General features: G+C 44.5%; 44 protein-coding genes (1 of these 44 only partly in view). 23 read left to right on the top strand and 21 right to left on the bottom strand.

The window, feature by feature from the left end:
- Positions 1-62 precede the first annotated feature (62 nt).
- On the top strand, positions 63-797 hold the full coding sequence (locus CYQ88_RS06260; RefSeq protein ID WP_101840498.1) for a putative metalloprotease CJM1_0395 family protein: 735 nt from the start codon (positions 63-65) through the stop codon (positions 795-797).
- A gap of 11 nt (positions 798-808) precedes the next feature.
- Here CYQ88_RS06260 and CYQ88_RS06255 read toward each other — a convergent pair whose 3' ends face one another.
- The gene (locus CYQ88_RS06255) at positions 809-1,117 is read right to left on the bottom strand and encodes a helix-turn-helix transcriptional regulator (RefSeq protein ID WP_101840497.1); all 309 of its coding nucleotides are present in this window, start codon (positions 1,115-1,117) and stop codon (positions 809-811) included.
- A gap of 180 nt (positions 1,118-1,297) precedes the next feature.
- Between CYQ88_RS06255 and CYQ88_RS06250 the strand changes: the two genes are divergently transcribed.
- Positions 1,298-2,611, top strand: a complete 1,314-nt coding sequence (locus tag CYQ88_RS06250) for a S41 family peptidase (protein WP_101840506.1) — start codon at positions 1,298-1,300, stop codon at positions 2,609-2,611.
- Positions 2,608-3,168: a DJ-1 family glyoxalase III gene (locus CYQ88_RS06245; RefSeq protein WP_101840496.1), complete on the top strand. Its 561-nt coding sequence runs from the start codon at positions 2,608-2,610 to the stop codon at positions 3,166-3,168. Before CYQ88_RS06250 ends, CYQ88_RS06245 begins: the two co-directional genes overlap by 4 nt.
- Here CYQ88_RS06245 and CYQ88_RS11500 read toward each other — a convergent pair.
- Positions 3,165-3,338, bottom strand: coding sequence for a hypothetical protein (locus CYQ88_RS11500; RefSeq protein ID WP_158236021.1), 174 nt, complete (start codon positions 3,336-3,338; stop codon positions 3,165-3,167). The two genes, CYQ88_RS06245 and CYQ88_RS11500, sit on opposite strands and share 4 nt — an antisense overlap.
- Before the next feature lie 90 nt (positions 3,339-3,428).
- On the opposite strand from CYQ88_RS11500, the gene CYQ88_RS06240 reads away from it, so the two are divergent.
- The 6 genes from CYQ88_RS06240 (at position 3,429) to CYQ88_RS06215 (ending at position 11,449) form a co-directional block, all read left to right on the top strand.
- Positions 3,429-3,812 (top strand): hypothetical protein, encoded by a 384-nt coding sequence (locus CYQ88_RS06240; RefSeq protein WP_101840495.1) that lies wholly within the window; start codon positions 3,429-3,431, stop codon positions 3,810-3,812.
- Between the two features lie 67 nt (positions 3,813-3,879).
- Complete coding sequence (locus tag CYQ88_RS06235) at positions 3,880-5,208, top strand: efflux RND transporter periplasmic adaptor subunit (RefSeq protein ID WP_233188827.1); 1,329 nt, start codon at positions 3,880-3,882, stop codon at positions 5,206-5,208.
- Positions 5,209-5,220: 12 nt separating this feature from the next.
- Positions 5,221-8,388: an efflux RND transporter permease subunit gene (locus tag CYQ88_RS06230; RefSeq protein ID WP_101840494.1), complete on the top strand. Its 3,168-nt coding sequence runs from the start codon at positions 5,221-5,223 to the stop codon at positions 8,386-8,388.
- Positions 8,385-9,722 carry a TolC family protein gene (locus CYQ88_RS06225; RefSeq protein ID WP_101840493.1) on the top strand — a complete coding sequence of 446 codons (1,338 nt, stop codon included), beginning with the start codon at positions 8,385-8,387 and terminating at the stop codon, positions 9,720-9,722. The genes CYQ88_RS06230 and CYQ88_RS06225 overlap by 4 nt, the downstream gene beginning before the upstream one ends.
- A 64-nt stretch (positions 9,723-9,786) precedes the next feature.
- Positions 9,787-10,647, top strand: coding sequence for a DUF692 domain-containing protein (locus tag CYQ88_RS06220; protein ID WP_101840492.1), 861 nt, complete (start codon positions 9,787-9,789; stop codon positions 10,645-10,647).
- Positions 10,640-11,449, top strand: coding sequence for a DUF2063 domain-containing protein (locus CYQ88_RS06215; RefSeq protein WP_101840491.1), 810 nt, complete (start codon positions 10,640-10,642; stop codon positions 11,447-11,449). The genes CYQ88_RS06220 and CYQ88_RS06215 overlap by 8 nt, the downstream gene beginning before the upstream one ends.
- A gap of 28 nt (positions 11,450-11,477) precedes the next feature.
- Here the strand turns inward: CYQ88_RS06215 and CYQ88_RS06210 are convergent, their stop codons facing one another.
- Positions 11,478-13,835, bottom strand: a complete 2,358-nt coding sequence (locus CYQ88_RS06210; RefSeq protein WP_101840490.1) for a bifunctional diguanylate cyclase/phosphodiesterase — start codon at positions 13,833-13,835, stop codon at positions 11,478-11,480.
- Between the two features lie 133 nt (positions 13,836-13,968).
- On the opposite strand from CYQ88_RS06210, the gene CYQ88_RS06205 reads away from it, so the two are divergent.
- Complete coding sequence (locus CYQ88_RS06205) at positions 13,969-14,808, top strand: YihY family inner membrane protein (protein WP_101840489.1); 840 nt, start codon at positions 13,969-13,971, stop codon at positions 14,806-14,808.
- Here the strand turns inward: CYQ88_RS06205 and CYQ88_RS06200 are convergent.
- The 6 genes from CYQ88_RS06200 to CYQ88_RS06175 are packed head-to-tail and all read right to left on the bottom strand — an operon-like array spanning position 14,796 to position 20,720.
- Entirely contained in the window at positions 14,796-15,947 is a 1,152-nt protein-coding gene (locus tag CYQ88_RS06200; RefSeq protein WP_101840488.1) for an HprK-related kinase B, read from the bottom strand. The genes CYQ88_RS06205 and CYQ88_RS06200 overlap by 13 nt on opposite strands.
- Positions 15,944-16,864, bottom strand: coding sequence for a GAK system ATP-grasp enzyme (locus tag CYQ88_RS06195; RefSeq protein WP_101840487.1), 921 nt, complete (start codon positions 16,862-16,864; stop codon positions 15,944-15,946). The genes CYQ88_RS06200 and CYQ88_RS06195 overlap by 4 nt, the downstream gene beginning before the upstream one ends.
- Positions 16,857-18,491, bottom strand: coding sequence for a phosphotransferase (locus CYQ88_RS06190; protein WP_101840486.1), 1,635 nt, complete (start codon positions 18,489-18,491; stop codon positions 16,857-16,859). The genes CYQ88_RS06195 and CYQ88_RS06190 overlap by 8 nt, the downstream gene beginning before the upstream one ends.
- Positions 18,492-18,509: 18 nt before the next feature.
- Positions 18,510-18,821 carry an amphi-Trp domain-containing protein gene (locus tag CYQ88_RS06185; RefSeq protein ID WP_101840485.1) on the bottom strand — a complete coding sequence of 104 codons (312 nt, stop codon included), beginning with the start codon at positions 18,819-18,821 and terminating at the stop codon, positions 18,510-18,512.
- A 4-nt stretch (positions 18,822-18,825) separates the two neighbouring features.
- Entirely contained in the window at positions 18,826-20,037 is a 1,212-nt protein-coding gene (locus CYQ88_RS06180) for a metallophosphoesterase (protein WP_233188826.1), read from the bottom strand.
- Complete coding sequence (locus CYQ88_RS06175) at positions 20,034-20,720, bottom strand: histidine phosphatase family protein (protein ID WP_101840484.1); 687 nt, start codon at positions 20,718-20,720, stop codon at positions 20,034-20,036. The genes CYQ88_RS06180 and CYQ88_RS06175 overlap by 4 nt, the downstream gene beginning before the upstream one ends.
- An 847-nt stretch (positions 20,721-21,567) precedes the next feature.
- On the opposite strand from CYQ88_RS06175, the gene CYQ88_RS11575 reads away from it, so the two are divergent.
- From CYQ88_RS11575 to CYQ88_RS06140, 7 genes are all read left to right on the top strand, one after another.
- Positions 21,568-21,969 (top strand): hypothetical protein, encoded by a 402-nt coding sequence (locus tag CYQ88_RS11575; protein WP_199170171.1) that lies wholly within the window; start codon positions 21,568-21,570, stop codon positions 21,967-21,969.
- The gene (locus tag CYQ88_RS11570) at positions 21,959-22,243 is read left to right on the top strand and encodes a hypothetical protein (protein WP_199170170.1); all 285 of its coding nucleotides are present in this window, start codon (positions 21,959-21,961) and stop codon (positions 22,241-22,243) included. The genes CYQ88_RS11575 and CYQ88_RS11570 overlap by 11 nt, the downstream gene beginning before the upstream one ends.
- Before the next feature lie 80 nt (positions 22,244-22,323).
- Positions 22,324-23,004: a hypothetical protein gene (locus CYQ88_RS06160; protein WP_101840482.1), complete on the top strand. Its 681-nt coding sequence runs from the start codon at positions 22,324-22,326 to the stop codon at positions 23,002-23,004.
- A gap of 262 nt (positions 23,005-23,266) precedes the next feature.
- Positions 23,267-23,746: a cupin domain-containing protein gene (locus CYQ88_RS06155; RefSeq protein WP_101840481.1), complete on the top strand. Its 480-nt coding sequence runs from the start codon at positions 23,267-23,269 to the stop codon at positions 23,744-23,746.
- Between the two features lie 12 nt (positions 23,747-23,758).
- Positions 23,759-24,268 (top strand): hypothetical protein, encoded by a 510-nt coding sequence (locus tag CYQ88_RS06150; protein ID WP_101840480.1) that lies wholly within the window; start codon positions 23,759-23,761, stop codon positions 24,266-24,268.
- 130 nt (positions 24,269-24,398) lie between these two features.
- Entirely contained in the window at positions 24,399-25,583 is a 1,185-nt protein-coding gene (locus tag CYQ88_RS06145) for a multidrug effflux MFS transporter (protein WP_101840479.1), read from the top strand.
- A gap of 71 nt (positions 25,584-25,654) precedes the next feature.
- On the top strand, positions 25,655-26,221 hold the full coding sequence (locus CYQ88_RS06140; RefSeq protein ID WP_158236020.1) for a DUF3365 domain-containing protein: 567 nt from the start codon (positions 25,655-25,657) through the stop codon (positions 26,219-26,221).
- 65 nt (positions 26,222-26,286) lie between these two features.
- Here CYQ88_RS06140 and CYQ88_RS06135 read toward each other — a convergent pair whose 3' ends face one another.
- The gene (locus CYQ88_RS06135) at positions 26,287-27,900 is read right to left on the bottom strand and encodes an ABC-F family ATP-binding cassette domain-containing protein (RefSeq protein ID WP_101840503.1); all 1,614 of its coding nucleotides are present in this window, start codon (positions 27,898-27,900) and stop codon (positions 26,287-26,289) included.
- Between the two features lie 279 nt (positions 27,901-28,179).
- Here CYQ88_RS06135 and CYQ88_RS06130 point away from each other — a divergent pair, with 279 nt between their 5' ends.
- Positions 28,180-31,245 (top strand): HD domain-containing phosphohydrolase, encoded by a 3,066-nt coding sequence (locus tag CYQ88_RS06130; protein ID WP_101840477.1) that lies wholly within the window; start codon positions 28,180-28,182, stop codon positions 31,243-31,245.
- 42 nt (positions 31,246-31,287) lie between these two features.
- Here CYQ88_RS06130 and CYQ88_RS06125 read toward each other — a convergent pair whose 3' ends face one another.
- The 6 genes from CYQ88_RS06125 to CYQ88_RS06100 all read right to left on the bottom strand — a co-directional run bounded on the left by CYQ88_RS06125 (position 31,288) and on the right by CYQ88_RS06100 (position 36,983).
- Positions 31,288-31,803: an N-acetyltransferase gene (locus CYQ88_RS06125; protein WP_101840476.1), complete on the bottom strand. Its 516-nt coding sequence runs from the start codon at positions 31,801-31,803 to the stop codon at positions 31,288-31,290.
- Between the two features lie 13 nt (positions 31,804-31,816).
- Positions 31,817-32,422, bottom strand: a complete 606-nt coding sequence (locus CYQ88_RS06120; RefSeq protein WP_101840475.1) for a GDSL-type esterase/lipase family protein — start codon at positions 32,420-32,422, stop codon at positions 31,817-31,819.
- A gap of 102 nt (positions 32,423-32,524) precedes the next feature.
- The gene (nrdB, locus tag CYQ88_RS06115) at positions 32,525-33,658 is read right to left on the bottom strand and encodes a class Ia ribonucleoside-diphosphate reductase subunit beta (protein WP_101840474.1); all 1,134 of its coding nucleotides are present in this window, start codon (positions 33,656-33,658) and stop codon (positions 32,525-32,527) included.
- 115 nt (positions 33,659-33,773) lie between these two features.
- Complete coding sequence (locus tag CYQ88_RS06110) at positions 33,774-35,705, bottom strand: ATP-binding cassette domain-containing protein (RefSeq protein ID WP_101840473.1); 1,932 nt, start codon at positions 35,703-35,705, stop codon at positions 33,774-33,776.
- 20 nt (positions 35,706-35,725) lie between these two features.
- A complete protein-coding gene (locus tag CYQ88_RS06105; RefSeq protein WP_101840472.1) occupies positions 35,726-36,442 on the bottom strand; it encodes a hypothetical protein in 717 nt (238 codons plus the stop codon).
- Positions 36,443-36,458: 16 nt separating this feature from the next.
- Complete coding sequence (locus tag CYQ88_RS06100; RefSeq protein WP_101840471.1) at positions 36,459-36,983, bottom strand: protein disulfide oxidoreductase; 525 nt, start codon at positions 36,981-36,983, stop codon at positions 36,459-36,461.
- A gap of 109 nt (positions 36,984-37,092) precedes the next feature.
- On the opposite strand from CYQ88_RS06100, the gene tmpT reads away from it, so the two are divergent.
- The 4 genes from tmpT to pdxH all read left to right on the top strand — a co-directional run bounded on the left by tmpT (position 37,093) and on the right by pdxH (position 40,855).
- The gene (tmpT, locus tag CYQ88_RS06095) at positions 37,093-37,731 is read left to right on the top strand and encodes a thiopurine S-methyltransferase (RefSeq protein ID WP_101840470.1); all 639 of its coding nucleotides are present in this window, start codon (positions 37,093-37,095) and stop codon (positions 37,729-37,731) included.
- 73 nt (positions 37,732-37,804) lie between these two features.
- Positions 37,805-39,652, top strand: a complete 1,848-nt coding sequence (gene recQ, locus CYQ88_RS06090; RefSeq protein ID WP_233188825.1) for a DNA helicase RecQ — start codon at positions 37,805-37,807, stop codon at positions 39,650-39,652.
- A gap of 73 nt (positions 39,653-39,725) precedes the next feature.
- Positions 39,726-40,193: a YaiI/YqxD family protein gene (locus CYQ88_RS06085; protein WP_101840469.1), complete on the top strand. Its 468-nt coding sequence runs from the start codon at positions 39,726-39,728 to the stop codon at positions 40,191-40,193.
- 2 nt (positions 40,194-40,195) lie between these two features.
- Positions 40,196-40,855 (top strand): pyridoxamine 5'-phosphate oxidase, encoded by a 660-nt coding sequence (pdxH, locus tag CYQ88_RS06080; RefSeq protein WP_101840468.1) that lies wholly within the window; start codon positions 40,196-40,198, stop codon positions 40,853-40,855.
- 39 nt (positions 40,856-40,894) lie between these two features.
- Here pdxH and CYQ88_RS06075 read toward each other — a convergent pair whose 3' ends face one another.
- The 5 genes from CYQ88_RS06075 to CYQ88_RS06055 all read right to left on the bottom strand — a co-directional run bounded on the left by CYQ88_RS06075 (position 40,895) and on the right by CYQ88_RS06055 (position 48,759).
- Positions 40,895-44,914, bottom strand: a complete 4,020-nt coding sequence (locus tag CYQ88_RS06075) for an EAL domain-containing protein (protein ID WP_158236019.1) — start codon at positions 44,912-44,914, stop codon at positions 40,895-40,897.
- Complete coding sequence (locus tag CYQ88_RS06070) at positions 44,901-45,893, bottom strand: ABC transporter substrate-binding protein (RefSeq protein ID WP_158236018.1); 993 nt, start codon at positions 45,891-45,893, stop codon at positions 44,901-44,903. The genes CYQ88_RS06075 and CYQ88_RS06070 overlap by 14 nt, the downstream gene beginning before the upstream one ends.
- Positions 45,894-45,996: 103 nt before the next feature.
- Complete coding sequence (locus CYQ88_RS06065; protein WP_101840465.1) at positions 45,997-46,815, bottom strand: class I SAM-dependent methyltransferase; 819 nt, start codon at positions 46,813-46,815, stop codon at positions 45,997-45,999.
- An 11-nt stretch (positions 46,816-46,826) separates the two neighbouring features.
- Positions 46,827-48,029, bottom strand: coding sequence for a tryptophan synthase subunit beta (trpB, locus tag CYQ88_RS06060; RefSeq protein ID WP_101840464.1), 1,203 nt, complete (start codon positions 48,027-48,029; stop codon positions 46,827-46,829).
- A gap of 148 nt (positions 48,030-48,177) precedes the next feature.
- Positions 48,178-48,759 carry a cytochrome b/b6 domain-containing protein gene (locus CYQ88_RS06055; protein WP_101840463.1) on the bottom strand — a complete coding sequence of 194 codons (582 nt, stop codon included), beginning with the start codon at positions 48,757-48,759 and terminating at the stop codon, positions 48,178-48,180.
- Positions 48,760-48,998: 239 nt separating this feature from the next.
- Here CYQ88_RS06055 and CYQ88_RS06050 point away from each other — a divergent pair, with 239 nt between their 5' ends.
- Positions 48,999-49,931: the start of a primosomal protein N' gene (locus CYQ88_RS06050; RefSeq protein ID WP_101840462.1), read on the top strand. It continues 1,365 nt past the right edge of the window; the window shows 933 of its 2,298 coding nt (coding positions 1-933); it begins with the start codon at positions 48,999-49,001; the stop codon falls past the right edge of the window.

The following is a 49,931-nucleotide window of genomic DNA, read 5'->3' as shown; positions in this document are numbered from 1 at the left end:
CCTTTTTTTTATGAGCTATTACTGCTAAACTACTATTAGATATTTATAGGTGGTTGATTATTATGATAAATTCAATCAGTGTTTCTTCTACATATGGTTATGGCAGTCAGCTTTCTACACTTGCGCAGAAAAGTAATGAGTTGTCTACGAGTCAGTCTCGATATATAGATGTCCCTGCGAGTGTGGGCGGAAATAGGATCGCACCCGTTAATACTACCGGGAAATCTGAGAATGCTGATCGAGTTGATGGCCAGTCAAATTCTACCCAACCTTCTAGTTCTACCACTGATCCTCAGCGTGATTTTGAAACGGTTATTCGTCAATTAAAAGCCAGAGATATAGAAGTTAAAATCCATGAACAAGCGCATTTAGCTGCTGGTGGGCAATATGTGTCTGGAGGGGCAAGCTATGTGTATCAGGTGGGGCCAGATGGGCGTCGTTATGCAGTTGGCGGTGAAGTTAGTATTGATACCAGCCCTGTTTCAGGTGATCCTGAAGCAACGTTAGTGAAAGCACAACAAGTTCAAGCAGCTGCATTGGCACCATCAGAGCCCTCTTCCCAAGACTATAAAGTCGCTCAGGCCGCAGCCAGTATGGCAGCGCAAGCAAGATCCGAACTATCCTCTACGAAAATGGCTGGTAACCAAAGTTCTGATGAAAAAACCAGTCAATCAACTGAATCTGGTCAGCAACAGTCTAATCCAAATTCGGTTAATCAAATTACTTCCAATAATTCCGATATTAATTTGCTAAATGCAGACCGTACTCAATTTGAAGTGCGTATGTTAGCTGGTTAGACCTAAACGAATTAAACTGGGCAAAATGTATTTTGCATAGCTTCAAGTAAATTTAGAATTTGCGGATCTCTCACTTTACACAAAATCCTACTTCCATCCCTTCTTGAGACGATAATTTCTTTTTCTCTCAAAATATCAATGTGCTGTGAAATATTACTTTGAGTTGTTCCGACACGTGAGACGATGTCCATCACTGGCAGTTCATTATCGCCTAGTACACACAAAATCTTTAGTCTAAGAGGGTGCCCCATTGCCTTAAGAGCTTTGGATGCTTTCTCAATATTTTCTTCTTTAATCGTTAGCGGGTTAACTTCATTCATTGTGAATTCACCAAGTAAAATAAATATATTATCAATTGTTTAAATACTAATGCTAATTCTAATTAAATACTTCCCTAATGTCACTTAAAGTTAAATTATAATGTGCGTTATTCAGTTTAAAATGAAAAATTAGCCATGGAGTGGTCTGTGAAGTTAACTTGGGCAAAGAAAAGTATTTGGATGACATTTGGCGCTTTATTTGGCGCGATGATCGTTGTAGGAACGAATGTATTAGCTGAAGAAACAGAGAAGGTGCCAGCGCTCCAGAAGCAAATATCGCTTCCACTTGAAGAGCTTCAAGCATTTGTTGAGGTGTTTAACCGAATTTCAACTGATTATGTAGAAGAAGTTGAAGACAAAGATTTACTTGAGGGTGCCATTAGCGGCATGTTATCTAGCCTGGATCCGCATTCTGCTTATTTGCCACCCAAGAACTATAAGAAAATGGAAGAGCATACCACGGGTGAGTTTGGTGGATTGGGTATGGAAGTGGGTATGGAAGATGGATTTGTAAAAGTCATATCGCCAATTGATGATACGCCGGCCATGAAAGCAGGTATTCAGGCAGGTGATTTGATTATTAAATTGGATGATCATCCGGTCAAAGGAAAAAGCCTATCTGATGCCGTTAAACTAATGCGAGGGAAGCCTGGCACTGAAATTAAGTTGACCCTGATACGTGAAGGCGAAGAAAAACCATTGGTTAAGACTCTAGTAAGAGCCATTATCAAAGTTAATAGTGTAAAAGGGAAACTATTAAAAGAAGGAATGGGCTATGTTCGAATCAGTCAGTTTCAATTACGGACAGGTGAAGATTTAGTCTCGACCATTGAAAAAATTGAGACCGAAAACAAGGGACCTTTAAATGGTTTGGTATTGGATTTACGAAACAATCCAGGTGGCGTTCTAAGGGCTGCTGTTCAGGTCACAGATGCATTTTTAAATGAAGGTATGATTGTTTACACTAAAGGACGTGTTAAGAATGCGGAAATGCGTTTTGAAGCTGAAGCAGGCGACGTTTTAGATGGCAAACCAATAGTTGTCTTAATCAACGAGGGTTCTGCTTCTGCTTCTGAAATCGTGTCAGGTGCCTTGCAAGATCAGCAACGTGCGTTAATTCTAGGTCGGAATAGTTTTGGTAAAGGATCCGTTCAGACGCTATTACCCCTCAATAATGGTGGTGCTATTAAGGTTACAACGGCACGATATTACACGCCGTCGGGTCGATCTATTCAGGCGGAAGGTATTATCCCTGATATCAAAATAGACCAAGTTAAAATTGAAAAGCTTAAAATTGAAGAGTTTGAGCGTATAAAAGAAAAAGATCTGACCGGCCATTTAGACGGTAAGGATGATGTTGAACAGCAAAAAGCGAAGAAACGGATTATCGATGAAGAGCTTGATGCGATTTTGGCCAAGGATTATGAATTAAATGAAGCGCTCAATGTCTTAAAGGGTATGTATTTTAGCCAAAAATTACAGGCGAAAAAATGAGTCGTAAGCGTGTTTTAATTCCTCTCGCACAAGGCTGTGAAGAAATTGAAGCGGTCACGTTAATTGACCTAATGGTGCGTGCCGGCATTGAAGTGGTCACAGCCAGTTTAGATGAAGAGCAAACCATTACTGCCAGCCGGGGTGTGCAGCTAGTTGCACAAACGACCTTGGCAGATGTTAAAGATCTTCATTTTGACTTAATAGCGCTACCTGGTGGTATGCCTGGTGCTGATCATTTGAATCAATCATCCCTATTGCATACCCTACTTCACAGGACGCTTGCTTCAGGTCAATATGTCGCTGCCATCTGTGCGGCACCCAAAGTCCTTGTGTCGGCAGGTCTGCTGGATGGTAAGCAGGCAACCAGCTTTCCAGGCTTTATTGACCAGCACCCAGCGCCTAATATGACCTATCTTAACGATGCTGTTGTGATTGATGGTCAAATTATCACGTCCAGGGGGCCTGGAACGGCGATGACTTTGGCTCTGTCTTTGATTGAGTTGTTGATGGGGAAAGCAGTCAAGCAGCAAGTTGAATCCAGTTTACAGATTCCTTAATTAAGATGTTGTTTCAGAATTTGCTTCAGTTTGTCAGCAAGCTGTTTGGCTTGTGCTTCCGATAACTGAACGTCAGTATTTTTAGTTCTTGATTGATTTGATAAGCTTTCTAATAACTTAATCAGCGCTTCCTTTTGTTGATTTGGATCTGTCGAGTTCGGGTCTGTCATCACTTCTTCCAATGTATTTTTGCCAAGTCTGGCAAAGTGGGGACGCTAAAATGCATTGAGTTTTTGATAACGATCTATTAAACTCGAATCATGAAATTTTCACAACGACTATTTTTATTGCTTTTCTTACTCAGCTTTTTGCATAGTAGCTTTGCGCAAGCAGGTGTTTCTATGAACCTACCAGTTGAGTCGCCGTCACCAGAAATGCATAAAGAGACCATGTCTCATCAGCATCATTCAAAGCATGATTGCTGTGATGAATCCACTGAAAATATGGCCGTTCATATTTGCCAGTTTTGTGGAGATGACTGTCAATGCCTGAATGATTGTCATGTTTCGAGCGCCAGTATCGTTCTGATTGGCACTAACATTCAACATCACCCCTTCCAGCCTGAAAGACTTATTCAACTGACAGACTCACCATTGTTTTCGGTTGATGGTTCCCTTGAAAAACGCCCACCTAGGTTCGCCTAATTTTATTTCAGAAATGTTGTAGACAAATTTATTTTGTCGCTTTTTAAATAAAATTTGGAGTTTAGTTATGAACAACCCTCATATTGGATTGTTGGTCTTGTGGGTGAGTTGCTTAGTGTTTCCCGTCAGTGTATCTGCTGAAAAAACCTTGCAGATGAATGCCGATGAGCACAGGATGCATCATTCTTCCGGTCCTGACATCGAAGCGTCCTCACCGGTATCTATAGGTGATAAATCGTCATTTCAATTTGTTTGTCCAATGCACCCTCAGATCATTCGCGATCACGAAGGTACCTGCCCGATTTGCGGTATGAAACTGGTTCAACAGGCTTTTGAATCAGGCTCAGAATCCAGTCAAACGATCAAAATACCCGAACATGCGATGCCAAATATGGCTAAGGGGTTGCAACAAGGATTTGCTATTCGAACAGCCAAGGCACAGAAAGTGACTTTATGGAAGTATATGCCAACCTTTGGCAAAGTCACTGCAGATGAAACCAAGGTCATTCATGTTCACCCGAGAGCATCGGGTTGGATTAGTGATTTAACGGTTCGTACGAATGGCGATGCAATCCAAAAGGGCGAACTACTTTATCGACTCTATTCCCCTGAAATTGTGGCGGCTCAGCAAGATTATTTACAAATATTGCAAAACCGCAAACGCCATGGTGAAAAAGGGCAAACATTGCTCCATTCCGCGCAAACTCGTCTACAGCTGCTGGGGGTTGCCCCAAAAACACTAGAACAGCTATCAAAAACCCAAAAGTTGATCTACAAGGTGCCAGTGTATGCTTCGCAAACGGGCGTCGTGAGTCAATTGAGTATTCAATCGGGTATGTTCGTTCAACCGAAAACCGAGTTAATGAGCTTAACCGATTTATCAACGGTTTGGATTGAAGCAGAGGTTTTACCCTTGCAACAACAGTGGGTTAAACCCAACCTCACCACCGAAATCCGTTTTCAAGCTTACCCTGGGCAATATTGGGAAAGTCAGATTGATTATATTGAACCGGTCACTGATGCGACGACCAAGGCCTTGAAGGTTAGAATGACGCTGCCAAATAAAGCACTGGCATTCAAACCCAATATGCTGGCGGATGTGATTATCTATGGCGGCCCTAAACATAATGCGCTTGCGCTTCCTATGGAAGCGATTATTGATGATGGTGAAACCCGGCGTTTAGTGGTGCAGTCTGCGCCTGGACAGTTTGAGGTCAAGACCGTCACAACCGGGATGCAAACTCAAGGATTGGTTGAAATCTTATCCGGGATAGAAGAAGGCGACTCCATCGTAATTTCTGGACAGTTCCTTATTGATTCTGAAAGCCAAATACAGGCAAATCTGAATCGGTTTAAAGGACAAGCTGCTCCTATGTCGCGCCATGCACACCATTAAAGGAGGTGGTAGATGATTAATTCAATTATTAAAGCCTCCATCGACAATCGGGTTCTGGTGTTGTTAATCAGTTTGATGATTGCCCTATGGGGTTGGCGGGCGGTTCAAAATACGCCGCTTGATGCCATTCCCGACTTGTCTGATGTGCAGGTGATTGTTAAAACCCCTTTTGCGGGGCAGAGTCCACAGCTGGTCGAAGATCAGGTCACTTATCCCATTTCAAGCTTAATGATGTCGGTGCCGAAAGCCAAGACGGTAAGGGGCTATTCCTTTTTTGGAGATTCCTACGTTTATGTTTTATTCGACGAAGGAACCGACCCTTACTGGGCCAGATCTCGAGTGCTGGAATATCTCAATCAAGTGAAAGCACAATTGCCCGATACGGTTCAGCCCAGTTTGGGACCGGATGCGTCGGGCGTTGGTTGGGTTTACCAATATGCACTCATTGATCGATCACATCAATTGGATTTGGCACAACTTCGCAGTTTACAGGATTGGTTTTTAAAGTATGAATTACAGGCCGTCCCAGGGGTGTCTGAGGTTGCAGCAATTGGCGGCATGATTAAGCAATATCAAGTGGTGGTCAATCCAAACCTACTCAGAGGATATGGGCTTACATTATCGTCGGTTCAGCAAGCCATTCAACAAAGCTCAGTCGAGATGGGCGCTTCCGTGATCGAAATGGGCGAAGCCGAATATATGGTTGGTGTCAAAGGCTATGTCACCCAAATTGAAGACCTAGAAAACACACCTGTCGGTCGCCATTCTCAAAGCAATACGCCAGTGTTATTAAAAGAGATTGCACGGGTACAATTGGGATCCGAACCTAGGCGAGGACTGGCTGAGCTGAATGGTCAGGGCGAAGTGGTCGGCGGCATTGTGGTGATGCGCTCTGGCGAAAATGCTCAAAAGGTGATAGACGCCGTTAAGCAAAAAATAGCTCAAATTCAACCAGGCCTGCCACAGGGCGTGGAATTGGTTGAAGTCTATAATCGTTCTGAACTCATCGAAAAATCGGTACAAACCTTATCGGATAAATTGCTCGAAGAAATGCTGGTGGTCATACTGGTGTCTATCCTATTTCTATGGCATTTGCGGTCAGCATGGGTCGCCATGATTTCGCTACCGCTTGGCGTTCTAGGAGCCTTTTTAATTATGGAACAAATGGGCGTGACCGCAAACATTATGAGTTTGGGGGGCATTGCGATTGCGATTGGTACCATGGTGGACGCCGCTATTGTCATGATTGAAAATGTGCATAAAAAACTAGAACACTATCGACGCCAAATGGGCGAAACCGTAACCGGTCATGCCCATTGGCAATTGATTCTACAAGCCTGCCAAGAAGTCGGAAAGCCACTGTTTCTATCGCTATTAATTATTGCGCTCAGTTTTATGCCGATTTTTGCATTGCAAGAACAAGCGGGTCGACTGTTTACCCCTTTGGCCTTAACCAAAACACTGGCAATGGCCGTTGCTGCTGGATTTGCCATTACCCTAGTACCCGTATTAATGGGATATTTTATTCGTGGAAAACTCCCCAGTGAAACCAAGAATCCATTGAATCGAACCTTGATTTGGCTCTATCAACCCGTCATTAAAGCGACCTTAGCCTTTCCAAAATCGATTCTGGCCATTGCTATCTTGGCATTAACAACGCTGTTCTATCCTTGGCAAAATATGGGCTCAGAATTTATGCCGCAATTGGATGAGGGGGATTTGTTGTATATGCCTACCACACTGCCGGGGGTTTCAATTGGTGTCGCTCAATCCTTGTTACAAGAAACCGACCGGATTATTAAAACCTTTCCAGAAGTGAAAACCGTTTTTGGCAAAATTGGACGTGCGGATACCGCAACCGATCCGGCCCCCTTAACGATGTTGGAATCCACTATTCAATTGAAGGATAAATCTGAATGGCGTCCGGGAATGACTCTGCAGAAGCTGATTTCCGAACTGGATCAAGCGGTGCAAATCCCCGGGTTAACCAATGCTTGGGTGCAACCCATCAAAACTCGGATTGATATGCTTTCGACTGGCATTAAAACCCCGATTGGCATTAAGATTTCGGCGGACAACTTGCAAGATATTCAAACGGTAGGCGGCTTATTAGAAGGCGCACTACAATCTTTGCCCGGCACGCTATCGGTTTTCTCTGACCGTTCTGAGGGCGGTCGATATATCGATATTCTGCCAAATCGAACGGCCGCCGCGCGCTATGAACTGTCAATGGCACAGTTGACCAATATGATCAGTGTGGCCGTGGGTGGAAAATCTTTGCAGACCACGTTAGAAGGACGTGAACGGTATCGCATGAATTTACGCTATCCTCAGTCTTGGCGTAACTCGGTTGAAGCCTTGCAACAACTTCCCATCGTCACGTCATCAGGCGCGCATATTCAATTGGGAATGGTGGCCGATATTCAGTTACGTAAAGGGCCTGCTGTCATTAAATCGGAAAACGCACGGTTAAACGGATGGACCTTTATTGATTTAAAACCGGGAACGGATCTTAAAAACTACATCGAAACCGCGCAACAACACCTTTCAAAGCAAATCGCCTTGCCGAAAAATGTTAGCTTGGAGTGGTCAGGTCAGTATGCTTATTTATTAAAAGCACAACAAACGTTAATGGAAATCGTCCCACTAACCTTAGTGATTATTTTTATTTTGTTGTATTTTATTTTTAAAACCGTCACGGATGCCATTATGATTTTGGCCGTCATTCCATTTGCACTACTTGGTTCAGTGTGGTTTGTTTGGGCGTTGGGCTTTGACTTTTCTATCGCCGTTGCGGTTGGCATGATTGCCTTAGCCGGAGTGGCCACCGAGTTTGGGGTGGTGATGTTGATCTATTTAAAATCGGCTATTGCCGATGCCAAACAAAGTCATCAATACAACCATACAGAGGATTTGAAAGCGGCCATTATGAAAGGTGCAGTTAATCGGGTTCGCCCGAAAGCCATGACGGTCAGTGTGATTGTCGTAGGGCTATTGCCCATTTTATTTTCAGATGGCACTGGGTCTGAAGTCATGCAACGCATTGCTGCGCCGATGATTGGCGGGATGATTTCGGCACCGGTGGTGTCAATGGTGTTAATTCCGCTACTGGTATATTGGCTCGAATTACGAAAAGGCTTTCCAGCGCCTGTAATTCAGCAGCAAGGAGGTGTGAAATGACGTTTTTAAATCGATTGGCTTGTCTTGGGGTTTTAACCGTCATAACCAGTTGGGTTCACGCCAGTGATACCCCTAACTCGTTAACACAGATCTTTAAATTGGCTCTTGAACACAATCCCACGCTGACAGCGGCGGTAGCCACAACCGCTGCAGCCAAGCAGGTGGTAGCAACGCAATCTGCGCAGCAAGGGACAGAGGTTCACTTAAACAGTGAATTGAGTTATGCATGGATGGCGGAAGCACAATTTCCGCGTTCAGCCACACAGTTAGTTGCCAGCTACCCCCTTTATCAACCACAGAAGCAAGCTTTTACCACGGTTGCACAAAAGCAGCATCAAGCGACAATTTGGCAACAGGAAGCTGATAGTCAATCGGTACTCATGCAGGTTGCACACTGGTATTTCAAAATTTGGCAGCAAAAAGAAACGCTCTATTTTTTGCAAAAAGAGCAAACGGCTATTGCCGGAATTTTACAGCAGGTTCAGCAACGATTTCAGGTTGGCTATCAAGATTTAACCGATGTGTCGGATATTCAGTCGCGTTTAGATTTTAATCGCGCTGAAACCCTCAAAGCGCGTCAGCAATTAAATCAAAGTTATGCTGGATTAAATGCGTTGCTAGGCGGTCAACTGACGGCAAACACCTTAAAGCAATTGCAATTTCCGAAGCAGTTGCCTGCCAATTTAGCCCAAATCGAACACAGCGTGCGTCAGCAGTTACTACAAAAAAATGACCAGGCCTGGGCATTTTTGACGCAGCAACACCCAAAAATTCAAGCGCTTGACCAGCAATGGCAAGCCTCTGAAAATCGAGCCACAGCTCTGAGGCAACAGGACCATATCCAGCTTAAAGCGTTTGGCGCTTTAGTGCTGAATGAATCGGATGGCCACTTTTATGATGATATGCGGGGTGCTAAAGGCGGGGTTCAATTGTCGATGCCACTCTATCTAGGGGGGCAGACCCAGTCTAAAGTCTCTCAACAGCGACAGCTGTCACAGCAGAAGTTGGCGCAAAAAACACAATTTTCATTAGCCGTTCAGGCGCAAGCGGAAAATGCCTGGCTGGCATTAGAAACTGGTTCGCAAAGATTGGAAGCCTTGAAGGCCGCACGAAATTCCAGTCAGCAGGCAGTCAGAGCCAATGGGCAGGCTTTGCAAACGGGGAGTCGTAACATTCTCGATTTACTGAATTCGCAGCGCCACTTGTATCGTATTGAACGGGACATCCCATTGTTAATGGCTGATATTTGGTTGAATGCTTTCCAGTTATATGCTGCAATGGGGCATTTAAAAGTGAATGGTAACGGCCTTTGGCAAGGTCTTGTCAATCCTTAATTCATCGTCTCGCCTTACAGCTTGTGCTAAAAAGGCCAAACACAATGGAGAGATCAGGAAAATCATGACAGCGACTTCATCTTCCAGCTTTGCATCGCCCAGAGTGACCGGTGTCGGCTTAGGGCTTCGGCGTGATTTTTTTGATGAAATACTCGCCACCCCTGATTTTCCCGTGGACTTTTTGGAGGTTGCGCCGGAAAACTGGGTTCGGTTTGGTGGCCGACAAGGGCGTGCGCTCAGACAACTTTCCGAGCGCTACCCTTTGGTTTGTCATGGTCTTTCACTCGATATTGGCGGCCCGCATCCATTGGATGAGGATTTTCTACTCGAATTAAAAGCCTTTTTTAAAACTCATCAAGTGCCACTTTATACTGAACATTTAAGTTACTGCGGCGATTCAGGCCATCTATATGACCTTATGCCGATTCCCTTCACTGAAGACGCGGTTGATTATGTTGCCAAGCGTATTCGGCATGTTCAAGATGTGCTGGAACAACCGCTTGGCATTGAAAACGTTTCCTTTTATGCTTTGCCTACCAATGAATTGTCGGAGGTAGAATTTATCAATGCGGTGGCGACAGAAGCCGATTGTGGACTGTTATTGGATGTGAACAATACCTATGTCAATAGTATTAATCACCAGCAATATGATCCCATAGCATTTATTGAAGCCATGCCCACTGAACGATTAATGTATTTGCACATGGCAGGGCACTTTGATGAAGCGGACGACTTAAAAATTGATACCCATGGCGAAGCTGTTAAGCCAGTGGTTTGGGATCTGCTAGATCAAACCTACGCGGTGCATGGTGTGCAACCGACTTTGTTAGAGCGCGATTTCAATATTCCTCCGCTGGCCGACCTGCAACTGGAAATCAATCAGATTCGCAAAAGCCAACAGGCTCAGGGGGCTGACAATGTCTAGGACTGTCTTCACGGATTTACCGCGCTTTCAGCAATTACAAACTTTATTTGCCAGCCACATTCGCGACCCGCAAAACCAGCCATATCAACCGCAAAAACACCCAGGCCTGGGCGAAATGGCACTCGAAATCGAGCCCAGACGGTTGGCTGCTTATGAACAGTTATTTTTTAATAATATCAATAGCTTTTTTAGGAATCTATTTCCGGTTAGCTGCTCGGTGTTGGGCGAAGATCGTTGGTTGGAATTGATTCGAGAGTATATGCAAAAGCATCAGGCTCGAACTCCGTTATTCCATGAATTGGGACAAGAGTTTTTGTTATTTTTGCAAGCGGACTATCAACCGCGCGATGATGACCCGCCTTATTTATTGGAGTTGGCGCATTATGAATGGATTGAATTGGCGTTATTGGTGGATGAGCAAGAAGGCATTTATTTAGACTCGCCGCCACAGGCCAATCTGCAAAGTCGCTATCGCTTATCACCTCTGGCCATCCCCTTGGCTTATCAGTGGCCGGTCGATCAAATTAGTGCAGACAATGCCAACCTAGAGCAACCCGAAACGCCAACCACCATATTGGCTTATCGGGATGTAAACGATCAGGTGCAGTTTATGGCATTGACGCCTTTGCTCTATGAATTATTGGTGCGGCTGGAAGGGAACAATCCAGATCCATTAGAGGAAGTGATGGCGGACATGGCTGAAACGATGCAACAGCCTGCAGCCAGCTTAGCCACACTGGCATTGCCAGCATTGGATGGCTTGTTACAACAACAAGTGCTCATTCCACATCCCTTGCCATAAAAGCCAGTTTAATACACTATACTCGCGCTTATGATAAACACTTCTGTTCAAACTCTTTGGCTGGCAGCGGCCGACTGAATAAATAGCCTTGTCCTTCATCACAGCCGAGTTTTTTCAGAATATCCAGTTGATTCGGCGTTTCAATCCCTTCGGCCAGCACTTTTAGCCCTAAACTGTGTCCCATTTCAATAATGGCACTGACAATCGATCTGGCTTCACTTTGCGTATCAATATCGTCGATAAAACTCTTATCAATTTTAATACGGTCAACATTGAGGTGTTTGATATAGGCCAAAGAAGAATAGCCGGTTCCAAAGTCATCAATTGAGATTTCAAGCCCGCTTTTTTGGAGGCGACTCACGCAACTGACTCGCGTTTCGCCATTCAACTCTAGGTTTTTCATCATCACGGATTCGGTAATTTCAATATCGACTTGATGGGACTCTAGTTGATTGTCCGCTAAAATAGCGCTAATTTTATCGCCAAAATCGCCCATTAATAATTGAGATGCCGATACGTTAATCGCAATTCTAGGTAGCGGCTTGGAAGTGGTTTGCCAACGTTGTGTTTGATGCATGGCTTGCTGCATAACCAAGACACCGATGTCATTGATTAAACCAAACCGTTCCGCTAAGGGGATAAATTCTAATGGTGAAATCATCCGCTCAGGTGTTGGCCAGCGCACCAAGGCTTCTGCCCCGACCAGTTGCAGGTTGTGCAAACGATATTGAGGTTGATAATAAACCTCAAATTCGGCGTTCTGAACGGCGCGGTGTAAATTTACTTCAATCTCTCTAAGATCCAATAGCGTTTTATTCATCTGATCGGTGAAAATACAATAATGACCATTTTCACTGTCCTTAGCCGAGTACATGGCGTAATCCGCTTTATGGAGTAAATCCTCTGCAGACTTTGCGTGCTGCGGATAGGTTGCCACGCCCATGCTACAGCCTACCTGATGCGTTGATTGGTGCTCATTCACTTCTTCTAGCGCTTTTAAAACGCTTTCGCAGAGGTCGGTCAAATCACTGATTTCATAATTACCAGGGAGTAAGATCGCAAATTCATCGCCTCCCAAACGCGCAATAAAGGCTTTCTTAGGTAAAACCTTCTTAAACTGAACCCCTGCATTGAATAAAAATGCATCCCCCGCTGCATGGCCAAGATGGTCATTGACCCATTTAAAATCATTCAAATCAATGTACATCAAATGCAAGGGTTGGTCTGGGTGATCGTTCAGGAAGCGATCTAAGGTGACATTAAAATAATAGCGGTTGGGCAATTGCGTGACGGAATCGTAGTTGGAAGTATGCTCCAGTTTGTGCTGGGTTGCCTTTAAATCTGAAATATCGGTCACCACAATGGAGAAAAAGTCATTTGGCAGACTGGTATCGCTGATCCTAGCAATATCAATAATACAGAATTGATTTGAGTCTCGGCTTAAAGTCGCTTCGCCACGCCAAGCTTCCTTATGCTTTAAATGATATTTAATATGGCCGACATCCACATCCTTAAACAAGCACATTAACAACTGCCAAATAGTGACATTTTCAGGCAGCTTGCAGGCTTCCGTTAAATCATCTAGTTTCTTATTAGATAAGTGAATCTTATCCTGGGTGTCGAAAATACCAATCGCCTCGTTTAAGTTTTGCATCAAGTTATGATCGAGTAATAATGCTTGTGTTCTTTCCTTAACTCGTTCTTCCAAAGAGTCTAGGATCGACTTCTGACTTTTGGCAAAGGCATTTAAACGTCGAGTAGTGATGGTTGCAATGATTAACAGGCTTAATATAATCGGAACAGAAACCAAAATGATCATTTTGAGCATGTCATCTATGGCATTTGAAAACTGTTCTTTAGAGAGTTGAACTCGGCTTTCATAACTGTCTTTTAACTGGTTGAATAGCACCTGAACCTTGTCTTGAACGGGAATCGCGACCCGTAGCAATTGATCTAGAGCCTGTTCACGCTTGTCATCCATCAGAAACTGATAAATCTCAGTCTGAATTTTGCGGTTGTAAGACATGACAATGCCAGCCTGACGTAGATATTCTTCCTGGCTTTTCATTTCCACACGCTGAATCAGGCTTTGCAGATTGTCAACGACGTTTTGCTCATGCTTTAGCATTTCCAAATTGAGCGCATCGACTTTGAAAAAATCAGTGGCATTGATCATTCGAACCAATAAAATACTGCGTTGATTTGCCGAAAATAAAATACTGTCAACATGAGACTTCAATTCGGCATTTTGAGAATAGGTGGTAAAGGATTTTGCCAGAGATCTCTCATAATGGATAAAAACCCCTGCGCCAGCCGAGACTAAAATCAGGACGAATGAATAGCTGAGTAGCAGGTAACGTGTAAATCTGGCAGAGTGCTGAATCATGGAAGTTAGGGTATTTTATTTATTTTGTTTGATTTTCAAGGATAATAGTCGGGTTAACAAGAAAAAAACACACCAATAACTTGAACTAAATCATGAACCCGTCCAATAATTATACAGGGATATACTTTGGCTTATGAATAAAAAACCGATTGAACCGCGTGTTTATAGAAGTCAATTCTGGCAACAAGCGGCAGTGAATTTTATTGATAAGCAAGGCTTGGATGCGGTAACCATTTTGGCCTATGCCTCTTTGGTGGGGTTGGTGCCTTTTTTAGCGATTCTGTTTGGGGTATTTGCCTTATCCGATAGCTTTGCAGTTTTTCAGGCGGAAGTGATTGATAAGGTGCTACATTTCTTATTGCCAGAAGCCACACCGCAGGTGGAAGCCTACTTACTCAAGTTTGCGCAAAAAGCGGGGCAACTGCAAGGGGTCGGCATTATTTCCATGTTTGCCATTGCACTGATTTTACTGTGGACCATTGATAAAAAAATTAACTTAATGTGGCACCGCCATTATCAACGACGCTGGTGGGTGAGTTTGTTGCATTATTTAGGCGTTAGTTTATTAGGCCCTTTAATATTAGGGGCGGGACTGGTGTTGAGTTCGTTGTTATTAGCCGCACCAATTTTGCCCGATCTCTTTTGGATGGCGGATGCCTTAAAGCAATTACCTTTCTTTATCAATGTGGTCGGGTTTTGGTTTTTATACCGATTCGTGCCTGCCGTCAAAGTTTCGAGTCGAGCAGCTTGGGTGGGCGCTTTATTGACCACCCTGGAGTTGGAACTGCTTAAATTTGGCTTTGGCGTCTATGTGAAATGGTTTCCAACCTATGATTTGATTTACGGTGCCTTTGCCGTCATTCCGTTATTTTTGTTATGGTTGTATTTACTGTGGTTGGTGATTATTTTTAATGCCTCGGTGGTGCGACAGATCGATTTAGTGGTCGTTAAGCCGCCCAGTCAAAGCGATTGAAGCTGTTCTAAAACCGCATCCCGAGCCTGTAAAAAATCCAGATGTCCCGAGATTTCGAGGCAAGGCAGATTTGCTAATTGGGTTAGGTAGCTTTCGGCATCGGCAGGTGTTTGATTTGGTAAAAACTGTCCCTGAGCATCTGCAAAAAAAGGCCCCGCGCTTTTCATTAAAGCCGGCAATAGTTCAGGGCTTTGCGCTAAGGTGGTTCGGTGTGCTTGGGTAGGCTGATCTGCTTTAGCAGACCAATTCAGTATCACTAATAAATGCAGTGGCGCTTCCGATTGCGTGCAATCTGCATGAAAAAGCTGATCGACATCCGCATCGTATTTTTCTTCTAAATGGCGCAACTTCGACGAAGACAGTTCTAATAACTGGTGGCGTCTTTCTGCTGGAATCAACGAATGTAATCTTGCATTATGCACAATAGTGCCTGGGTTAATGCGCGGTTGCTTGGGAATGCCTCGCATCCAAAACGTCCCATTCCCAAGGGATTCGACAGGCCTGGTCGTTTTAGACGGGATAGAAGTTGGTTCGCAAGCTTGAATCAGTAAGCGGTCATTACTAATAAAGTGTTGCCCTTGCTCTAATAGGTGCAGCATCAGCGTTGATTTGCCGCCGCCAGACAAGCCAGCAATAGCAACTCCTTTACCCTCGATTTGTAAACCGGCAGCATGGCCTAATAGCCAGCCTTGACGCAAATGGTGATTAAGATATTGGCTTAAAACAAAGTTCACGACCTGATTAGGATATTGCTCAACAGGGCCGAAGGCATAAGGCTGGGTGGCGTTTTGCCAAAACACCATACCGGTTTTGATTTTATAAATAAACCGGCCATCGTCAGCATCCAAAAAGGTTTCTTTGCGACCGCTTTTCCCCGCTTCACGTGCCCAGTCTGCCCAGTGTTCGCCTAGGTCTAAATAGTCATCGGTTTCAATCGCTTGAACGGCTAGGTCTGCTGACTGCAACTCTAAGGTCATTTCGACGTGAAAATAGTCGGCGAGTATCGTTAGCAATTCGCGTGAATTTGAGCGAATGGCAATGGCATAATCGGTCAAAGGCAACAATAGCCCTTCGGGTAAGCAGGGTTGATCTTGCAAGGTTTGGTTGAACTGTTGTGTGAGGAGCTGAGCGTTCTTCATGCGGTTTTTACGATTTGAGTTGCGTGGAGTTGGTTGACTACATAGGCCGCATAACGTGCCGCCATATTAATATTTAAGCCTTCTTGTGCGCCTTTAAAGCCGCCAAAAGCAGAGACCTCAAAACACACAGGACCTTCTTCGGTTTCAGCAATATCGACAGTGGTATAGCTCAAGTCAAAAACTGATTGGGCTCGGTGTGCCATGTCGATAATCTCATCCGACGGAAAGGCTTCGGCATATTTGCCGCCGGAGTGAATGGTGGTGTTCCAACTGTTACCATTGCCCACCCGCGCATAAGCGCCTTGGTATTCGCCACCTAAAAACACCAAGCCCAAATCTTTTCCCGGCAGGGCCAATTTTTTTTGTAAATAGAAAAACCCCTGTTTTTCATAATAGCTTTTCAGTTGCGAGGTTAACGTTTTTTTACTGCTTTTAGAGCTAAGCCATTCCATGCCGCGTGCTTTGGTGGAAAACAACGGCTTTAAAATGGTATCACCAAATTGTTGCACTGTATCAAGCGCTGCCTCTAAACTTTCGGTAATGACGGTCGGTGGCATCGGTATTTGCGCCTTTGTCAGCGACACGGTACAACTGAGTCGATCCACTAGGCGAATGATTTCATGCGGCTTAGAAAAAATCTGCACACCACATTTTTCCACAAACCGCAAAATCTCAAGCCGATCAATCACTGCTGGACTATAAGTTTGAGAGACCTTTTTAATGACGATGGCATCCAAATCACACAAACAATGGTTTTGGAATTTAACCGAGGGTTTTGTCAAGTCAGCAACCACCTGTTCAATATCAATGACCAAACGGAACCCAGTGAGCGCTTCAATTTCATCGGCTAAGATTTCGGTTGACCATTTGCCGGGAATACCGACCACGCCAATTTTAAAAGGGGATTGATTAGTCATGGAAAATCTCTTTTGGTATTTGGTAATGATTCAGTTGTTGAGGGGATAATCGCACGATTTGCTCTAATAAATAGCGCGCTCGAAAATGCATGGCTTTGGCATGTTGTTTATCCAATACAAACCGGGTCGAGGTTAAAAAGGATCGACTTAAGCCCAATGCCATACGCAAGGTATAGCTGTGGTCGTTGATTTGATTGGCATAATCGGCCCCAAAGTCATAAATTGCTTGCATGGTTTGCGCAATCAACTTACGGACTTTGGGGTCGAAATTGGCAATGCGATAACAGGACACCATTAACACCGATAAATCTTGAACATAGTCTTGATAGTCCGAGCGGTGCAAATCAATAAAATTCACTTCATCTTCCACCGAATCGTAAATAATATTGTCCAGATTAAAATCGCCATGAATATAGACCGCATTCGGCACGGTTAAGCCGTCTTCAATGGTGGCACAGGCCTCGATTAAATTGTCAATCGAATGGGATTTAACACCATTGATATTGATCATTTTGTGTTCAAATTCGGGGTGCACGGCAAAAATCGCAGGTAGTCGTTTTTTTAGCTGTTGCATATAGTGTGCGGCTTGGGCCTCTTCAGCTTGGGTTTCTTGCCAAATATTTTTTAAAGTGCCGAATAAGGTATTTAACCCCCTTTTTAACAGCTTCCGATCTTTATCTAACAACAGCCGTTCAAAGGTATCTCCGGTGAGATATTCAAACAGCAAGGCCGCTTTACTGCCATTCTTATGATAAGAATAGACTTTGGGGGCGATGCCTGGGTACACCTGATGCCAACTTTCGATGCCGGTTTTTTCTTCTTGCAATTTGGCTTGGTCACCTTCTTTAAACACCGCCAGCATTTCGCCTTCAGAGTCTGCACCCATCACACCCGACAAACTGCAACCGGATTTAGTTTCACCCAAGGCGCGGATTGATAATTCGTTTTGTTGCGGATTCAATTCCAAAGCAGTTAAGGTGGCTTCCAACGAGTGATAGCGTTCAATCTGGATCATCTGCCCAAGGTTGGCAGAAATAATCCCTTCGCCAATGCGGAGCAGCGCTTCACCCATGGCGCTGATATCGCGTAACACAAAGCTGGCATTCAGCAAAACGTCGGTTTGCTGGCCTTTTTTTAGCCGTTTTTTTAAGCGATCAAGCTGTTGGTCACAACGTTTATCTATGTGGACTTTTAACCGACAAATATCAATTGCCAAACTCGAACCTTCCGATTCAACGGCGGGTTCAATCATTTCTAGCCCGGCGGTTAAATCTTGCAACGCTTTAAAAACCGCTTTGCGACGCAGGATTTTCAAGGTGCTGCGACAGGCCTGCGCTTGGAACACGATTGCTTGGCATTGGCGAGAAAGGGTTTTTAAACTTTGATTTAAATGTTCGTAGCTTTGTACGGCAACGCGGCTTTCGGGTTCTGGGTGTTCAGTTAAAAAAGCCGCAGCGCGGTTCAATAAATTCAGGTGATAATTATCAATATAATCGACACGCGCCAAACTGCGTTCGGCAACATCGGCTTCTCCCGTTTCAAAAAAGAGTGTGACCAACTCCAATTGCTTTTGCAATTCGATAATTAAAAATCGAAGCGGGTCATAGAGTGGGGGGATTAATTGCATAATGGAAGCAAATCGGCGTTAAGAAGACTTTTTATTATTTTTCGATTTTTTAGGGGTTTTGGGGGCAATAAATAAGGGGGCGTCATCGGCATCTTCATCCTGATCCGAAGACCAATTGATTTTAATATTGAGCGTTTGCCCCTTTTTGCTTTGGGTCGCCTTAATTTTCAAATTAGCAAATGCCTGAGGCGTGAGCACAAAGTCTTCATCCTCATCGCTTAACTTAATGGCCCCTTTTTTGAACCCCTGGGTAATGGCTTTTAAATAACTGACAATCGCATCCTTATCTTGTAAGGATTCATGTTCAAAATAAGGAGTCTTCTTTGCCATAAGGTCACCTATCTAAGTCTTTCGGATGAAATTGTTTGGTGGCGGGATAGTCACCACTTAGAGCCGATACCATACCATCAGCATAGAAAATTGTAACAGCTTCTCCCAAAGATTGACGGTTTGATTTTAACCGACAGTTGGCATTGAGCAACGTATCACACTCGAAATGCAGCAGCCCTTGGCGAATAAAGAGTTGCTGACCTTGTAAGTGACTGCGATGGCCGTTTACCAAAGCAAACAGGTGCTGTTGTTTTAAGTGCGCCGCGCCTTGTTCGGTTAGTGGCCAATCGTTTTCGCGGTATTTGGTGCGAAACACATTGCCATATGCGCTGTAATACAACTGGAAAATATGGCCCGCTTGTAGGTGTTGGTGCAACTGATCATTAAGCTCATCGACACTTTGATGACTTAGTTTTTCCGCAATTTGGTCATCCATTCCCGCATGACTAAAGCAATAGCTGCCGGAAATATGTAATAGATTGAGCGAGCTGAAAAACCACGCAAATTCCCCTTCGGGTTGCACAAATAACCGGCGAGTCTGTTCCGCCGCTTGGTACAGTTGCTTGAGGTTAAAGCCTAATTCTGACCAGGCCTGGGTAAAATCATGCTTTTTACGGGCGATTTGCTGGCATTCTTTATTGATTTTTTTAGCCGATAAAAAAGGTTTGGCATGAACTGGGAAGTCATTAAACCAATCCTTATTGGGAAACAGTTTGGCGCGAATTTCAGCATCGGTTAGGGTTACTTCGGGTAAGTCTTGGCAATAGGCACGATAAACTTCAGCAAATAAATTAATCACTTTGCGACCCATGCGTACAAAGAAATGTGCCTGACAAGCATCCTCCATAAAATCAATTGCACGCAATCCGGCATACAGGCGAATATCATGATTCCCTGCCAGTATCACCAAATCCGTCGATCTCAGCTGTGCAATCAGTTTCAATAATTGTAAATTGCTTGGCCCTTTATCAAAACAATCGCCGCCAATAATAATTTGACCGCTCATCGCCTTAGTCGTTAATTGGATAGCCGACACAGTGCTATCCAAAGTCACTAAATGACTTAATTTCAGTGAACGTAAAAAGGCTTCAGCATCCGCGTGTAAATCGGTAAAAAAATAAGTGTCTTTAGTGGGTGCTAGCCAATTTTCTAAAGGCACCTGTATTGGCGAAGTGGCCTGCGCCTGCCAAGGCTCAACAGATTGTGCATAAATCATGGTTGTGTTTCCCGTATTTTCCAATCGCCGCCGATTTTTTGCCAGCCTTCATCTGGGTGGTATTTAAAAAACAATGGACGACCGTGGTGCATTGAATAACGTTGAATATCATCAAAGGGTAAAACGCCCATCCAATAGGCGGCATGTCGAAAAGCCGCGCCATGACCAACCACTGTTGTTAATCGGGTGGACGGATAGGCCAGTAACGCTTGTAGTCTTTGCAGAACTCGATAGCCGGCATCCAATAAAGATTCCGCGCCCAGCGCAGGCAAACAATAATGACTGTTCGATTTCCAATTGTCCGGCATAGGCGCATTGCGCGGATCGGCTTTAACGGCTTGTTCAATTTCAGCACGGGTCAGGTTGGCAAACGCGCCGACACACCGCTCATGCAAATCGTCCAGTGCCTTGCAGTCGAAATCTTGCGGAACCTGTTGCTGAAGGTGCTGCGACAGCACATCGCCTGTTTGCCAAGCGCGCAATAGTTGAGAGGTGAATACTGTGTTTTCTAGGGTCAGCTGCTGGGCGTGCGCAAATTCCGCAATGGCCAAAGCCGCTGCTTGCGCTTGTTGCTCACCTTGTGGCGTCAGCGCACCCGCCTGACACGCACTGGGCGTATCGGCGCGTTGATAGTACTCGCCATGACGAACAAACGCCAAATATTGTGGATAAGAATGAATCATGCTGCGCAGTATAACGTCGCAATTTGACCAGCAGATGATGACAAAATGACGGTTTTATAACAAAACCAAATACGATGAAGAGTTAACGATAATTGCTAAAACTGAATTAGCATATTTAATTAGTGTGATGATTTATAACGTGTTAATATGCAAAAGGTTTGTTTTTTAGAATGGCCGAAAATCCTGCTAATAACCGATACCTTGTCAAATTGACCGGTCTTACCAATATGCAGGCAAATAGTTGTGAGAATAACGCCAATACCCAATAAGTTGGCAATATTGCCTTGTACTAAATGTTAGCACTCAAAGGAGGTTCAATTGGCGGATGAACGATTCACAAGATGGCAGGGGCAAGCAATAGCACAACTATCAGTCGCTATTGCACTTATTACAGGCCTGTCAATTTCTAGCATAGCCGTTGGGTTCTCCCTTCTTCAAGACACAACTTTCACACCTTTAGGGTTATTCAAGGACATGTTCGTTTGGTCATTTCCATTACTTCTACTTGCAGCTATAGCTAGTGTTTTGTCTGTTGTATCAAGGCTACTAGACTTTCGACTTACAGCCAGAATGGTAAGAAAAAATAGCAACTCGGACTACACGAAACCACTAACAATCTTCTGGATTAGTTCTGAGGGATACGGCCGTATTACATGGTTTTTGTTTTGGCTTGCCTGTATTGCTTTTCTCTTTGGAGTGATTTTACTGTTCACATCCATAGGTACTACTTATGCAAACAACTTTTGGCCACAGCCAAATCCTTAGTGCTAACAATACACTCAACCCGACCGCGCTAATGCGTGGCTGGTTAGCTTAAACGTTAGGCAATAAAGGAGAAGGGTCTCATATGGTAGATTTCTTTGGAAATGGACTATGCATTCACTGCCATTTAGCAAAAAATGAGCTTAGGGATCTTGCAGGTTTCAATCAATTGTCTGAGGCTTCATGGAAAGAGAAAGATGACTCTTTACAGGAAGAACTATCCGAATTATTAAAAAAATATCCTGAAAAAAATCATGAAGATATTGTAGATAGTTATTCTTGGGATCTTCACCTTAATCAGTATAAATATCCCAGTTTGCATAGGGAGTCATTGGTTATCACAGTTTTTAACTTCCTCGAGCATCAGCTAAATTCTTTGTGTCACATATTTTATGAGAGCATTGACAGCGATATTAAACTGAAAGACATTCATGGCCAGGGAGTTGAAAGGGCACTATTGTTCTTAAAAAAAAGTGGTGAATGTTGATTTTTCATCCTTTGGTTCAGAGCTTCCAATAATAAAAGGTGTCAATCTGGTGAGGAATATCATTGTCCATAATGGCGGAACACTTCCGAGTGACGCTAAAGCAAAAGTGAATATATTTGTTTTCGGGGCCAAGCATCTGTCTGGTAATAAAGGAAGAGGAATAAATGTTAATTCTGAATTTATTGGGTATTTCATTGAAATATTGATAGATTTTTTCGATAAACTCGATCATGAAGTCCAAAAGCACATTCAGGAATATCATGCCAAATATTGATATATAGGACGGCGTCCTGTATATCTCACTGTTAGCGAGTGAAGCAAGTGACGTGCAAGTTATGCCAAAAGGAAAGGGAGTTGAAAAACTCCCATATCATACCGGAGTTCATTTACTCATCACTGTATGATGAAAAACATCGTTTTCATGAAATATCTGATGATGTAAAGAAGAAAAATAAAATGTCTCAAAAAGGCATAAGAGAAAAACTTCTTTGCTCAGAATGTGAACAACACCTTTCGAAATATGAAAGGTACGCAAGCCTCGTCCTTAATGGAGGTTTTAGCCTATCTGTACGTAATGAAGGAAGATTGGTTCATCTTGGTAATATTGACTATCAACAATTTAAACTATTTGCACTTTCGGTACTTTGGCGGGCTGGTGTCTCTAATTTAAGCGTTTTTAGCCAAGTAAAATTGGGGCCGCACGAAGAGAAGCTTCGGGTAATGGTGCTAAATGACAACCCAGGTACTGAGTATCAGTACCCTTTTATTTTGTCACCAATTATCCATGAAAATAAGGTTCAAGAGGCGCTTATAGTCGCGCCAACATGGACACGCCTTGAAAACCATTATGCATATCGTTTCGTCTTTGGTGGTATTGCATGGGTTTTTGTGGTCAGTGGCCATAAAGCTCCAAAATTTATCATCGATGCGTCAATAAACCGCGAGGATGAGCTTACAATGATTCCTTGGGAGCTATCAAATTTGAGGTTTATTACGGATATGGCACAAGAATTGGCACAACAAGACAAACTATGAAATCGCTAACAAGTACTGGCAGTAGGAAAAACCTACGCTGTGCCGCGGTTTTCCTCTGCTGTAGGCGTTAAGCCTTTTACATTAAAAGCACCATATTGATTGAAGCTATGAAAACTATTCCAATAGCCATTTGGTCGGTAGCATTGGGATCGCTAATCACTTTTCTCTATCAATAGGGTCAGACTCGATTGGTTTTGACCAGGCCTGGTCAAATTTGGTTGGGTTTTGTTCATTTAAGAGTGTGTGATTTCTGGGGGCGTTTATGCAGGATAAACAAGATCATTTAGCCATTCAAGTGGATGAAGTGCCATTGCGAGAGATGGTATCGAGTTACCCTGAGCCGTTTGCTTCGCAAATGGCGGGTCGTGCAAAGCGACAACTGGGTGACTTTTTCGGGCTGACAAACTTTGGGGTGAATCTAACCACCTTAGCGCCCCATGCGGTGTCGGCGATTCGTCATGCGCATTCTAAGCAGGATGAATTTCTTTATATTTTGCAGGGTCACCCAACTTTACATACGGATCAAGGTCCGATTGCGCTTGCGCCGGGTATGTGTTCAGGCATGAAGGCGGGAACAGGGCAGGCTTATAGTTTGTCTAATGACACGGAAGACGCGGTTGTTTATCTGGAGATTGGCGATAGAACACCGGGGGATGAGGTGACTTATCCCGATGATGATCTGCAAGCGATTCGCGTGGATGACCAATGGCAGTTTTTACACAAAGATGGCTCGCCTTATTAATGGGGTGAAACTATGTCCAAGGCGCTTGAGCAAGCAATATTGAACTGGGACGGCAAATCGGTTGCTGAGTTAGCTGGCATATTGGATGCCCATCTGCATGATGCAGATTTTATGGATTTCTTGATCGAGCTGGTGGGTCGTGAGACTTGTCAAAAGGGCGCGAGTTGGTTGCTTAAAGCCGCGTTTGAGCAGGGGCAGACAGTTTCTGCAAAACAAACAGCGGGGATTTTGGATCAATTACATTTGTTAACGGATTGGGAATCGAAGCTGCATGCGTTGCAATGTCTGCCATTTTTGACGATTGATGCACCACAAAAACTTCCGGTTGAGCAATTTTTAAGAGCGACTTTATGTGATCACAATAAGTTTGTTCGTGCTTGGGCTTATAACGGCTTTTATGTATTGGCCAAGCAGTATCCTGAGTATCAGACAGAAACCGAGCAGTTTTTCGAAATGGCGATGCGAGATGAAGCGCCCTCTGTAAAAGCAAGAATCCGTAATCTCCTCAAACAGGGTTTTTAAAAAAACTTTAACGCGCCTTACCTCTGTATTAACTATCCTTTAAATGATGAATGACTTAGCCAAAAAGCATTTTTGAGACGAGAAATTTCGTAGAATGCAGGCTTGCCGACTGGAATAACTGAGAAACCTTATGAAGACAGCTTTGTCGCCTTTTGTATTAATTGTGGTGGTGGCCTTAATTGGAATGCTGGCCCCTTTTTCAATTGATACTTACTTGCCGTGTTTTCCCTTTATTGAAGCCGAGTTGCATGCCACGCGTGCGATGCTAACGCAAACGTTGGCGGTGTATTTAGGATGCTTTGCCATTGCGACCTTGTTTTGGGGGCCAATGGCGGATAAGTGGGGGCGCAGGCCGATTATCTTAGGCAGTTTGCTGGGCTATTTGGCTGCATCGATTTTATGCGCGTTGGCAACCAGTTATGAGGTGTTATTACTGGGCCGTGCTTTGCAGGGGGTGATGGCAGCGGGCAGTATGGTGGCGAGCCGAGCGATGATTCGCGATTATTTTAAAGGTCAGGATGCGCAACGGGCGATGGCCATTATGATGATGTTGTTTGCCGCTGCACCGGCATTGGCACCGATTATTGGCGGTTGGTTGGAAGTCACCTTCGGTTGGCGCTCGGTGTTTTATTTCTTGGCACTGTATGCATTGTCAATCGTGCTGTTGTTTTATTTCCGAGTGGTTGAAACGCAGAATCCGGCGCATGTGCAGTCGATTCACCCAAGCCATATTGCACGCGGGTATTGGCATAGCTTATGGCACCCTTATTTTGTAAAAATTATTTTAGCGCAAGGGTTTCTGATTGGCGGTTTTTTTGTTTACGTCGCGGGGGCGGCCAGTCTGATTTATGACCACTTGCATTTATCTGAACAACAGTTCTGGTTGTTTTTCGTGCCTGTGGTGGCAGGGATTCTGTTTGGGTCGGTATTGGTGCACCGATTAAGTCATCGATTTAACAGTCTGCGCGTGGTGACGTTTGCGCTACTACTCGGTGGGTTAAGCGTGGCGACCAATGTGATTTTAGAAAGCCAGTTTGATGCAGCACCCTGGATGGTGATTGCGCCTTTGGTGCTCTATGCCGTTGGGTTTGCGATGGCAAATCCTGGTTTAACCATTGCCGCGCTTGATTGTTTGCCAAGTCGGAGGGGGATGGCCAGTTCGTTACAAAGTTTATTTCAAATGGGCACTGCCGGATTGGTTGCTGCTTTTGTAGTACCAGTTGTTGAGGACAGCTTACAGTGGATGGCGATTGCCCAGGCTTTATTGTTTTCAATGACGGGATTGTTATGGTTGAATGTGCGCCGTGCTATTTAGTCATATCATCTTGTGATAATATGTTTTATTTGAAAGTTTCTATTTCAGTTAATAACAGAAAGGGTGCCATTATGAAATTAAGCAAGGTGTTAGTTTTGGGGCTGGGCGTGAGTTTGAGCAGTGTCAGTTTTGCCAATTCCGCAGAGGTGGTTGAAGCACGAGCGTTAGCAAAGCAGTTTATGGGGAAATTAAAACCCGCATTGGGCGCAGCGATGAAAGCGGGTGGGCCTGTGCATGCTATTAGTGTGTGTAAAGATAAGGCTCCTAAGATTGCACAAGACATAAGCAAAAGTTCCGGCTGGGATATAAAACGGGTCAGTTTAAAAAATCGTTCTCCGATTGCAGAACCCGATGCGTGGGAAACTAAGGTGTTAAACCAGTTTGAACAACAGCAAGCCGAAGGTATGAAACCTAAGAATATTGAATATAGTGAAGTGGTGCAGGAGAATGGCCAGAAGACCTTTCGCTATATGAAAGCGATTGGGATTGGTAAAGGCCAGCCTTGTTTGCATTGTCATGGCACCAATTTGAATGACGGTGTTAAGCAGAAGTTGCAAGAACTCTATCCAAACGACAAAGCCACTGGCTATACCGTCGGCCAGATTCGCGGTGCTTTTAGTTTTAAAAAGGCGTTATAACCCGTCTATATCAAACCAGGCCTGGGCGTTTTTCACCGCGAAAACGCCGTTTTGAGCGTTAAATGTCACCAGGCCTGCCAGGTCGGAACTTGCTGTTTGGTTTGCCATTTCAAGGAATGCGTGAGCTGAAGTTGGCTGAGAAATGCGATGTCGTGCGAGACAATGATTAATGCGCCTTGGTATTGGTTGAGCATCTCAACCAATGCTTGGCTACTTGATAGGTCGATGTGGTTATTGGGTTCGTCCAATAACAACAGTTGCACGGGGGTGCGGCGATAAAGAACACACAATAAGGCGGCTTTCATACGCTCTCCACCACTTAACTGGCAACTGGGCAAGGTGACTTTGTCGGCACTTAAACCGATTAAGGCCAGTCGTTGTCTGGCATCGGATTCAGAGAAACCACTGCTTTGACGAAGCTGTTCCAAGACGTCTTTCTCTGGTTGTAACGGGTTGGCATGTTGATCGATATATGCACAAGATACAAAGCAGTGTCGATCACCTGAGTCAGCGGCGATTTGACCAGCGATAAGTTTTAACAGTGTTGATTTTCCACAGCCATTAGGGCCGATTAAAGCCAGTCGTTTCGGGCCGATTATCTCAAGGTTAAAAGGCTCTCCATTCATTAATCCAAAAGGCATCACCAGCTTGTGAAGCGTGACCATCATTTTGTTGTCGGTTACTTGTGTTTGGGGTGCAAACAAATATCGCGGAGTTTCTTTGGGGAGAGCTTGTGCCGCTTGCTGTACATTTTGGTTCAGTTGTTGGCGAGTGTCGCTAATGTGTCGATTCAGTTTGGCTGAAGTGTGTTGGCTGCGTTCTTTTTGGCAATCAAGCAGGCTTTTCGCTTGATTGGCAAATTTGTTTTCACGCTGACCGCTGGCCTGTTTTTTTTGTTGGCGTTCTTGTTGTCTTTGTAAGGCTTTCAATTCCACTTTGCGCTGTTGCTTGGCATGGTCAAGATTCGCCTGCAATGCTTGTTGTTCTGACAATTTTTGTTGTTGATAAAAATCGTAATTGCCGCCATATCGGTTAAGCCCTAACGCGCTTAATTCCAAAATACCATCCATCTCCTGCAATAATTGCACATCGTGACTGACAACTAAGATGCCTCCTTTCCAATCACGGATTTGTTGGAACAGTATTTGACGTTGCTGTATATCTAAGTGATTCGTCGGTTCGTCTAAAATTAGTAGATCAGCGTCGCTTAAAAATGCGCCAATGAGTGCAACACGGGTCATCTCTCCCCCACTGAGATGTTCGCAAGGTGTGGACAATTCTAAATGTGCTAAATCATATTGCTGGAGCTGAATCTGTATTTGGCGGTGAATATCCCAATGAGCCCCCACGATTTCAAAATCCGATTCTGCAATCGAGCCCTGTTCAATACGATCCAAAGCCGAAAGGATAGGGGCAATGGCCATTAAATCGGCAAGCGTATCCCCTTTTTGGGGTCGGATTTGTTGGGGCAAGTAATAGATGGAACCTTGTCGCTGGATGTGACCGTTACTCGGACTCAATTCGCCAGCGAGAATACAGGAAAGCGTGGTTTTTCCTACGCCATTATCTCCCACTAAACCGAGCGTTTCGTGACCGATTTTGCCATTGAGATTATCAAAAAGAACTTGGCCGTTTGGGTGTTGAAAGCCAAGGTGTTCAAAGTGGATTAGGGTGGTCATAAAGCCTCCAATTAATGCCTGATTCAGAAAAAAGTCAGAATAGGGCGGGCTAAGCCGCAGCATTAATGGCGCATTGGACCAATCTCCAGTTAAAAGAAATGAACTTCAATTGTAGGATAAAAATGCACTTTTCACAAATGCACAATACTGCCCAGGCCTGGTTAAATGTTCTTATATTGTGCTTTTCTATACCCAAAAAATCGATTAATTATGTAGCTAATGTGTATTAGCAAATGATGATGCGTGTTATCGCTGATTTTTTAGGAGTATGATTTGAGTATGAAAAATAAAATCCCTAAAAATAATAAGATTAATCGCATTAGCTTTTATATGGCTGGGCTGATATTTGCCTGGACACTGGCCATTGCTACTTCAGTTTATTTAAACTTAGAACACGATAAGCAGTCTTTTTATGCTGAGATGCATACCCAAGCCAAAACCATTCATATGATGGAAATGGGTTTCCGAAACTGGGTCATCAGTCATGGCGGAGTTTATGTGCCAATTGATGAAAAAACCCCGCCCAGCCAGTATTTGAAGAATGTTCCAGGTAGGGATATCAGCACTGAGTCGGGCAAACAGTTGACGCTCCTAAATTCCTCCTATGTGATGCGCCAAGTGAATGAACTCATGGATCAAAACAGTGAGCAGTTGCGCGGTCACATTACCAGCCTCAACCCAATTAATCCCACCAACAAAGCCGATTCATGGGAGATAACAGCGCTTCAAGCCTTTGAAGACGGTAAACAAGAAGTAACCGGCATTGAAGAAAAGGCGGATGGCACACGCTATTACCGTTTTATGCAGCCGATGCTTGTCGAAACGTCTTGTTTGAAGTGTCATGCGCATCAGGGATACCAAGTCGGCGATATTCGTGGCGGTATCAGTGTTTCAATTCCTGTCGATGATTTACTAACCATTGAAAATGCGAAAATTAAAACCTTATTGATTGGGCATGGTGGAATTTGGCTATTAGGGATTGCCGGAATATTTTTTGGCGGACGTCGTCAGCTGCAGACATTAATATCTGTTAAGAAAAGCGAAGCGGAAGTTAGGTTGCTGACGGATTCAATTGCCCATGCGATTTATGGTCAGAATCTAAAAGGGCAATGTACTTTTGCGAATGCGGCTTGTGTCAGTCTTTTGGGATATGAGCATGAATCCGAGTTATTGGGTCAGGATATGCATGCTCTAATCCATTATCGGCGCCCAGACGGCTCGCCCTACCCAGAATCAGAATGTCCAACTCATAGAAGTGTCCAAGAAGGGAAAGCCTTTCATATTGATGAGGAGGTGCTTTGGCGAAAAGACGGCACCAGTTTTCCTGCGGCCTATTGGTCTTACCCGATAAAGCATGATAGCAAGACGATTGGCGCAGTGACTACCTTTATGGATATCACTGAACAGAAGCATACTCATGAAGAACTCAGGCAGTCGCAAAAACTGCTAGATACCATTGTGGAGTATATTCCTGCGATGCTGTTCTTAAAAGATGCTAAGGATTTGCGTTTTGAGCGATTTAACCAAGCGGGTGAAAAGTTGCTAGGCTACTCTCAAGAGCAATTGATCGGTAAGAATGACTTTGATTTTTTCTCGAAAGAGCAGGCCGAATTCTTCACGCAGAAGGATCGGTCTGTGATTGATGGTCATAAAGTGTTGGAAATACCAGAAGAACCCATAGCGACAGTCGATGGACAACAGAAATGGTTACATACTCTAAAAGTAGGGCTTTATGACGAACAGAACAATCCGACCCATTTACTGGGTATTTCCATGGATATCACCGAGCGTAAACTGGCCGAGCAACAGCTTAGCCAAAGTCAACAAGACCTCGCTGAAGCACAACGTATGGCGCATATTGGGAGCTGGAATCTGGATTTGATTTCTAATAAACTTTCTTGGTCAAATGAGATTTATCGAATCTTTGAAATGGAGCCTAATCAGTTCGGTGGTTCTTATGAAGCCTTTTTGGATGCAATACATCCAGAAGACAGAGAGAGGGTCGAAGAGGCTTTTGCTAATGCGCTCATCGACCATCAACCATACCAAATCGAGCACCGTTTATTAATGGCAGACGGCCGCATCAAGTATATCCTTGAACGCGTTGAAATAAAGTGTGACGCTAGTGGCAAACCATTCTACTCATCAGGTACAACACAAGATATTACCGATCTCAAACTGGCTGAAATTCGTCTTGAACATGCGAATCGAGCATTGCAAGCATTAAGTACGGTTAATCGGGAACTGGTGCATGTGACTGAGGAAGAGGCTTTGCTGCAGGCAATCTGTTTAGCTATAGTTAAACAGAGGGGCTATCGTATGGCATGGGTAGGGTATGCACAGTATGATCGTGGAAAGTCGATTAGAAAGATGGCCAGTGCCGGTGATCAAGATGGTATTCTCGATAATATACGCCCTAGTTGGTCTGAAGATAAGAATGGAGAAGGGCCGAGTGGTCAAGCGGTGCGGAGCGGGAAAACACAGATTGTAAATGATATCGCGCAAGAAACACGCTACCCTAGCTGGAAAGCTGAATTGATCCAAAATGGCTGTAATTCAAGTGTTGCACTGCCATTGAACATCAATCAGCAGGTGTTTGGCATTTTGCACGTTTATGCAGAAGAGGTGAATGCTTTTACACAGGATGAGGTCAACCTTTTAGAAGAAATGGCAGATGATTTGGCCTTTGGTGTTAAAACCCTACGAGTCCGATCGGAGCGAGATAAAGCCATGGAGCAAAATGCACAGCATTTTAAACAAATGCATGACAGTCTTGTTGGAACGGTTGACGCAATTGCTCGAGCGGTCGAGGCGAGAGATCCGTATACAGCCGGTCATCAGCGCCGGGTGGCGAGCCTTTCTTGTGCGATTGCGAAACGAATGGGACTGGATGATGACCAGATTGAAGGTATTCACATGGGGGCGACAATTCATGATATCGGCAAGATTCAGGTTCCGGCTGAATTATTGGTTAAGCCGACAAAGTTGACTGCAATTGAGTATATGATGATTCAGAACCACGCTCAGGTTGGCTATGACATTCTTAAAGATATTCACTTCCCTTGGCCAGTGGCCGCTATTGCTTATCAGCACCATGAACGTATTGATGGGTCAGGGTATCCTCAAGGCTTAAAAGGCGATGAGATATGTTTAGAAGCGCGCATTGTTGCAGTGGCGGATGTGGTAGAAGCCATGGCATCCCATAGGCCATACAAGACAGCTCTGGGTATTGAAGTGGCGTTGGATGAGATTAAACAAAATAGAGGTAGCTTGTACGCCACGGATGCTGTTGATGCTTGTTTGAAAGTATTTTCTGAAGACGGGTTTGAGTTTGAAGTGGATTAGAGGGTAATCCTAGGCTTTCCATTTCCTTAGATTCGTTTTTGATCAGAATAGCGGCTTTTCCATAATAAAATCATCCATCACAAAACCATTTCCGATGTCTTTTTGTTGTTCATCAACAATGCAAAATCCTTGTCGCTGATACCAGCCAATCGGATGTTGGTTATGTCGATTAACCGTTAGCCATAACGCCTTGAGCCTCTGATGATGGCTGACCTGTTCAGCATGATCTAGCAGTGCTTTGCCAACGCCTGTCCCTCTTACTCCAGCAGAAACATAAAGTTTACTGAGCATCATTTTGTTTTGAACTGGGTTGGCAATCAATGCCATATAGCCAATCATCTGATCCGTCACTTGCACTGAAAAATACTCGACACTTTCAAAGTTGATTTGTTGTTGAATGGCCTCGGTACTTTGAAAGTGTTTTAGCATATAGCGCACTTGTGCTTCGCCAATAATTGGCGTGAAATGTTGGCGCCAAATTTGAGCTGCTAAATGGGCGACGGCTTCAATCTGTTGTTGAGTTATGATTGGTACAATCGTAAGGTCTGGTTGTTTCATTTTGACTACTTTCTTAAAACCACCACTGGCCGGATTGCAAGATCAACTGGGCCATCTTGTCATAGCCATTGGCTTTAGGATGAGCACCGTCGTTTTGAGCAATCTCAGCCAGATATGCTGAGTCTTGAACTAAGGCATCAAACAAGACGATAAAGGGGATCCCTGCTTGTTCGGCTTCAAACTGCATCGACTTCGATAGGGTTTGGATGCGTTGGTTTTGCGTGTCATCGTTGACAGGCGGAGGACCAATGACCAGACCCTTTGTACCTTCTGGGTCTGGTGAATCTTGCATCAAAACCAGCATCTTTTGAATATTTTGGATTGAGGTTTCGAAATCAACTCGGAGTTTCCCATCTTCAAATACCGTGTCGTTGACACCGCAGCTGAGTACAATTCGATTGTCGCAATCCGCTTGCTGGCGTTGCGAAATTTCTGACCACCGTTGCAGAATATCGGTTGAGGTATTGCGACGAATGCCGAGATTGTAATAGGTTATCTCATGTTCTGGCTGTTGTGCCTGCGCGCATAATCGCCCTGCCCAACCCAGCATTTGTGGGTCGCCAGTACCGTTTACAAAAGAGTCGCCAATAAAACAAATACGGGTGTCGCTCATGGTCATTAAGCTCGTTGGTATCAGGAGGTGATTGTCGAGTGAAAAGCGTAACCGCAAATTCCTGACTTGCTTACTGAAGAGGGGCAAGTCAGAGAAAAAGAGAGTTGACTAGAGTGCAAAATCATCAAAGTCGCTGGTGTCGACTGCTGAATCAACTTGGCCGACCAAATAAGAACTGATTTCAGATTCCTGTGGGGCAACTTGTACATTGTCGGAGACCAACCAGTTGTTCATCCAAGGCAAAGGGTTGCTTTTGTTTTCAAAAATCGGATTGAGTTTAATCGCTTTGATGCGAGTGTTGGTAATGTATTCCACATAGTCTTTTAAGATGCTGGCATTTAAGCCGATCATGGAACCATCTTTAAACAGATAATCAGCCCATTGCTTTTCTTGTTCGGCGGCTTCGCGGAAAATCTCGTAAACCGTTTCTTCATTTTCTTTGGCAATCGCCATCATTTCAGGATCGTCTTTGCCTTCGGCCATGATATTGATGATGTTTTGGGTGCCAGATAGGTGAAGGGCTTCATCCCGAGCAATCAGTTTAATAATTTTGGCATTGCCTTCCATCAATGAACGTTCGGCAAATGAGAAGCTACAGGCGAAAGACACATAAAAACGAATGGCTTCCAGTACATTGACCGAGACAATGGTCAGATAAAGCGCGGTTTTAATTTGTTTGCGGAAGGCATCGTCTTTGGCTAAATCAATTTCTTCCGCATACATTTTATTCGTGAGCGCGATGAGGCGGTCATAATAAACCGTCACACTGACGGCGCGTTTAACAATTTGTTCATTGGCGACAATATCATCAAAAACCAGCGAGGGGTCTGACACAATATTGCGAATAATGTGGGTATAGGAACGACTGTGAATGGTTTCCGAAAAAGACCAAGTTTCAATCCAGGTTTCGAGTTCGGGAATAGAGACCAACGGCAATAAAGCGACGTTTGGTGAACGACCTTGCACTGAATCTAGCAAGGTTTGATATTTTAAATTGCTGATAAAAACATGTTGTTCGTGCGGCGGGAGGTTGGCATATTCGCCTCGATCTGACGATAAATCCACTTCTTCAGGACGCCAGAAAAAACTCAGTTGTTTTTCAATGAGCTTTTCAAAAATGGCATGTTTTTGTTGGTCATAGCGAGCAACATTGACATTTTGACCAAAAAACATCGGCTCTTTTAAGGCATTGTTGGATGAACGGCAGAAGGTAGAATAAGAATGTTTTTCGTTACAGCTCATAGCGGATAAATCCTAAAAAGAGATCATAAATAACCTTCGGCGTTAAGTTTGAAACTCATGCAAAAGGGGTTTAAAAAAGTTGATGAGAAATTGTAGCCTATTTAAGGCTCGCCTTCTACTCATTTAGCTTGGCTTCAAGCTGCTCCCATTGCTCGAAAGCGGCTTCCAAAGCGGTTTCATATTCATTCAGAAGGTCAATCTGTTGCTGGGCATCGTCTCGCTGATAAAAGACCGGATCGCTCATTTGTTGTTGCAGGCTTTCCAGTTGTTGCTCCAAGGTTTCAATTTGTTGCGGCAAGGCATCATATTGACGTTGTTCATTAAAGCTAAGCTTTTTGGTTTTTTTAACCGGTGCTGATTTTTGTCCAGATCCGTTGTGCCCTTCGGCTATGGTGCTCTTGGCGTCGGATTTGTCTTTGGTAGATGTCTCGGCAATCGGCTGCTGAAAGTGTGCCGGTCTTTGACGTAACCAGTCGTCATACCCACCGATATATTCATTGACTTCACCGGGTGCGTCAAACACGATGGAGCTAGTGGCGACACTGTTTAAAAAGGCGCGGTCATGACTGACAATGAGCACCGTGCCTGGGTAATTTAGTAACAACTCTTCAAGCAATTCGAGTGTTTCGATGTCTAAGTCATTAGTCGGTTCATCGAGAATTAGTAAGTTGGAGGGTTTTGAAAACACTCTGGCTAACAGTAAACGATTTCTTTCTCCACCAGACAAGGCTTTAACCGGTTGGCGTGCTCTTTCGGGCGTGAATAGGAAATCTGCCAAATAGCCCATAATGTGCTTGCGTTGACCATTGATTTCAATATAGTCCGATTCTTCTAAAACGCTTTCCACGACCACTTTGTTCTCATCGAGTTGGTCACGGTGTTGGTCAAAGTAGGCAATTTGAATATTGGTGCCGATTTTGACACTGCCAGATTGGGGTTCCAATTTGCCCAGCAGCAGTTTGAGTAATGTTGATTTACCACAGCCATTGGCGCCAATAATGCCGACCTTATCGCCTCGTAAAATCAGTGTTGAGAAATCTTGAACCACTGGCTTATTCGGCCAAGCAAAACAGAGATCATTGACTTCAATGACCTGTTTGCCTGAATTGCCGCCTTGGTTAAATTGTAGATTAGCCTTACCTTGTTGACTGCGACGCGCCTTATGTTCTTCGCGCAGTTTTTCCAAGGCTCTAACACGTCCTTCATTTCGGGTGCGACGCGCTTTAATGCCTTGGCGAATCCACTTTTCTTCTTGCACTAATTTCTTGTCAAACTCAGCATTGGTTTTGGCTTCGGATTCTAATTGCGCCTGTTTACGCTCTAAATAGGTGGCGTAATCGCATTCCCAGTTATGCAGGTGTCCACGGTCTAGCTCAACAATACGGGTTGCCAAAGCTTGTAGGAAGGAGCGGTCATGGGTAATAAACACCAGACTACAATTCAGATTTTTTAAGAAGCTTTCTAACCATTGGATGGAGGGGATATCTAAGTGGTTGGTCGGTTCATCCAACAGCAAAATATCCGGTTCTTGTACCAGGGCTTGCGCCAATAACACGCGTCGTTTCATGCCACCAGACAGCGATGAAAATTCGGCATCCGCTGGTAGTGACAATTTGGAAATAATGGCATCGACGCGCTGATTGAGTGCCCAACCATCTTGTGCATCAATCGCCTGCTGCACTTTGGTCAATTGATTCATGAGTGCTTCAGAATAGTCTTCGGCCATCGCATGACTGAGTTGATGAAAGCGTTCAAGTTGTTCGCCTATATCGCCTAAGCCTAAGGCAATAATATGAAATACGCTACCACTCACATCATGGGGTACTTCTTGTTGCAGTTTGGCAATGTGAACGCCATCTTGCACAATCCGCGTACCCGCGTCTGCCTGTAGGGTGTTTTCAATGACCTTGAGCAGCGTGGATTTTCCTTCGCCATTGCGGCCGACAATACAGACGCGTTCATTGGCTTCGACTTTAAAAGAAACATTATCAAGCAGAATTTGGGTGCCGAAGCTGAGGTGAAGGTCGCGTAAAAATAGCAAAGCCATATAGGGGTCTCTAAAAATTATTAGTTGGAATCAATCGTGGGCGCTATTCTATGTCGCCCCTGTTCAAATTGCACGTTAAGTATTAAGTTTCCGGTGTGCTTCATGGTTTGAAAGTCGAGTTTAACACCGGGCAGGTTTTTCCAAAACTCAATAACTCGTCTGGTGGTGCCTGAACTGCTGATCCAAAGATTAAAGAGCAAGCATCCTTGCAATGCAACTAAACGCGCTAATTGGCTTAAAAATTGACCCTGTGAAAATTCATAGGGCATACTATCACCGTCATAGAGATCAATAACGATAATATCAAAACGGGTGTCAGGTTCCAGTGGCCATTCTTTGACAAAAACACTGGCATCCGCTTCAATTGGTAAGAGGGTATCCGTTTTCGGAAGTTGAAAATATTGATGGGCAATGTCAATCACTGCCGCACGTTGTTCAACCAAAACCTGAAGGCAATTGGGCATTAATAGGTGTAATTGCGTTGCTAAACAGCCACCGCCGAGTCCCAACATTAATACCCGGTCAATTGGGCGTTGATTGGAAAAGGCCAAAATGGCCTCTAATAAGCTGGCTTGATATTCAAATGCCAGCGTGCAGGGGGCGTGCAAAAAAGCACGGCTTTGTTCAACCAAACTATCAAAGTACAGGCTGCGAGTATCAGCCGTTTCTACCACTTGAATGAGCCCAAATGCATCTCGAACGCTGTGAATGACTTTTCCGTGCGGGTGTCTGGCCATGGTTACAACTTCGTCGTTAAAGACTTAACCACCATAGCCGTAATTTTAGGCCAATGCTGGTGCTATATCCCACTTCAACAAACGCAATATTGCCGTCCTTATCAACCAGAAAACTGGCGGGAACTGCACGTGCGCCGAAGCGTTTCATAAGTTGTCCATCTTGATCATTAACAATGATATCGGCATTCATTTGATTGGCTTTTGCATAAGCTTGTAATGTCGCATCGTCATTTGATTGAGTAGCAATGTTAATGACCTGATAGTCTTTGGCAACCTGCTCGATACCGTCTTTGGCAAAGTCACAAATCGGACACCAGGTTGCCCAAAAGTGAATTAAAACAGGTTGCCCCTGGTAATTGGCTAATTGAATTGGTTGGCCAGTAATGCTGGTGGTGTTCAGGTTAGGGGCTTCGCCTTCAATCACATCGCCTTGCATAAAGGGGCGAATGGCTAGGTAAATGGCCAAAATCAGCAAAAGCGTTAACAGGTTTTGAACCCAATTACGTTTTAACAGGGGAATTTTGTGTTGCGGCTCTGTCATTTAGGCTTGTCCAATGTAGAATATAAGATATTTTCGGCCTTGAATCCCGTCCAGTGATAACGGGGTCGATGACCTATTTGTGAAAGCTTTATGATAACAAAGGAAATAGATGGACGCAGAATTTTGGCACCAAATGTGGGAACGACCTCAGCAGGGATTTCATCAACCTCAACCGAATGACTTTTTAACGCGCTATTGGCCAAGTTTGAACTTAAACGGAAATGAAACCGTACTGGTACCTTTGTGTGGTAAAAGCGTGGACATGAATTGGTTAGTGCAACAGGGGCATTCGGTATTAGGGGTTGAATTGAGTCAAAAAGCATTGGATGCGTTTGTCTCAGAACATCAACTCGTCTCCGAACCGCTAGAGCATGCGGTGTTTGATGGGCATCAAACGGCAGAGATGCGTTTATTCTGTGGTGACTTCTTTAAGCTGTCGGAGGAAGACTGTCGTGATGTTAAGGCATTTTATGATCGAGCCGCTTTAGTGGCTTTGCCTTCTGATATGCGACAACGCTATGCGGTACACTTAGCCGATATTTGCGCCGAGAATGTAACAGGGTTATTGGTTGTGATGGATTACGATCAGGCGGCGATGAGTGGACCGCCATTTTCGGTCTCTGATGCTGAAGTGGAACAGTTGTTTTCGGAGAGTTTTGAATTACAAAAAATCGCATCCGCCACTGCTGAGCGCAAAGGTGTTGAGGTGACAGAGAGTGTGTATGTTTGTCAGCGGAAAAACCGCTAATTGAGTCGCCCTCTTGTTATTTCAGACCGAATCGATTATGTTAGCGCCAATATTTTAGGGACTGAATAAATAGATGGACAATGCTGCTTTGATGGCCAATCCACCCAAACCTCCGGTGGATGCTTTGACGGTTTTACAAACGGTATTTGGCTACCAGTCATTTCGTGCGCATCAGCAAGCGGTGATTGAAAATTTGCTGGCTGGGCAGGATTGTTTTGTGCTAATGCCCACCGGTGGCGGTAAGTCGCTCTGTTATCAAATTCCGGCCCTAATCTTGCCAGGCACGGCCATCGTGATTTCACCGCTTATCGCACTCATGCAAGATCAGGTCAGTGCGCTTAAAGCCTACGGTGTCAAAGCCGCTTACTATAATTCCACTTTGGACTTTGAGACCGCCGATCAAGTGCTAATGCAATTGCATACCGGCCAATTAGATTTGCTATATGTATCGCCAGAACGATTGCTGAATGAGAGTTTTTTAAAACAATTACAACAGTTGCCCATTGCATTATTTGCGATTGATGAAGCGCATTGTGTGTCGCAATGGGGGCATGATTTCCGTCCCGAATATAGTCAGATCGGTAGTTTACGCCAAGCGTTTGCACAAGTGCCCTTTTTGGCGCTGACCGCTACAGCGGATGAGGTCACTCGTCAGGATATTTTAGACCGGCTACAATTGCAACAGCCACAAGTGCATATCAGTGGCTTTGATCGTCCAAATATTCGCTATCGTGTGGCTGAAAAACATCAGCCAATGCAACAATTGTTGACGTTTTTAGCCGATCAAGCCGTTGTGGATCAAAGTGGTATTGTTTATTGCTTGAGTCGTAAGCGGGTTGAAGAAGTGGCGCAAAAGCTGCAGCAATCTGGCTACAGTGCCAAAGCTTATCATGCAGGTTTGCCTTCGGATATACGTCACAGTGTTCATCAGCAGTTTATGCGAGATGAAGTCACGATTGTCGTTGCCACGGTTGCATTTGGGATGGGTATTGATAAGCCCAATGTCCGTTTTGTGGTGCATTATGATTTGCCAAAAAATATTGAAGGCTATTATCAAGAAACCGGGCGGGCGGGGCGAGATGGTTTGCCTTCTGAGGCGCTGTTATTGTATGGCGCGCAAGATGTGAATACGGCACGGTATTTTGTCAATCAGAACCCGAATGAAGCACAACAGCGTATTGAAGCGCACAAATTAGAAGCGATGGTGCAGTTTGCTGAGGCGATGACTTGCCGACGTAAGGTGTTGTTGCATTACTTCGGGGAATCGTTGGAGCAGAATTGTGGCAATTGTGATGTTTGCCTGAATCCACCGAAGTTTTATGACGGTACCACCGAAGCGCAAAAAGCGCTATCGTGTGTCTATCGGTTGCAGGAATCCTATGGCATGCGCTATGTGATTGATGTGTTGCGTGGTTTGGAGCATGAGCGAATCCGATTATCGAACCATCAGCAATTGAGTACCTATGGCATTGGTAAGCATTTGTCGGCAATCCAGTGGGAGTCTATTTTTCGCCAGCTAATTCATTTGGGGTATTTGCGTCAAGATATTCAACACTATTCTGTGTTAAGGCTCACGGCGAAGGCAGGAGAAGTGTTAAGAGGCCAAGTGAGTTTGCAATTGGCTTCACCACGGGATTCTTTGATATCGCTTAAGCGATCCGGCGCAAAACAGGATAAGGCTGAGTTAACGGCATCCGAGCGTCAAGCTTTTGAAGAATTAAGGCAACTCCGTAAGGAGATCGCCGACAGTGAAGAAAGGCCGGCCTATCAAGTGTTTGGTGATGCGGTGCTGTTTGAAATGGTGAAGAAACGCCCCCAAACGGATGGCGATCTTTTAGCCATTAACGGGGTGGGGGAACGGAAGCTCGCCCGGTATGGATTTGAGTTTTTAACCCAACTTCGCAGCCTAGAGAATGTCTGAGTAGCGAGCGTTTTGACCAGGCCTGGGTAGAATTGTTTTAGAAGCCGTTCTTAATTAAAGAGATGACGATACAATGAAAATATGGGTGGATGCCGATGCCTGTCCGGTGGTGATTAAAGAGATATTATTTAAAGCATCTCAACGCACACGGATTCCGATGACCTTGGTGGCGAATCATGCCATGCGATTGCCGAAACAACATTGGATTGATTTTCTGCAGGTGGGTCAAGGGTTTGATGTGGCGGATAATGCGATTGTGAAGCGGATAGCACCAGGTGATTTATTGATTACCGCAGACATCCCTTTGGCCTCGGAAGCGATTGGCAAGGGTGCAACGGCTTTAAATCCAAGGGGGGAACTCTATACCCTAGATAATATCCAAGCGAGACTTACGGTGCGTAACTTTATGGATGCCGTTCGTTCCAGTGGCGTGAATACCGGCGGGCCGCCACCTTTAAACCAGCGAGATCGCCAGGCATTTGCTAATCAGTTAGATCGTTTTTTGCAACGCGCAGCAACGTCGCGTGAGACAGGAGAATAGGCGTGAGTGATTCAACATTTTTAGATTTAGCCGAACTTCGGCAACGCTATTTAAAAGGCGGATTGGATGAAGAGAATAGTGCCGACAACCCTTTTAGACAATTTGAAATTTGGTTCAAACAGGCGCAAGAGGCCGATTTATTAGAGCCGAATGCGATGAGTTTATCGACTGTGGATGCACAGGGTCAGCCAAGTTTACGAACAGTCTTGTTAAAACAGTTTGATACAGATGGTTTTGTGTTTTTTACCAACTATCAAAGTGAAAAATCCAAGCAGATTGCACAGAATCCAAACGTGGCTCTGTTGTTTCCTTGGTTGGCGTTAGAACGCCAAGTGAAGGTACTGGGGAAAGCGGAGAAGATTTCATTGGCACAATCGATGAAGTATTTTGCCAGTCGCCCAAAAGGCAGTCAGATAGGGGCTTGGGTCAGTCAGCAAAGCCAGGTGGTCTCCTCTAAACAAGTGCTGTTAAGTCAGTTTGAAAAAATGAAACAAAAGTTTCAATCTGGAGAGGTGCCGTTTCCGGATTTTTGGGGCGGCTATCGAGTGGTGCCGCACCAAATCGAATTTTGGCAGGGTGGTGATAATCGTTTGCACGACCGAATTTGTTACGAATGGCTGGACTCTGAGAATCGTTGGTTAAAGAAACGGTTAGCGCCCTAAGAAAACCGTCATAAAATTGGGAAAACTAGGCACAAGAATTTAGTCATGCGTTAATCTTGAGTAATCGATATTTTTTAGCAACTCTGTTTTAAGCTCATGGAGCTTTTCGAGGCCATTCTTAGCATTGTGATGGTTGCCATTGAGTTTTTCAGTAATCAGTTTTTGACCCAGTTCATGAATTTGTGCATGAATGGTTTGAACATGTTGGTATTGTAATTCGGGCAACCTATCCTTCGCTTCTTTTTGCTCTAACCAATGGGCAAAACGGCATCTTGTCCCATCCATTTCAGGTGGCCAGTCGGCGCGGTCGGTTAAAAAGAATTCGATTTGATTAATCCAAGCGCGATGTTCAATGGCCGCAGTGATAAACACCAATTCATCTTCCGTCGCATGTGTCATACTTTGCCATTGAGGTTTGGTATGCCAGTGCTGGAGCCACTCAAGAACATGATCTGCAGGCATGGGACGACTGATTTCATAGCCTTGAATTAATTCGTAACCGAGTTTAAGTAACAGGTTGGCGACATATTCCGTTTCGACCCCCTCTGCAACCACATTTAGGTTAAAGGCGTTCCCCATGCCGATAATACTTTCCATAATAGAAAGACTTTGTGGATCGGTTTGTAAATCTTTAACAAAGCTCAAATCAGCTTTTAATTCATGAACCGGCAATGTTTTCAGATAAGTGAGAGAGGCATAACCCGTGCCGAAATCATCAATCGAAAATTGAATGCCCATCGCTGTACAACGTTTCATGACATTAGTGGTGCTAACAATGTCTTCTATGGCCGAGGTTTCCAGAATTTCAAAAGTGAGGAAGCTCGGCGGTATTTGATGATATTTTTCCAATAGAGTTGGTAAATGATTTGAAAACCTGTGATCAAGTAATAGCACACCATCTATATTGACACTGACCGGCAACAGTTTTCCTTCTACTTGCCAAGCACGCATCTGCTTAAAGGCTGCCTCGATGACCCAGAAGCCCGCTTCGAAGGCCAGTTCAGGTGATTGAATTAAATGAACAAAATCACTCGGTTGGAGTAAACCTTTGTCGGGATGTTGCCAGCGAATTAGGGCTTCTAAGCCATAAAGTTTTCCTGTTTTTAAATTGACCTTAGGCTGATAATAAAGAACTAACTCATTATTTTTAATAGCATCTTTTAAAGCAATGACTTCGCTACTGGTGATCTGGTCAGCACCATGGATATCAAATACATAAGTTTGGTTTTTACCGCGCATTTTAGCTTGGTACATGGCCTGGTCCGCTTGGCGAATCACTTGTTCTGCATCCAAGTCCTGGTGATGGTGGAAAAAGGTAACCCCAATACTGGCGGAGACACTAAATGTCATATCTTGATATAAAATCGGTTCATTGGCATGATCCAGAAACCGTTTCAGTAATGGCGTAAGAGTTTTTAGGTGGTCAGCATTTAAAATGACGGCCACAAACTCATCCCCACCATAACGTGAGATGCTATCTTCTTCCCGAATGGCGCTCTTGAAACGTTTGGCAATAGTTCTTAATAAATAGTCACCCGCTTGATGACCATGTTGGTCGTTAACGGCTTTAAAACCATCCAGATCAATAAATAATACGGCAATGGAGGTTGCGTGTCTTTTGGCACTGGCAATAGCCTGGTTTAGCCGATCTGCAAATAGCATTCGGTTAGGTAAACCGGTCAGCATATCGTAGTGGGCGATCAGTTCAAGTTGACTACGCTGTTCTTTTTCGACGGTAATATCCGAGAATAAGGCAATATAATTTTTGATGGTGTCATCTTTATTGTAGATGGCACTAATCGTTAGTTTTTCAGGATAAATTCGACCATCTTTACGTTTGTTCCAAATTTCGCCTGACCATTTACCGTCTTCAATCAGTTGACGCCACATTTCTTCGTAAAAGTCTTTGTCTTGCTTACCCGAGTTCAAAAGTTTGGGTGTATTGCCAAGTGCTTCGGCTTTTTTGTAGCCAGTAATCTTTTCAAAAGCTTGGTTGACATTAAGGATGACGCCACTTGGATCGGTAATTAAGATGGCTTCTTGTGCATGGGTAAAGACGCTGGCCGCTTGCCGAAGTTCATTTTCGGTTTCAGTTTGCTCGGTAATATTTTCAATCAAGCCGTCAATGGAAATGAGTTTTCCGTCCTTGTCGAGGGTCGCATGTTGAATGAGTTTAAGGGTTTTACGCTGTCCCGAGCGGGCATCAAAGCGAAAACTAAACTCATTCTTAGCTTGATGCTTATTAAGTAGGTTTTGGATGCTGTCATCAACAATGGCTTGGTCTTCGGGCAAGCATTGAATCACTTGGTGCCAATATTGATTTAAGATTTGTTCGGTTTGGGTTTCAAAAATCACCGCTGCGCTGTCACTGATATAGGTAATGATGCCTTGAGCATTCAAGCTATAAAGACAATAGTTTTCGCCAATCTCATCGACCAAACGTTCGTATTGATGTTGTTGTTTAATGATTTGTCGGTGGGTTCTTTTTTGTTCAATCAGTCGCCAAATTTCATTCGCGAGTAGTTGAAGTGCATTGACATCTTCATGGGTATAATCCGATGATTTATTGGCAAGTGCAAATAGCATTTCAACCCGATCTTGGTAGGTTACGGGAACAATGAGTAACCGAGTTAAAGGGCTGAGATCATTGAGCTGACCAATCGATTCTGTTCCTGCAGAGATGTCATTCAAAATAAGCGGTTTTTGCGTTTGTAATATTTGTGCTTCAATCCCGGCTTCCTCAATCGCATAAGAAGAAACAATAATCTCATGAAACTGTTTTCGAGTGGTTTGGCTAGAGTGGGTGATGAGTTCAAAGGTTTGGTTCTGGTTATTGTACAGATGAACAAAACCGACTTCGCTTCCGATATGACCTTCAATCTCATCAAGTGCTTGATGAATAAAGTCAGACTCTGATAATTTGGTGATTTGAGAAGGTAACGCCAGCAATATTTCGTCCAGTGCAGCTTTATCACTGAGCACTTTTTCATGTAGCTGAACCAGTTGCATCGAGCTTAATAAACGCTGGTGGAGGTAGAGAGCGCGTAATAAGCTAATCGCCAAAATAATGATCAGAATGCCGACTAAAATAATATCAAACGTATATTGCTGCCAAAATTGCTTTAGGCTGAATTGGGGAGGGATATGGTAAGGTTCTAGTTGCAACTCACGTAGGATTTTCTCGTAAGGTAAATAATCCGATGGCGGGATAAACCCGGCAATTTGAGCGGCTTTGGCTGCGGGGTGGTCAGCCGTTAAGTTATAAAGTGCCAAGGCGATTTGTTTGGTGGTGGTTTCATCAATGTGACTGAGTACGGCAAAGGGCCATTCCGGATAAAGGGTGGTCGACAGCTTGAAGGGATAGTTGAATAGATCCCGAGCGTGAATGACTTTAATATCTAAACCGGAGAGATTACCATCGTTAATCGATTGTTCAAGGATACCGCTGCGGACAAAACCGACATCGGCTTTTTTTGATAATACGGCTTCAATGACCCTTTCATTATCATGGGTCGTGATAAAGTTTAAGTCCTGTTGGGTCAGGCCTGTATGTTTGGCCAGTTCAGCCATCGGTATACTAAAAGCGCCAGAGCTTCGGAAAGAAGGAATGGCAATGGTTTTATTGGCTAAGTCATTCAGTGATTGAATATCTTCTCGGCCTGACAAACTAAAAATGACCCCCCCGAAGGTATTGAGGTGCTTGCCTTTATAGGCGGTTTGGACGGTAGCAATGGCATTGTTTAATGCATTTTCATGGCGAATGATCTGGTAGAGCGACGGGTTCGCCAGTACCAAGTCAATTTGATTATGTTGCACAGCCGTTCTCAGTGCCGAATCATCCATCGCATAGAGTTTGACGGTATGATGAGGTAGTTGTTGCGATAAATAGTCGGCAAGGGGTTGGTAACGTTTTATCGTTGCTTCGGCGTTGGAGTGGGCAAATACAGCGAGGTTTATTGTCGATTTAGCATGGTCAGCCTGTGCAATGCCACCACACAACACGCCTAAGGTAACGAGTGCATTGAGAGCAAATGTAAAAATGCGGTTAATGACTGCCATTCGATACATATTTGGGTAAATAGTCGGAGGTGAAAAGCTGATGAATATCATCTGGAAGTTGCTCTGGGGTTAACTCAGTGTAGGGCATTAATGCTTTCACCATGGTTTTTAAGGTTTCGGTATCTGATAAAATTGAATGATTTCTTTCCAAAGTGGGTAGTGCAATGCCTCTCAGTCCACGCTTCATTACGTCAATCGGTACACGATTGTGGATGGTGTTGGTCATTTCATACAACATATCACTGGGATTCGATTGAAACGATTTTACCATCTTAAAGTGGATTGCGGTTAAATCATCTAACGAACGACTGAGTTGAGAGAGCATGTCCGTTCTGACGGCTAAGACATCATAGTTCATATTTGGCAGTTGGCGGCTGTCAAAAATGGCATTAAATCCTTCTGCGAAAAATTGAAACGCATAAGGTTCATGGGTAATCACGATATCAACTTGATTGTTTTGCCATGCTTCAAATTGCTGGTAGGGCGGGATGGCGATTGCTGAAACCTCCCCTGGTGATAGGTTTGCGGCTTCCAGTAATTTCGACAAAATCAGTTGCCCATGGGCAGACACTTCATAGCCAATTCGTAACCCTTTAATATCGGCCAAATGTCTGATGTGATCTGGAACCAATAACATATCGGCTCCTGCGGAGATATCAAACACCATTATGACCGTCATCGGAATGCCTCTAGCACGGGCAATCAGGACTTCATCCAAACTGAGAGTCGCAACGTCGATTTGTTTTTTTGAAAGCCCGGTCAGAACTTCACTGGCAGATCGGAATTCACTAAATTGAATATGGTCTGGTAATTGACCTAAACGATGTCCCAGGTGTAAAAATTCAAAACCCAACCAGGGGTGCGAGCCGATGCGAACGGTATTTGGTTTACCGCAACTATAGAGACCCATGACCGATAAACTGGACAACAAACCGGCCCCAATGGAACGACTGATAAATTGTCTTCGAGAAATTGTCATGAAAATTGTCCACATTTTGTATAGGGTTTGATGATCATATCATAGGCAGGATTTGGCTTGAAATTATCCCATCAAGTTTAGCGCAAATTTTTTTTGGGGTTTGTTATAAATGTCCTCTGTGTTCGTTTGGTGTGGTGGATAACCTGGTGGTGTAGAGGTCATAGCGGGTATTCGGGCTTGAAATCTGAGCATTTGGTTTTGGCCCAGTGAGGGGAGGGGCTTTTTTGGGGCGTTTGACCACCACCCGTTTTTGCGCTGCTTGTAATGCTGAGATGAGGAGGGTTTCACTGTCTTGGTCAGGGCCGACCAATTGTTGTAGTGCTTGCATTTCTTTGGGAGCGGCAGCGGTTTTCTTTTTTTCGGGATACATCGGGTCGCAATACACCACATCACACTGGATATCTGGTGCCGACAAAAAGCTTGCCGCATCAGCTTCAATGAGCGTAATGCGTTCCATAATAGCGCGAATGTCATCTGGTGTGTCGGGGTGTTGGGTACGCTCAATGGCATCGGCCAATAATGCGGCAATAATGGGAGAGCGTTCAATCAAGGTGACCTGGCAGCCTAAGCTGGCAAATACGAAGCCGTCGCCGCCCATACCGGCAGTGGCGTCAATAATGTGCGGTTGTTGTTGTGCGATTACCGCGCGTGCTAAGGGTTGCCCCTTGCCGCCGCCAAATTGACGGCGATGGTTTTTCTTGCCTTGAATAAAGTCAATAAAAACGGGGCCTGACTGAGGGGGAAACAGTGCCAATTTATAGTCGGGAGAACCATCGGGGGTGCACGGTTGTTTGGGGTCTTGCCACCAACCCAATTCCATCGGTGGCGGGGTGTCCAATTCCCGAGTCAGCGGTAGCCCTAACCTTGTGGCTAGCGCGTGAGTGCGTTCAGGTAGGGCAGTCTCGGCAATGGCAATATGCATGGTCAGCGCGATTAACGGTCTTTTTCAAAGCCAAAGGTTTCAGTCACATAGTCAATGTCTTTATCGCCACGGCCAGATAAATTAATCAGCATCGTCGTGCCTGGGTTTTCCTGGCCGTACTTCATTGCCCAAGCGACGGCATGAGCACTTTCTAAGGCGGGAATAATCCCTTCTCGGCGAGACAGTTTATAAAATGCATCTAAAGTTTCAGCGTCAGTAACGCCATGATATTGGACTTTACCAGCAGTTTTTAGGTGAGAGTGTTCTGGGCCGACGCCGGGATAATCTAAGCCAGATGCAATGGAGTGAACCGGTGCCGGATTGCCTTCGTCATCGGAGAGCAGTAAACATTTAAATCCGTGTATCATGCCGGGCTTTCCGTAAGTCATGGTGGCGGAATGCTCGCCGAGTTTGGTGCCTTTGCCAAGTGGTTCAACTCCATTTAGAGTGACGGTTTCATCCTCTATAAAGCCAGCAAAGAGGCCCAATGCATTGGATCCGCCGCCGACACAGGCGCCAACCTGATCAGGCAATTCGCCAACCATTTCTAAATATTGCTGGCGTGATTCATGGCCGACTACCGATTGGAAGTTACGCACCATCATCGGGAAGGGATGTGGGCCAACGACCGAACCAATGGCGAATAAAGCGGTGTCCGCTTGTGGGACATAAGATTGAAACGCGGAATCGACCGCCTCTTTTAAGCTACGGCCGCCAAATGAAACGGGTACCACTGTGGCACCCAACAGCTTCATACGAGTCACATTGGGCGCTTCTTTAGCAATGTCGATTTCACCCATGTGAATTTCACATTCCATCCCAAAATAGGCCGCTGCGGTAGCGAGGGCTACACCATGCTGGCCGGCACCGGTTTCAGCAATGAGTTTGGTCTTGCCCATGTGTTTGGCTAACAGTGCTTCGGCCATACAGTGATTGAGTTTGTGTGCGCCGGAATGATTAAGGTCTTCGCGTTTTAAATAAATATGTGCACCGACATCGCGGCTGAGGTTGTGGGCGTAATAAATCGGTGTGGGGCGACCTTGGTAGTGTTTACGAATATAGCTCAGTTCATTCAAAAAGTCGGCAGACCGTCCCAAGGTTAAGTAGGCTTGATTGATTTCTGCGAAATGGGGTTCAAGCTCTGGCGGTAAAAAAGCGCCACCAAAATCTCCGAAATACCCTTCGGCATTGGGAAAGTTCTTTAAATAAGACATAGCCGTTCCTTTTGAAAATTCAAAAATGATATTAATGACGCCATCGAGATGCGCTGAGTAATCGTAAAGTCGATTTTAGGATCGATTTGAGAAGTCATTTTAATCAAAAAATGACCAGGCCTGGCCATTTTTTGATAGAGGTGGGAGGTTATGGCTTACGGCCACCGATCATACGGGTGATAATGCCGGGCTCTTCACCGGTTTCTGCTTTAATGATGGCCGCAAAGTGTAAGACTAAAAATGGCACTAAATACCATAATGCCAGCTCATGAAACTCCTCGATACTGTGTTTCCAGTCGGCTGGGCCATAGACAATCAATAAACCACTGATAAGCGATAATGCAACAAAACCATAAAGGCCGAGATAAGAGATGGCTTTGATTTTTTCTTTAGCCGTCGCGGTTGGATCCAAGGGGCCTTTAAAGTACAGACCGTTGGCTTTCATGTAACCAAAGCGCAGTAGCAGTAATGCCGTTAGAAAGTAGCCGGCATATAAATGCCAGTCAAACATCACGTTGCGAATGGATTTGGCAATTTTCACGGCATCGGATTCACTTAATTGCGCGTTGGCAAGCTGAGGGGCATCCATCAGCATTTGCGCCATGTGGTGTTTTTCCATCCAGCCCAGCCGGAGGAGCACGGTTAATAATATTAACAACATTCCGAACGCAAAGCCCCAGTGTAGTAAGCGGTGGACGAGAGGGAAAAACGTTTTATCTGTATTGTCCATCTTAAATCTCCTATTTGGTTTTTAAAAGGGAGTCTTTGTTATTTGTCTAACGCAAACTTTACCGGTATGGGCAGACTCTAACCCCAAAGTTTAAGGCAGAAATCTTAAAAAAAAATTAAATAAAAGTAAATTTTAAAGATTTTATTACTCAACGGCCTTTTTTCAAAAGTCTCCGTTAAGCTGTTTTCAGGATACAATGATGCCCATTGTCACAATCAGTTGAAAGTATAAAGCGCGTTATGTTTGTAAAAGTTGCGGTGCCAGGCCCTTTTTTGTCCCCATTAGATTATGCGGTTCCTGAAGTATTGGCTGAGACAGGACTCCCCGTCGTGGGCGGTCGCGTCTGGGTGCCTTTTCGGAATAAAAAAATGATCGGGTTGGTGATGTCGTTGACGGAAAGCACCGAATTGGCCGCTGAAAAGATTAAAGCGATAGATTCAGTGGTGGATGAGGCTGCACTTTTTTCTGAAGCGGAAATGCATTTTTTACGCTGGGCGAGCCATTATTATCACGAGCCAATTGGTCAGGTTGTGCAAACGGCACTCCCCAAAAGATTGCGAGCGGGAGAATCGCAAACCGTCGCGGGTGTCGCTGCCTGGCAATTAACAGTTTCAGGTAACAAGGCAGAATCGGAAATACCGACTAATGCCTCACAGCAAAGAGTAGTTTGGACGTTTCTAAAGCAACAATCGGGCGCGGTAACGGCGGAAGACTTTAAATTGGCGGTGCCGGGAAATTGGCGCACGCCCCTTAAACGGTTTCAACAACAAGGTTGGGTATCGGAAATTGAGTTGCCTTGTATCAATGCCTTTTCCGCACGCGAAAAATTACCCAGGCCTGGTCATATTTTGCATCCACCACAGCAAGCCGCGGTGGATGCGGTGTTAGCCAGTTCCGGTTTTGATGCTTTTTTATTGGAAGGCGTGACCGGTAGTGGTAAGACCGAAGTCTATTTAGACATTATTCAATCGGTGATTGCAAAAGGTCAGCAAGCCTTGGTATTAGTGCCTGAAATTGGTTTGACGCCACAAACTGTTCGCCGTTTTGAGGCCTTTTTGCAGACGCCTGTTGCCGTGATGCATTCGGGTTTAAATGACAAGGAAAGGCATTGTGCCTGGTATGCGGTGAAATCGCATCAAGTTTCGGTTTTGTTAGGCACGCGTTCAGCTTTG

The sequence above is a fragment of the Hydrogenovibrio sp. SC-1 genome, assembly GCF_002848135.1.
Classification (GTDB): domain Bacteria; phylum Pseudomonadota; class Gammaproteobacteria; order Thiomicrospirales; family Thiomicrospiraceae; genus Hydrogenovibrio.
This window is presented reverse-complemented; position numbering and strand designations above follow the sequence as displayed.

Excerpts from the sequence above, each read along its gene's own strand:
- CYQ88_RS06260 (WP_101840498.1), top strand. The coding sequence starts at position 63 with ATGATAAATTCAATCAGTGTTTCTTCTACATATGGTTATGGCAGTCAG.
- CYQ88_RS06255 (WP_101840497.1), bottom strand. The coding sequence starts at position 1,117 with ATGAATGAAGTTAACCCGCTAACGATTAAAGAAGAAAATATTGAGAAA.
- CYQ88_RS06250 (WP_101840506.1), top strand. The coding sequence starts at position 1,298 with ATGACATTTGGCGCTTTATTTGGCGCGATGATCGTTGTAGGAACGAAT.
- CYQ88_RS06245 (WP_101840496.1), top strand. The coding sequence starts at position 2,608 with ATGAGTCGTAAGCGTGTTTTAATTCCTCTCGCACAAGGCTGTGAAGAA.
- CYQ88_RS11500 (WP_158236021.1), bottom strand. The coding sequence starts at position 3,338 with ATGACAGACCCGAACTCGACAGATCCAAATCAACAAAAGGAAGCGCTG.
- CYQ88_RS06240 (WP_101840495.1), top strand. The coding sequence starts at position 3,429 with ATGAAATTTTCACAACGACTATTTTTATTGCTTTTCTTACTCAGCTTT.
- CYQ88_RS06235 (WP_233188827.1), top strand. The coding sequence starts at position 3,880 with ATGAACAACCCTCATATTGGATTGTTGGTCTTGTGGGTGAGTTGCTTA.
- CYQ88_RS06230 (WP_101840494.1), top strand. The coding sequence starts at position 5,221 with ATGATTAATTCAATTATTAAAGCCTCCATCGACAATCGGGTTCTGGTG.
- CYQ88_RS06225 (WP_101840493.1), top strand. The coding sequence starts at position 8,385 with ATGACGTTTTTAAATCGATTGGCTTGTCTTGGGGTTTTAACCGTCATA.
- CYQ88_RS06220 (WP_101840492.1), top strand. The coding sequence starts at position 9,787 with ATGACAGCGACTTCATCTTCCAGCTTTGCATCGCCCAGAGTGACCGGT.
- CYQ88_RS06215 (WP_101840491.1), top strand. The coding sequence starts at position 10,640 with ATGTCTAGGACTGTCTTCACGGATTTACCGCGCTTTCAGCAATTACAA.
- CYQ88_RS06210 (WP_101840490.1), bottom strand. The coding sequence starts at position 13,835 with ATGATTCAGCACTCTGCCAGATTTACACGTTACCTGCTACTCAGCTAT.
- CYQ88_RS06205 (WP_101840489.1), top strand. The coding sequence starts at position 13,969 with ATGAATAAAAAACCGATTGAACCGCGTGTTTATAGAAGTCAATTCTGG.
- CYQ88_RS06200 (WP_101840488.1), bottom strand. The coding sequence starts at position 15,947 with ATGAAGAACGCTCAGCTCCTCACACAACAGTTCAACCAAACCTTGCAA.
- CYQ88_RS06195 (WP_101840487.1), bottom strand. The coding sequence starts at position 16,864 with ATGACTAATCAATCCCCTTTTAAAATTGGCGTGGTCGGTATTCCCGGC.
- CYQ88_RS06190 (WP_101840486.1), bottom strand. The coding sequence starts at position 18,491 with ATGCAATTAATCCCCCCACTCTATGACCCGCTTCGATTTTTAATTATC.
- CYQ88_RS06185 (WP_101840485.1), bottom strand. The coding sequence starts at position 18,821 with ATGGCAAAGAAGACTCCTTATTTTGAACATGAATCCTTACAAGATAAG.
- CYQ88_RS06180 (WP_233188826.1), bottom strand. The coding sequence starts at position 20,037 with ATGATTTATGCACAATCTGTTGAGCCTTGGCAGGCGCAGGCCACTTCG.
- CYQ88_RS06175 (WP_101840484.1), bottom strand. The coding sequence starts at position 20,720 with ATGATTCATTCTTATCCACAATATTTGGCGTTTGTTCGTCATGGCGAG.
- CYQ88_RS11575 (WP_199170171.1), top strand. The coding sequence starts at position 21,568 with ATGGTAGATTTCTTTGGAAATGGACTATGCATTCACTGCCATTTAGCA.
- CYQ88_RS06155 (WP_101840481.1), top strand. The coding sequence starts at position 23,267 with ATGCAGGATAAACAAGATCATTTAGCCATTCAAGTGGATGAAGTGCCA.
- CYQ88_RS06150 (WP_101840480.1), top strand. The coding sequence starts at position 23,759 with ATGTCCAAGGCGCTTGAGCAAGCAATATTGAACTGGGACGGCAAATCG.
- CYQ88_RS06145 (WP_101840479.1), top strand. The coding sequence starts at position 24,399 with ATGAAGACAGCTTTGTCGCCTTTTGTATTAATTGTGGTGGTGGCCTTA.
- CYQ88_RS06140 (WP_158236020.1), top strand. The coding sequence starts at position 25,655 with ATGAAATTAAGCAAGGTGTTAGTTTTGGGGCTGGGCGTGAGTTTGAGC.
- CYQ88_RS06135 (WP_101840503.1), bottom strand. The coding sequence starts at position 27,900 with ATGACCACCCTAATCCACTTTGAACACCTTGGCTTTCAACACCCAAAC.
- CYQ88_RS06130 (WP_101840477.1), top strand. The coding sequence starts at position 28,180 with ATGAAAAATAAAATCCCTAAAAATAATAAGATTAATCGCATTAGCTTT.
- CYQ88_RS06125 (WP_101840476.1), bottom strand. The coding sequence starts at position 31,803 with ATGAAACAACCAGACCTTACGATTGTACCAATCATAACTCAACAACAG.
- CYQ88_RS06120 (WP_101840475.1), bottom strand. The coding sequence starts at position 32,422 with ATGACCATGAGCGACACCCGTATTTGTTTTATTGGCGACTCTTTTGTA.
- nrdB (WP_101840474.1), bottom strand. The coding sequence starts at position 33,658 with ATGAGCTGTAACGAAAAACATTCTTATTCTACCTTCTGCCGTTCATCC.
- CYQ88_RS06110 (WP_101840473.1), bottom strand. The coding sequence starts at position 35,705 with ATGGCTTTGCTATTTTTACGCGACCTTCACCTCAGCTTCGGCACCCAA.
- CYQ88_RS06105 (WP_101840472.1), bottom strand. The coding sequence starts at position 36,442 with ATGGCCAGACACCCGCACGGAAAAGTCATTCACAGCGTTCGAGATGCA.
- CYQ88_RS06100 (WP_101840471.1), bottom strand. The coding sequence starts at position 36,983 with ATGACAGAGCCGCAACACAAAATTCCCCTGTTAAAACGTAATTGGGTT.
- tmpT (WP_101840470.1), top strand. The coding sequence starts at position 37,093 with ATGGACGCAGAATTTTGGCACCAAATGTGGGAACGACCTCAGCAGGGA.
- recQ (WP_233188825.1), top strand. The coding sequence starts at position 37,805 with ATGGACAATGCTGCTTTGATGGCCAATCCACCCAAACCTCCGGTGGAT.
- CYQ88_RS06085 (WP_101840469.1), top strand. The coding sequence starts at position 39,726 with ATGAAAATATGGGTGGATGCCGATGCCTGTCCGGTGGTGATTAAAGAG.
- CYQ88_RS06075 (WP_158236019.1), bottom strand. The coding sequence starts at position 44,914 with ATGGCAGTCATTAACCGCATTTTTACATTTGCTCTCAATGCACTCGTT.
- CYQ88_RS06070 (WP_158236018.1), bottom strand. The coding sequence starts at position 45,893 with ATGACAATTTCTCGAAGACAATTTATCAGTCGTTCCATTGGGGCCGGT.
- CYQ88_RS06065 (WP_101840465.1), bottom strand. The coding sequence starts at position 46,815 with ATGCATATTGCCATTGCCGAGACTGCCCTACCTGAACGCACTCACGCG.
- trpB (WP_101840464.1), bottom strand. The coding sequence starts at position 48,029 with ATGTCTTATTTAAAGAACTTTCCCAATGCCGAAGGGTATTTCGGAGAT.
- CYQ88_RS06055 (WP_101840463.1), bottom strand. The coding sequence starts at position 48,759 with ATGGACAATACAGATAAAACGTTTTTCCCTCTCGTCCACCGCTTACTA.